Source organism: Streptococcus sp. CF8_Ac1-9 (assembly GCF_024295565.1).
GTDB lineage: Bacteria > Bacillota > Bacilli > Lactobacillales > Streptococcaceae > Streptococcus > Streptococcus parasanguinis_X.
This window is the reverse complement of sequence record NZ_JANCOY010000003.1, coordinates 230,685-278,159: the sequence shown is the minus strand read 5'-3', so window position 1 is coordinate 278,159 and position 47,475 is coordinate 230,685. Positions and strand designations below refer to the sequence as shown.

The 47,475-nt window shown below is 41.8% G+C and carries 45 protein-coding genes, 2 tRNA genes, 1 rRNA gene and 1 pseudogene (1 of these 49 cut by a window edge); 3 read left to right on the top strand and 46 right to left on the bottom strand.

What is annotated here, in order from left to right:
- The 6 genes from NML76_RS07235 to NML76_RS07210 form a co-directional block, all read right to left on the bottom strand.
- Window positions 1–230 (bottom strand): 16S ribosomal RNA (locus NML76_RS07235); the annotation flags it as partial.
- A 250-nt stretch (window positions 231–480) separates the two neighbouring features.
- Entirely contained in the window at window positions 481–1,407 is a 927-nt protein-coding gene (locus tag NML76_RS07230) for an ATP-binding cassette domain-containing protein (RefSeq protein WP_003010296.1), read from the bottom strand.
- Window positions 1,408–1,417: 10 nt separating this feature from the next.
- Window positions 1,418–2,485, bottom strand: coding sequence for an ABC transporter ATP-binding protein (locus NML76_RS07225; protein ID WP_003004369.1), 1,068 nt, complete (start codon window positions 2,483–2,485; stop codon window positions 1,418–1,420).
- An 11-nt stretch (window positions 2,486–2,496) separates the two neighbouring features.
- Window positions 2,497–3,423 (bottom strand): oligopeptide ABC transporter permease OppC, encoded by a 927-nt coding sequence (oppC, locus tag NML76_RS07220; protein WP_049475082.1) that lies wholly within the window; start codon window positions 3,421–3,423, stop codon window positions 2,497–2,499.
- Window positions 3,423–4,922 (bottom strand): ABC transporter permease, encoded by a 1,500-nt coding sequence (locus NML76_RS07215; protein WP_254733173.1) that lies wholly within the window; start codon window positions 4,920–4,922, stop codon window positions 3,423–3,425. The genes oppC and NML76_RS07215 overlap by 1 nt, the downstream gene beginning before the upstream one ends.
- A gap of 73 nt (window positions 4,923–4,995) precedes the next feature.
- The gene (locus tag NML76_RS07210) at window positions 4,996–6,987 is read right to left on the bottom strand and encodes a peptide ABC transporter substrate-binding protein (RefSeq protein ID WP_254733171.1); all 1,992 of its coding nucleotides are present in this window, start codon (window positions 6,985–6,987) and stop codon (window positions 4,996–4,998) included.
- 205 nt (window positions 6,988–7,192) lie between these two features.
- Between NML76_RS07210 and NML76_RS07205 the strand changes: the two genes are divergently transcribed.
- Window positions 7,193–8,434: a serine hydrolase gene (locus NML76_RS07205; protein ID WP_254733169.1), complete on the top strand. Its 1,242-nt coding sequence runs from the start codon at window positions 7,193–7,195 to the stop codon at window positions 8,432–8,434.
- Window positions 8,435–8,489: 55 nt separating this feature from the next.
- Here NML76_RS07205 and sufB read toward each other — a convergent pair whose 3' ends face one another.
- From sufB to NML76_RS07160, 9 genes are all read right to left on the bottom strand, one after another.
- Window positions 8,490–9,902 (bottom strand): Fe-S cluster assembly protein SufB, encoded by a 1,413-nt coding sequence (gene sufB / locus NML76_RS07200; RefSeq protein ID WP_003004111.1) that lies wholly within the window; start codon window positions 9,900–9,902, stop codon window positions 8,490–8,492.
- 32 nt (window positions 9,903–9,934) lie between these two features.
- Window positions 9,935–10,369, bottom strand: coding sequence for a Fe-S cluster assembly sulfur transfer protein SufU (gene sufU, locus NML76_RS07195; RefSeq protein WP_003010276.1), 435 nt, complete (start codon window positions 10,367–10,369; stop codon window positions 9,935–9,937).
- Entirely contained in the window at window positions 10,356–11,582 is a 1,227-nt protein-coding gene (locus tag NML76_RS07190; RefSeq protein WP_254733167.1) for a cysteine desulfurase, read from the bottom strand. The genes sufU and NML76_RS07190 overlap by 14 nt, the downstream gene beginning before the upstream one ends.
- A 9-nt stretch (window positions 11,583–11,591) precedes the next feature.
- Window positions 11,592–12,854, bottom strand: a complete 1,263-nt coding sequence (sufD, locus tag NML76_RS07185; protein WP_254733165.1) for a Fe-S cluster assembly protein SufD — start codon at window positions 12,852–12,854, stop codon at window positions 11,592–11,594.
- 66 nt (window positions 12,855–12,920) lie between these two features.
- The gene (sufC, locus tag NML76_RS07180) at window positions 12,921–13,691 is read right to left on the bottom strand and encodes a Fe-S cluster assembly ATPase SufC (protein WP_003004238.1); all 771 of its coding nucleotides are present in this window, start codon (window positions 13,689–13,691) and stop codon (window positions 12,921–12,923) included.
- A gap of 134 nt (window positions 13,692–13,825) precedes the next feature.
- Window positions 13,826–14,983, bottom strand: coding sequence for a glycosyltransferase family 4 protein (locus NML76_RS07175; RefSeq protein ID WP_049485793.1), 1,158 nt, complete (start codon window positions 14,981–14,983; stop codon window positions 13,826–13,828).
- Window positions 14,980–15,717, bottom strand: coding sequence for an adaptor protein MecA (gene mecA / locus NML76_RS07170; RefSeq protein ID WP_049485792.1), 738 nt, complete (start codon window positions 15,715–15,717; stop codon window positions 14,980–14,982). Before mecA ends, NML76_RS07175 begins: the two co-directional genes overlap by 4 nt.
- A 135-nt stretch (window positions 15,718–15,852) precedes the next feature.
- Window positions 15,853–16,689 (bottom strand): undecaprenyl-diphosphate phosphatase, encoded by an 837-nt coding sequence (locus NML76_RS07165; protein WP_254733163.1) that lies wholly within the window; start codon window positions 16,687–16,689, stop codon window positions 15,853–15,855.
- A gap of 108 nt (window positions 16,690–16,797) precedes the next feature.
- Entirely contained in the window at window positions 16,798–18,705 is a 1,908-nt protein-coding gene (locus NML76_RS07160) for a DUF2207 domain-containing protein (protein ID WP_254733161.1), read from the bottom strand.
- A 117-nt stretch (window positions 18,706–18,822) separates the two neighbouring features.
- On the opposite strand from NML76_RS07160, the gene NML76_RS07155 reads away from it, so the two are divergent.
- Both NML76_RS07155 and NML76_RS07150 read left to right on the top strand, forming a co-directional pair.
- On the top strand, window positions 18,823–20,385 hold the full coding sequence (locus NML76_RS07155) for an ABC transporter substrate-binding protein/permease (RefSeq protein WP_254733159.1): 1,563 nt from the start codon (window positions 18,823–18,825) through the stop codon (window positions 20,383–20,385).
- Window positions 20,385–21,125: an amino acid ABC transporter ATP-binding protein gene (locus NML76_RS07150; protein WP_254733157.1), complete on the top strand. Its 741-nt coding sequence runs from the start codon at window positions 20,385–20,387 to the stop codon at window positions 21,123–21,125. Before NML76_RS07155 ends, NML76_RS07150 begins: the two co-directional genes overlap by 1 nt.
- A 119-nt stretch (window positions 21,126–21,244) precedes the next feature.
- Here the strand turns inward: NML76_RS07150 and NML76_RS07145 are convergent, their stop codons facing one another.
- The 31 genes and pseudogenes from NML76_RS07145 to tig all read right to left on the bottom strand — a co-directional run.
- Window positions 21,245–21,460, bottom strand: a complete 216-nt coding sequence (locus tag NML76_RS07145) for a hypothetical protein (protein ID WP_003004771.1) — start codon at window positions 21,458–21,460, stop codon at window positions 21,245–21,247.
- A 108-nt stretch (window positions 21,461–21,568) separates the two neighbouring features.
- Window positions 21,569–22,462 (bottom strand): SPFH domain-containing protein, encoded by an 894-nt coding sequence (locus NML76_RS07140; protein ID WP_254733155.1) that lies wholly within the window; start codon window positions 22,460–22,462, stop codon window positions 21,569–21,571.
- 110 nt (window positions 22,463–22,572) lie between these two features.
- On the bottom strand, window positions 22,573–23,823 hold the full coding sequence (gene ilvA, locus NML76_RS07135; protein WP_049490461.1) for a threonine ammonia-lyase IlvA: 1,251 nt from the start codon (window positions 23,821–23,823) through the stop codon (window positions 22,573–22,575).
- A gap of 76 nt (window positions 23,824–23,899) precedes the next feature.
- Window positions 23,900–24,922: a ketol-acid reductoisomerase gene (gene ilvC, locus NML76_RS07130; protein WP_003004157.1), complete on the bottom strand. Its 1,023-nt coding sequence runs from the start codon at window positions 24,920–24,922 to the stop codon at window positions 23,900–23,902.
- 68 nt (window positions 24,923–24,990) lie between these two features.
- On the bottom strand, window positions 24,991–25,467 hold the full coding sequence (gene ilvN, locus NML76_RS07125) for an acetolactate synthase small subunit (RefSeq protein WP_254733153.1): 477 nt from the start codon (window positions 25,465–25,467) through the stop codon (window positions 24,991–24,993).
- Window positions 25,460–27,160, bottom strand: a complete 1,701-nt coding sequence (locus NML76_RS07120; protein WP_049523042.1) for an acetolactate synthase large subunit — start codon at window positions 27,158–27,160, stop codon at window positions 25,460–25,462. Before NML76_RS07120 ends, ilvN begins: the two co-directional genes overlap by 8 nt.
- 185 nt (window positions 27,161–27,345) lie before the next feature.
- The gene (locus NML76_RS07115) at window positions 27,346–27,945 is read right to left on the bottom strand and encodes a response regulator transcription factor (RefSeq protein WP_254733151.1); all 600 of its coding nucleotides are present in this window, start codon (window positions 27,943–27,945) and stop codon (window positions 27,346–27,348) included.
- Window position 27,946: 1 nt separating this feature from the next.
- Window positions 27,947–29,044 (bottom strand): sensor histidine kinase, encoded by a 1,098-nt coding sequence (locus NML76_RS07110; protein ID WP_254733149.1) that lies wholly within the window; start codon window positions 29,042–29,044, stop codon window positions 27,947–27,949.
- On the bottom strand, window positions 29,041–29,781 hold the full coding sequence (locus NML76_RS07105; RefSeq protein ID WP_254733147.1) for an ABC transporter permease: 741 nt from the start codon (window positions 29,779–29,781) through the stop codon (window positions 29,041–29,043). Before NML76_RS07105 ends, NML76_RS07110 begins: the two co-directional genes overlap by 4 nt.
- On the bottom strand, window positions 29,750–30,667 hold the full coding sequence (locus tag NML76_RS07100) for an ABC transporter ATP-binding protein (protein ID WP_254733145.1): 918 nt from the start codon (window positions 30,665–30,667) through the stop codon (window positions 29,750–29,752). The genes NML76_RS07105 and NML76_RS07100 overlap by 32 nt, the downstream gene beginning before the upstream one ends.
- 72 nt (window positions 30,668–30,739) lie before the next feature.
- Window positions 30,740–30,931, bottom strand: coding sequence for a hypothetical protein (locus tag NML76_RS07095; protein WP_254733143.1), 192 nt, complete (start codon window positions 30,929–30,931; stop codon window positions 30,740–30,742).
- A 131-nt stretch (window positions 30,932–31,062) separates the two neighbouring features.
- Window positions 31,063–31,617, bottom strand: a complete 555-nt coding sequence (locus NML76_RS07090; RefSeq protein ID WP_254733141.1) for an SP0191 family lipoprotein — start codon at window positions 31,615–31,617, stop codon at window positions 31,063–31,065.
- A gap of 283 nt (window positions 31,618–31,900) precedes the next feature.
- Window positions 31,901–33,565 (bottom strand): DAK2 domain-containing protein, encoded by a 1,665-nt coding sequence (locus tag NML76_RS07085; protein WP_013904691.1) that lies wholly within the window; start codon window positions 33,563–33,565, stop codon window positions 31,901–31,903.
- Between the two features lie 2 nt (window positions 33,566–33,567).
- Window positions 33,568–33,933, bottom strand: coding sequence for an Asp23/Gls24 family envelope stress response protein (locus tag NML76_RS07080; protein ID WP_003004393.1), 366 nt, complete (start codon window positions 33,931–33,933; stop codon window positions 33,568–33,570).
- 311 nt (window positions 33,934–34,244) lie between these two features.
- Entirely contained in the window at window positions 34,245–34,433 is a 189-nt protein-coding gene (gene rpmB / locus NML76_RS07075; RefSeq protein ID WP_001140948.1) for a 50S ribosomal protein L28, read from the bottom strand.
- Window positions 34,434–34,552: 119 nt separating this feature from the next.
- Entirely contained in the window at window positions 34,553–35,248 is a 696-nt protein-coding gene (locus NML76_RS07070) for a hypothetical protein (protein WP_254733139.1), read from the bottom strand.
- A gap of 4 nt (window positions 35,249–35,252) precedes the next feature.
- Window positions 35,253–35,699 (bottom strand): LytTR family DNA-binding domain-containing protein, encoded by a 447-nt coding sequence (locus NML76_RS07065; RefSeq protein ID WP_003004160.1) that lies wholly within the window; start codon window positions 35,697–35,699, stop codon window positions 35,253–35,255.
- Between the two features lie 299 nt (window positions 35,700–35,998).
- Window positions 35,999–36,310 carry a hypothetical protein gene (locus NML76_RS07060; protein WP_254733178.1) on the bottom strand — a complete coding sequence of 104 codons (312 nt, stop codon included), beginning with the start codon at window positions 36,308–36,310 and terminating at the stop codon, window positions 35,999–36,001.
- A gap of 200 nt (window positions 36,311–36,510) precedes the next feature.
- Window positions 36,511–36,583, bottom strand: a tRNA-Thr gene (locus NML76_RS07055).
- Between the two features lie 46 nt (window positions 36,584–36,629).
- Window positions 36,630–37,069: pseudogene (locus NML76_RS07050) on the bottom strand (GNAT family N-acetyltransferase).
- The gene (locus NML76_RS07045) at window positions 37,027–37,812 is read right to left on the bottom strand and encodes an ABC transporter permease (protein ID WP_254733136.1); all 786 of its coding nucleotides are present in this window, start codon (window positions 37,810–37,812) and stop codon (window positions 37,027–37,029) included. Before NML76_RS07045 ends, NML76_RS07050 begins: the two are co-directional and overlap by 43 nt.
- A 1-nt stretch (window position 37,813) precedes the next feature.
- Window positions 37,814–38,632 carry an ABC-2 family transporter protein gene (locus NML76_RS07040; RefSeq protein ID WP_061591408.1) on the bottom strand — a complete coding sequence of 273 codons (819 nt, stop codon included), beginning with the start codon at window positions 38,630–38,632 and terminating at the stop codon, window positions 37,814–37,816.
- A gap of 1 nt (window position 38,633) precedes the next feature.
- The gene (locus tag NML76_RS07035) at window positions 38,634–39,626 is read right to left on the bottom strand and encodes an ATP-binding cassette domain-containing protein (RefSeq protein WP_254733133.1); all 993 of its coding nucleotides are present in this window, start codon (window positions 39,624–39,626) and stop codon (window positions 38,634–38,636) included.
- Between the two features lie 360 nt (window positions 39,627–39,986).
- Complete coding sequence (locus tag NML76_RS07030) at window positions 39,987–40,925, bottom strand: alpha/beta fold hydrolase (protein WP_254733177.1); 939 nt, start codon at window positions 40,923–40,925, stop codon at window positions 39,987–39,989.
- 83 nt (window positions 40,926–41,008) lie between these two features.
- Window positions 41,009–41,890 (bottom strand): class II fructose-bisphosphate aldolase, encoded by an 882-nt coding sequence (locus NML76_RS07025; protein ID WP_003004573.1) that lies wholly within the window; start codon window positions 41,888–41,890, stop codon window positions 41,009–41,011.
- 190 nt (window positions 41,891–42,080) lie between these two features.
- Window positions 42,081–42,533, bottom strand: coding sequence for a hypothetical protein (locus NML76_RS07020; protein ID WP_254733130.1), 453 nt, complete (start codon window positions 42,531–42,533; stop codon window positions 42,081–42,083).
- An 80-nt stretch (window positions 42,534–42,613) separates the two neighbouring features.
- A tRNA-Leu gene (locus NML76_RS07015) sits at window positions 42,614–42,699 on the bottom strand.
- A gap of 124 nt (window positions 42,700–42,823) precedes the next feature.
- The gene (locus NML76_RS07010; RefSeq protein ID WP_125826513.1) at window positions 42,824–44,437 is read right to left on the bottom strand and encodes a CTP synthase; all 1,614 of its coding nucleotides are present in this window, start codon (window positions 44,435–44,437) and stop codon (window positions 42,824–42,826) included.
- 173 nt (window positions 44,438–44,610) lie between these two features.
- The gene (locus NML76_RS07005; protein ID WP_254733127.1) at window positions 44,611–45,306 is read right to left on the bottom strand and encodes a B3/4 domain-containing protein; all 696 of its coding nucleotides are present in this window, start codon (window positions 45,304–45,306) and stop codon (window positions 44,611–44,613) included.
- A 261-nt stretch (window positions 45,307–45,567) separates the two neighbouring features.
- On the bottom strand, window positions 45,568–46,152 hold the full coding sequence (gene rpoE / locus NML76_RS07000; RefSeq protein WP_003010182.1) for a DNA-directed RNA polymerase subunit delta: 585 nt from the start codon (window positions 46,150–46,152) through the stop codon (window positions 45,568–45,570).
- Between the two features lie 225 nt (window positions 46,153–46,377).
- Window positions 46,378–47,475, bottom strand: the 3' portion of a protein-coding gene (gene tig, locus NML76_RS06995) for a trigger factor (protein ID WP_003004508.1). The gene runs 186 nt beyond the window's last position; only the last 1,098 of its 1,284 coding nucleotides appear in the window; its start codon lies off the right edge, out of view; it ends in the stop codon at window positions 46,378–46,380.

The following is a 47,475-nucleotide window of genomic DNA, read 5'->3' as shown; positions in this document are numbered from 1 at the left end:
GTAGTGGAGCAATTGCCCCTTTCAAATCAACATCATGCAATGTCGACTGTTATGCGGTATTAGCTATCGTTTCCAATAGTTATCCCCCGCTACCAGGCAGGTTACCTACGCGTTACTCACCCGTTCGCAACTCATCCGCTCGGTGCAAGCACCAAGCTTCAGCGTTCTACTTGCATGTATTAGGCACGCCGCCAGCGTTCATCCTGAGCCAGGATCAAACTCTCATTAAAATAATTGTTTGTCTTAAACTCATTCTGTCACTGACAGATTTATTGTTTTTTTATTGTTCAGTTACTATAACCTTAGTTATAGCGCCCTGCACATTGGTTCGTCTTGTTCAGTTTTCAAAGGTCTTTGTCGCTCTCGCGCGACAACTATATTAGTATATCATGACCTCTCCTTACTGTCAACACTTTTTTCCAAAAAATTTTATTTTTTTGAAAGTTTTTTTGAAATAAAAAAATAGAGAGGGAATCCTCTCTATTTATATTCTTGTCTGTATTTGTTTTCTTCAGCTTTGTTAGCCCATACATAATGACCTGGTTTAATTTCAACCATTTGTGGTTTATCTTCAGAGTAATCATGTTGTTCTGGATCGTAGATTTTTAGAACTTTTTTACGTTCTAGAATTGGATCTGGAATTGGGACCGCTGAAAGCAGGGATTGGGTGTATGGATGGATTGGGTGGTTAAATAGCTCTTCAGTTTCTGCTACTTCTACAATAACCCCTTTATAGATAACTGCAATACGGTCAGAAATGAAGCGCACAACTGACAAGTCATGGGCGATAAAGAGGTAGGTCAAGCCTAATTCTCTTTGGAATTTTTTCAAAAGGTTCAAGACCTGCGCACGTACTGAAACGTCAAGGGCTGAGATTGGTTCATCCGCAATGACAAATTCCGGTTCCATGACAAGTGCACGGGCAATACCGATCCGTTGACGTTGACCACCTGAGAATTCGTGAGGATAACGTGTCAAATGTTCTGCTAGAAGCCCAACTTCATGCATAATATTTTTTACTTTTTCCTGACGTTCTTCTTCGCTGTTAAACAAATGGTGGTTGATCAAACCTTCAGAGATAATATAATCAACTGTTGCACGTTCATTCAAACTTGCTGCTGGGTCTTGGAAGATCATTTGAATTTTACGGATCAACTCTGATTTTTCACTATGAGAGTTTTTTCCGTTGATCTTGCGACCGTCATAAATAATTTCTCCAGCACTTGTATCATTCAAACCGATGATAGCACGTCCAATTGTCGTCTTCCCACTTCCTGATTCACCAACAAGAGAGAAAGTTTCTCCCTTATTAATGAAGAAATTGGCATTCTTTACAGCAACGAATTTTTTACTTCCTTCACCGAAGGAAATTTCTAAATCTTTAATTTCAACTAATTTTTCAGTCATTTCCTTCCTCCTATTCTGTAATGTGAGTGAAGCCCATTTTTGAGCCAATCTTTTCGTGAAGGTTTTCGATTACTTCTGGTTTATGAACTGTTGGTGCATCTGGATGGAGCAACCATGTCTTAGCCCAGTGAGTATCGGTTACTTTGAAAGCAGGTGCCTCTTCTTCAAAATCAATCTGCATTGCATAGTCTGAACGAAGTGCGAAGGCATCTCCTTTGATTGGAGCATACAATGATGGCGGAGTTCCTGGAATAGAGTAAAGATCACCATCTGAGGTTGACAATTGAGGCAAGCTTGAAAGCAAGCTCCATGTGTATGGATGTTTTGGATCGTAGAAAATTTCTTCTACTTTACCAAACTCAACAATTTCTCCAGCATACATAACGGCTACTTTATCTGCAATACTTGCAACCACACCTAAGTCGTGGGTGATAAAGATAACTGTAAATTGGTATTCTTTTTGAAGGGATTTCAACAAATCAATGATTTGCGCTTGAATGGTTACGTCTAGGGCTGTTGTTGGTTCGTCACAGATTAAGATATCTGGACGGCAGGCCAAGGCGATGGCAATAACGATCCGTTGACGCATCCCACCTGAATATTGGAATGGATACTCATCAAAACGACGTTCCGCATCTGGAATTCCAACTTTCTCCATATAGTCCAAAGCCATTTCTTTAGCTTCTTTAGCTGTTTTCCCTTGGTGTTTGATAATGACTTCTGTAATTTGTGAACCAATTGTGTTGATTGGGTCCAAACTTGTCATTGGGTCTTGAAAAATTGTAGCGATCTTAGATCCACGAATATTTTCCCAATCTTTATTCGATTTCAAATCTGTCAATTCTTGACCACGGTATTTAATCGAGCCTTGGGCAATACGGCCATTATCTTCTAACATTCCGGTGAACGTCTTTGTCAAAACTGATTTCCCTGAACCTGACTCACCAACCAAGGCAAGAACTTCACCTTCTACTAGCTCAAGCGATACGCCACGAATCGCTGTCAATACGCGATCGCGCACGTCAAATTCCACTACGATATCTTGAGCAGATAAAATAATATTGTTATTTGATGTCATATCTACTCCTCCTATCTATGTGTACGTGGGTCGCTGGCATCGGCCAAGTTTTGTCCGACGATAAAGAATGACAAGGATACTAAAATCAAAACAGTAAGCGGAATCCAGAATAGGTAGGCATTGGTAGTTACGTTTTGAGAATAGTCAGAAATCAAACGTCCCAAACTTGGAACGGTGATTGGAAGACCAAGCCCGAAGAAGGAAAGGAAGGCTTCGTAAGAAATAAAGCTTGGAAGTAATTGTGATGTTTGTGTCACTATTACAGATACCAACTGAGGCAAAATGTTTTTCGTAACAATTTTCAAAGTTGGTGTTCCTAATGTTCGACTGGCAAGGTTGTACTCCAAATCACGGTAACGCATGATTTGGACACGAATGGTATAGGCAATTCCGATCCATCCGGTTAAGGACATGGCAAGAATCAAGTTCCAGAAACCAGATCCCATTGAGTAAGTCAAGACGATAACGATCAACATAAATGGAATGTTAGAAATAACGTTATAAACTTCCATCATGATACGGTCGATGGATTTTGAGATCCCCCAAATTCCACCAACGATAACTCCGACTACCACGTTAATAACCGTTGCGATGAAGGAAATGATAATTGAATTCCGAGCACCAAACCAAACTCCATCAAAGAGGGATTTACCGTTATTATCTGTACCAAATAGCGCTTTCCCACTTGGTGGATTCAAACGTGCTGAAAAGTCATTTACCTTACTTACGTCGTTGTAATCAAAATTTGAAAACATAGGATAGACAAAACTCATCAAAAGAATTCCAATCAAAATAGCAAGCATAATGATAGTGGTTCTTTTTTTCAAGAATTGCCTGAATACTGATTTCCAGTATGAATACGCTGGAGCATCGATTACTTCAGAGGCAAAGTCATCGCGTTTTACAAACTGAAATTTATTTTTATCGATTGTAGCCATTATTTGCCTCCTTTCGTATTCGTTAATTTAATCCGTGGGTCAAGTACTGTCATCAAGATATCACCTAACATGGCAGCAAAGATACCAAGCGATGTGAAAATGAAGACAAGTCCGATGACCATGGTGTTGTTTGATGCTTTAATAGAGTCAATCAACATTTTACCCATACCTGGGAAAGCGAAGACTGTTTCAGTAAGTGTCGCACCTGAGATAACTCCAATAATAGCACCTGGAATACCAGACACCAATGGGACCATTGCATTTTTGAAGATGTGTTTTCTTGAAATCTCACGTTCTGACAATCCTTTTGAACGAGCAAAACGGACGAAATCTTGCGAGTGGATATCGATCATGTAACGACGAATCCAAACTGCTATAAATGGCGCACTCAACAAACCAAGAATCAGAGAAGGCAATACATATGAACGCCAATCCTGTGCTCCAAGAACTGGAAATGAGTCTGGAAGTCCAAAGAAAGAACCTGTTAGACGCACAATGTAAACAAGGGCAATAGTTGGAAGAGACATCATAAATGTCAAAACAGCTGTCGAGATGCTATCAAACCATGAGTTCTTGAACAGAGCCATGTAAGATCCTAATGGGATCGCAATCAAGTAAGCAATCGCAATACCAATCAAACCAATGATTGAAGAAGATGCAATCATGGATGGATTTTCATAGTTACTCAACGTTGCTGTATACGCATCCCCTTTACCAAATCGACTGATGTCTTGTGAGTCTGCCTTGCTTGGAGATTTGTAGGTACGTGAGTAGATATCGATTGAAGATGTCTTTTTACCTGTTGGGAAGTTCACTTCACTCTTCTTAGTCGTTCCTTGTCCTTGGGTAATTACTTGAAGAACAGGGGTATTTGAATAAGTTGGATATGAATTTCCAAGGTTTAAGGTTACAAAGTTTTGGTGTACATATGGGAATTGACCATTAAAGTACAAGAGGTATTTGTGTTTCGTACCAGAACCTACAACTGACCAACCAATAGATGGATCATTTTCAATACGGATATAGCGTTTGAGATTTGGATTTGAGGCATCTTTCACCCAACCTGGATGATCAAACTGAATCAAATTCGCATAGAAGCTGATGACACGTTCAAAAACCGGAATTTCACGTACCGCATAAAAAGACTTACTTTCTGGGAAACGTTTCAACTGCCAACCATGACCTAATTTGTTAATGTATTCCTTATAGATCTTTTCATTAGCAGTTGTCGCATCAACTGTTACGGAAGAATCTTCTTTACTTGCTTTTTGTTGCAAGCTCTTTGAATCCATGTATTCCAAATAACCCATGCGATCGTAGACAGTATTTTCGTAGTTGATCTTCGAATCTTTTGTCTTCGCTACTTTATTGTAGTTGGGGTCATTTTTAAAGATGAGATTTCTCGGTGTTAGCGTATAGATAATCATGTAGGTCAATGTCGTCACAAGGAAGATCGACACTAACGAACGCAAAATACGCATAAAAACATATTTTTTCATATTTCATTCCTTTAATGTCCAAAAGAACTTTCTCCCCTAGAAGAGAAAGTTCTAATGAAAAGCAATAATTTAATTATTTAACGTGTTTTTCAAGATCTTGTTGAGCTTTTTTGTTTGACTCAGCTTTTTCTTTTTGCCATTTTTCACGTGCTTGTTCGTATTGTTTCTTAGTAACTGGTTCATCTTGAACTTCTACATATTTGAAGTATGCTGATCCTTTGTTACCAGCTTGAGCTGAAGCACCAGAGAATGGTACCACTTTAGAGATGACAGTTGCTGCACCTGATGATGACATTGTAGGTACTACAATTGCGCTATCTGTCAACCAAGCTTGAGCCGCTGCATATTTTTCATAACGTTTTACAACATCTTGTGTTTCGTTGTTTGCATCATCAAGAAGTTTTGCAAACTCATCCAAACCTACAGCTTTTGCTGATGGGTTATCTACCCCACCTGCAAAACCAAGGTAGACTTTTGTTTGGTCTTCAGAAGATGGTTGGAGAGTGTCAAGGTAAGTTGATGGATCTTGATAATCCGGGTTCCAACCGACCATACCTTGAAGGTCCCAATCTGCATCTGCTGCTGATGGTACGTTCAAAGTAAGGTTCATTACTTCATCTTGGTCCATCATTTGAAGGTCAACAACTACGTTGTCTTTACCAAGAGTTTCTTCCACTGTTTGTTTCAATGATTGCATACGTGTAACTACACTTGTTGCATTTTGAATAACAGGAACGTCAATATGAATTGGGAATTGAACGCCGTCTTTTTGAAGTTCAGCTTTGGCTTTTTCAAGTTGTGCTTTCGCTTTATCTTTGTTGTAAAGACCATCTTGACCATCTGCAAGGTTGATACCCTTCCACTGGTCTCCATAAGTAGTCAACTTATCTGCAACTACATTTCCGAAGTCTTTTCCATCTACTTGTACGAATGCAGGTGCAACATATGTATTACGGATAGCTGGTTTAGCAAATTCTTTACCATTAACTTGTGCTGAGTAGTTTTCACGGTTCAAGGCAAAAGTGATGGCTTGACGGAAATCTTTGTTTAAGATTGCTTTCTTAGTAGAAGATTTTTCAGCATCTGATTTCTTAGCAGTGTGTTTGTATGATTGGCGATCGATATTGAAACCAAGGATTGCTACACCTGAACCAGCTGGTGTGTTGTAGATATTGTCTTTGTATTTTTTCTCTACTGTTGCAAAGTTTGAGCTTGATGGGAAAAGACGAGCAGCTGTATAAGCTCCATCAGAGAAACCACGCGCCAATGAATCTTGATCTGATCCATCGTAATAAGTCAGTTTCACTTCCTTGACGTGAACGTTTTTCTTATCCCAGTAGTTGTCATTCTTTTCAAATACAACAGATGATTTTGATGTAATAGATTTAAGAAGGAAAGGTCCGTTTGCAAGGACTGATTTCACATCGTTTGGTTGACCAAAATCATCGCCTTTACTCTTCAAGAAATCTGTGCTAATTGGGAACAAGATTCCGTTGGTCGTTTTAGAGTTCCAGAAGGTTTCAGGTTTGTTCAATGTGTACTCAAGTGTGTAATCATCAACAGCTTTAACACCAACTTGGCTGAAGTCTGTAGTTTTTCCTTGCACATAATCATCCAAGCCTTTGATTGAGCCTTGAACTAATGGAAGTTCTTCTGATTTTTTATCAGCAGCGTGTTTCAAACCAGTCACGAAGTCTTTGGCAGTCACTTCACCACGCTCTTCACCGTCTGCATCGTACCATTTAACACCCTTACGAATCTTGTAGGTATAAGTCAAACCGTCTTTTGAAACAGACCAATCTTCTGCAAGTGATGGCACAAGATTTCCATACTTGTCATTTTCCATCAAACCGTCTACGATGTTTGTAGTGAGGTCTTGAGTGGCAGATTTAGAAGACACAGTATAGTCCAAAGTTGTTGGGTCAGTAGTGTAGACATAACCATAGTTTTTGTCTTCGTTTGAACCAGAACCTGATTTACTTGTGTTTGATCCTGAACATGCAGCTAACAATCCAGCTGCAAGGAGTGTTACTCCGGCAACTGCGAATACTTTACCTTTTTTCATAGGAATTCTCCAATAGTTTTTTTAGATTTGTTTAAGATTATATCACAAGTAGAAAAAAAAGTAAACTAAATTTTCTGAATATTTGCTTTATCACTATCAAAAAACCTTGCTATGACTGACTTTTTAGTCTAATTGACGATTTTACGATTTTCCATTAATCATTTGTATGATACAATAGAGAAGACTAAGTAACGAGGAAACAACTGTGAAAAAATTCTTTCTTTCTTTTTTAACCTTCATGCTGCTGTTATGCAGTTTACCTTATCAGGTCGTTCTGGCAGATGAGTTAGATCTTCCTGCTCAAAGCGCCATTGCTGTTGAAGCTGATACAGGTAAAATCTTATATGAAAAGGATTCGGAGAAAAAACGAGATGTGGGGGGACTGTCTACACTCTTAACCACTTATCTGATTTTCGAAGCCATTCATGAAAAAAAACTTTCTCTGAAAGATCCTATCAAACTGTCTGAGAAAGCTCTAGCCTTAAATTATATCGAAGGTGCTGGCACTCTTCCTATGGAAGCGAACCAATATACGGTTGAACAGTTATTGACTGCTCTTTTAGTTGGAAATTCTAGCACTGCTGCCTTGGCCTTAGCTGAGAAAGTGGGTGGCTCTGAGAAAAGCTTCGTTGAAAAAATGAAGCAAAAACTTACTGAATGGGGCATTCAATCTCCTCATTTAATCAATGCTACCGGATTAAATACTCAAACCATTAGCGGAGATCCTGACGGGAAAGAAGACGAAAATCAATTGAGTGCTTATGATATTGCTGTTATTGCCAAGCACTTACTCCAGGATTTTCCTGAAGTGACCAAATATACTTCAAAGCCCACTGCTCTTTTTTCAAACACGCAGATTGAAAACCCCAACCTGATGCTAGAAGGCATGCCGAATTACCGTTCAGGCGTCGACGGCCTTCGGGTTAGCAACTCTAACAAGGGCGGTATCACCTTTGCTGCATCAACGACGCAAAATGGGATCCACATGATAACGGTCGTTCTAGGGGTGGATGCGGTTGACGGAGATCCTTATGCCCGCTTTGTGGCTACTTCTTCTCTGATGAACTACGTGGTACGAACCTTTGTTCCTTCCATTGTCGTCAAAGAAGGAGATCCCTACGGAAAAAGTAAGGCAACTATCATGGATGGGAAGTCCGAGACTGTTTTAGCTGTTGCAAAAAAAGACTTCTATATCGTCGAAAAGCAAGGCAATCAAGCGGAACCAAAAATACAATTCAAGAGTAACCAAGAATCATTCCGAGCACCTGTCAAATCAGGCACAAGTCTTGGAAAATTACACTACACTGATCCAGATAAAATCGGACGTGGCTACTTAGAAGATCAAGAACCAACAGTCGATATGGTAGCAGGAAGAACCGTTGAGAAAAGCTTTTTCTTAAAGGTTTGGTGGAATGAATTCGTCCGTTATGTCAACGAAAAATTATAAGCAAAAAATCACAATGGAGTCAGGTCCATTGTGATTTTTGATTGATGAAAATGAATTATCCTACAGATCCTTCCATTTCGTAGCTAATGAGTCGGTTTAACTCAACAGCATATTCCATTGGAAGTTCTTTTGTAAAGGGTTCTACAAATCCCATGACAATCATTTCTGTCGCTTCTGATTCAGACAGACCACGACTCATCAAATAATAAAGTTGCTCTTCTGAGATTTTTGAAACTTTAGCTTCGTGCTCCAAAGCAACTTGTGAGTTGTGGATTTCATTAAATGGAATCGTATCTGATGCAGATAAATCATCCATGATAATGGTGTCACACTCGATGTGAGAAACTGACTTCTTGGAATTTTTGTTAAAGGTAACTTGTCCACGGTAGTCTACCTTTCCACCACCCTTCGCGATGGATTTGGATACGATAGACGAGCTAGTGTGGGGTGCATTGTGGATCATCTTGGCACCTGTATCTTGGTGTTGACCTGTATTCGCGAAGGCAATGGACAACATGGTCCCACGCGCTCCTTCTCCATCCAGATAAACAGATGGGTACTTCATGGTTGTCTTCGCTCCTAAGTTCCCGTCGATCCACTCAACTGTGGCATCTTTTTGAGCTTTGGCCCGCTTGGTAACCAAGTTGTAGACATTGTCTGACCAGTTTTGAATGGTCGTGTAGCGCATATAAGCACCATCCAAGGCAAAGATCTCAACAATCGCTGCATGGAGGCTATTGCTTGAGTAGGTCGGCGCTGTACAGCCTTCTACATAGTGAACACTTGCTCCCTCATCCACGATAATCAACGTGCGCTCAAACTGACCTGTATTTTCATTGTTGATACGGAAGTAAGTTTGAAGGGGAACGTCTACTTTTACGCCTTTTGGTACATAAATGAAGGTTCCACCAGACCAGACTGCTGAGTTGAGGGCAGCCAATTTGTTATCCGTTGGCGGTACCAACTTCGCAAAGTACTGTTTGAAAAGATCTGGATATTCTTTTAGGGCAGAATCAGTATCGGTAAAGATAATCCCCAACTTTTCAAACTCTTCTTTCATATTGTGGTAAACCACTTCTGATTCATACTGAGCAGAAGCCCCTGCTAAGTAAGCACGTTCTGCTTCAGGAATTCCGATACGCTCAAAGGTTTCTTTGATTTTCTCTGGAACTTCGTCCCATGAACGGGCAGGTTTATCCGAAGGTTTTTGATAATAGATCAAATCATCAAAGTCAATTTCTGATAGATCGGCTCCCCAGGTTTGCATGGGCATCTTTTTGAAGGTTTCAAAAGATTTCAAACGGAATTCTAGCATCCATTCTGGTTCATTTTTTGCTGCAGACAATTCACGAATAACCGCTTCATTCAATCCCTTCCCGGTAGAGAGAATGGGTTGAACGTCATCGTGAAATCCAAATTTATATTCACCGAGATCAATTGGTTTCGGTTCGACTCTTTCTTCAGCCATAATTTCCTTTCTTTCTCTGTTTCTTCTTTTAATTATTTGCTACGTTCGATCGCTTTTTTGAGAGCATTCCAGGAGAGGGTCGCACATTTAATCCGTTGTGGGAATTTTGAGACTCCAGATAAGAAGGCTGCGTCTCCTAATTCCTCTTGGCGAGGATCTGACTGGCCTTGGACCATTTCTGAAAAGACCTGTGCCAATTCTTCGACTTCCTCTTTTGTTTTTCCCATTACAGCATCTGTCATCATACTAGCTGAAGCCGTTGAGATCGTACAGCCTGAATTCACAAAGGCAATATCTTCCACCCTGTCATTCTCATCAAATTTCACACTTAACTGGATCACATCTCCACAAGTTGGATTGTTGAGTTGGATCTGATCAACATCTTCAATTTGTCCTTGGTGGTGGGGGTGTTTTGAATGATCGGCTACGACCGCCATGTACAGCGAATCTAATTTAGAAAGTGCCATTGAAAAACTCCTTTGCTTTGATCAATGCCTCAATTAATTTATCACAGTCCGCTTTGGTGTTGTAGATATAAAAACTTGCTCTCGTTGTCGCTGGGACTTGTAGGTATTGAAGGAGCGGTTGTGCACAGTGGTGACCTGCACGAACGGCAATCCCTTCATAATCTAGTGCTGTTGCTAAGTCATGCGGATGGAGATCTCCTAGATTAAAGGAAATGACGCCAGAACGTTGGGCTAAGTCTTGGGAACCATAGATGGTCAAGCCTTCGATAGCCTGTAATTTTGGAAACACATAGGCAATCAGTTTTTGCTCATGCGCTTCTACCTGGTCCATACCCAGCTCTTCTAAGTAATCGATTGCTGCACCAAGACCAATTGCTCCCGCCATATTAGGTGTTCCAGCTTCAAATTTCCAAGGCAATTCCTTCCAAGAGGCAGATTGTTCGTAAACAAAGTCAATCATCTCGCCCCCAAACTCGATCGGAGACATTTGCTCTAAGATTTCTTCCTTCCCATAGAGGACACCAATCCCTGTTGGTGCAGCCATCTTGTGGCCAGAAAAAGCAAAGAAATCCGCATCTAAGTCTTGTACATCAATGGCCATATGAGGGGTTGATTGAGCCCCATCTACGACCATGATCGCTCCAACTTCATGAGCTAATCGAGCAATTTCCTTGATCGGATTGACCACCCCTAAGACATTCGAAGCATGGGTGATGGAGACAAATTTTGTCTTCTCACTAAGCTTGCTCTTTAAGTCCTGCATATCCAGTAAGCCATCTTTTAGATAGACATAGACCAGTTTTGCTCCCGTCTTCTTGCAGGCTTGCTGCCAAGGAATGATATTGGAGTGATGTTCCATGATGGAAATCAGGACCTCATCCCCTTCCTTTAGGACTTCTTCTGCGTAGCGGGCTACCCAGTTGAGTCCGGTCGTTGTCCCTCTTGTAAAGAGCACTTCCTTGGTTGATGAAGCATTGATAAATTTTCTGACTTTCTCACGCGCTGCCTCATAGGCTGCTGTCGCTCGTTCAGCCAAAGTATGGACTCCACGATGAACATTGGCGTTATCTTGCAAATAATAGTGATTAACTGCTTCAAGAACACGTTTAGGTTTTTGCGTCGTCGCTGCATTATCTAGATAAACCAAAGGCTCATCGTGAACTAGTTGATCGAGAATGGGAAAATCTTGAGCAATCGTATTTTTATCTAGCATTGTTTCTCCTTAGCGTTGAGATAACTTTTCTTCGATGGTAGCAATCATTTCATCACGTACTTCTTTAACTGGGATTTCAACAATAACAGATCCCAAGAAACCACGCACCACTAAGCGTTCTGCTGTGTGTTGATCCAGACCACGACTCATGAGGTAATACATATCTTCTGGGTCCACTTGACCGATCGATGCAGCATGGCCTGCTGTAACGTCATTTTCATCAATCAAGAGGATTGGGTTGGCATCTGAACGCGCTTGGTCCGATAACATCAAAACACGGCTTTCTTGCTGAGCATCAGCTCCTTTAGCCCCCTTGATAATATGACCAATTCCGTTGAAGGTCAAGGTTCCTTTTTCAAGAATAACCCCGTGTTGCAAGATATTTCCGATCGAGTTGCAACCAAAGTTGGTCACGCGGGTGTCAATTCCTTGCACCTGACGACCGCTTGATAAGGCAACGACTTTCAAATCTGCATGACTTCCGTTTCCAACCAAGTCACTGTCAAAATCTGCAACCACGTTGCCTTCGTTCATAACACCGATAGCCCAATCAATGCTGGTATCCTGACCTAGTTTTCCACGTCGACTGATGTAGGCTGTGACATTTTCACCCAGACGGTCAATCGCCGCAAATTTCACTTGGGCACCTGAGCGGGCAATCACCTCAACCGTCACATTAGCAGTTGCTGTTGCTGAGCCATCACCTTTTGATTCTAGGCGTTCCAAATAGCTAAACTTGCTGTTTTTGCCTGCAATAATCAAAATGTGTTTATTAAAAGGTACATCACTATCACTATCCTGGTAGAAAATGCCTTCGATTGGTTCTGAAATTTCGACGTTATCTGGAATATAGAGGACAGCCCCACTATTAAAATAAGCTGTGTGGTATGCTGCTAGTTTATCATCATCGTATTTAACCGAAGACATAAAGTAGTCTTCTACCACCTGCGGAATTTCTTCTAGGGCAGAATGGAAATCTGTAAAAAGGACTCCTTGGTCTGCCAAGGCTTGTGGCACCTGTTCAAAAACAGTCTGAGTTCCAACTTGGACCAATTTTAAGTTTGAATCGAGGGCTGTAAAATCGGGAACATTGGCAGAAGCCTCACTTTCTGTGATCGTCCCATCCCCAAGGTTCCAGCGGTGAAATTTGACGCGTTCAATGGCTGGCAATTCCAACTGATCGATCTTGTCAAAAGCTTTTTTTCGTAAATCTTGCAGCCAGCTTGGCTCAGCATGCAGTTCCGAAAAGAGGGTAATATTTTCAATACTCATTTTTTTCTCCTAATAAAGATACTATCTGTTTGATTTTATGACAACATTAGATCACTTGTCATCAGGTTATAGTTCTTCTTTATAGTCGTAACCGAGTTCTTCTGCGAGTTGGGCATAGCCTTCACGTTCCAAGCGTGCAGCCAATTCTGGTCCACCTGAAAGCACAACACGACCTTCCATCATCACATGAACGACGTCAGGAGTAATATAGTTCAACAAACGTTGGTAGTGGGTGATGATCATCGCTCCAAAACCTTCACCCCGCATCGCATTAACCCCTTTAGATACGACCTTAAGAGCATCAATATCCAAACCAGAATCAATTTCATCCAAAAGAGCAAATGTTGGCTCCAACATCAATAATTGAAGGATTTCATTCCGTTTTTTCTCACCACCAGAGAATCCTTCATTGAGGTAGCGTTCTGCCATTTCTTCTTTCATGTTGAGCAGTTCCATCTTTTCATCCAATTTTTTGATGAAATCACGAATAGAGATCTTCTCGTCCTCTTCTTTACCAGCATTCATGGCTGCACGTAAAAATTCTGCATTGGTAATTCCTGGGATTTCTGAAGGGTATTGCATGGCAAGGAACAAGCCCATCCGTGCACGTTCGTCCACTTCCAATTCTAAGATGTTGACACCATCAAACAGAATCTCCCCTTTGGTTACTTCATAATTTGGGTTTCCCATAATGGCAGCTGACAGAGTAGATTTCCCTGTTCCGTTTGGTCCCATGATGGCTGCGATCTCACCAGTTTTTAGGGTCAGGTTTACACCTTTTAAAATTTCTTTGCCTTCAATTTCAACGTGAAGGTCTTTAATTTCTAATGTCGACATTGCATTCCCTTTCTTTTTACTTTGAAGTCTAGAAGGTTCTCAAAGCATCGATTCCTTCATCACAAAGTATTTTTTTACCTTTCAAGTATATCAAAAAAAAGCCTAAATGGCTTTTCTTTTGATTAGAACTATTCTTATTTAGTTTTTTCTTTTCGTTTTTGACGAACTTCCTCCCGGTAGGAAGAATTCCCTATATAGCGCAGAACATTTAACAAAGGACTATGATGTGGCCCTAAAACCCCAATCAATTCTGCTAACAACTCTACTCCAAACAAGAGCCCGATCACAAGTAGGACACCCCCAATGCGACTCGAGATGTTGAGCAAGAGAGAAATCAAGGAGAAAATCATCGAAATCCCATAGATCACAAGTACAGTTCCCCGATGTGTCAAGCCCAGAGAAAGAAGTCGGTGGTGCAAGTGATTGCGATCCGGTTTATAAAATTTTTGACCAGATAGGGTCCGACGGATAATGGCTAAAAAGGTATCTGTAATCGGTACTCCGAGGATAATCATTGGTGTGACTACCGCAACAGCTGTCGCATTTTTCAAACCTTGCAAGGACAAGACAGAAATCATGAATCCGATAAACAAGGCACCGGTGTCTCCTAGATAGAGAATGGCTGGATGGTAGTTAAAGGGAAAGAAACCTGCGATGGACGCAACCAAGACAAAGATGGTCATGGTCAGAAAGAGATTGGGGACTGGTAGAAAGAAATAGGACACAATCCCCATTGTCACTAGGGAAATAATAGAGACCCCACTCACCAAGCCATCTAATCCATCAATCAGATTGACTGCATTGGTAATGGCAACAATCCAAATCACTGTCAAAAGATACGATAGCCATGGTTCAAAATGAAGTAAGGGACCACCGAACGGAATCTTGAAATCATTCAGCCGAAAATCTGTCAAAAACCAGACCAGACTCGCTGCCAGCAGGATACCGATCATCTTTTTCTTGGCTGACAACTCTTTTACATCATCGATCAAGCCTGTAAGAGCGATAATCCATCCCGCTCCTACGACCGGCAAGGTATAGGATAGGTAACTTTTGATTGGTGCGGTGGTGGATGTCAGCATAGGAATAAACACGAGAGTCGCAATTGAAAAAGCAATCACGATAGCCAGTCCACCCGCGCTTGGCATGGGCTTGGTATTGATCCGACGCGCATTCGGATAATCTACGGCATCAATCTTAAAGGAGAACAAGCGAACCAAGGGCGTCAATACCAAGGCAATCATAAAAGTCCCAATCAGCACCAGAACAAATTGCAAGGAAAAGGACATCATAAGCTAGCAACTTTCTTCAAATTCTCAATCGCCCCAGACAACATTAGTAAGTGACCATGTTCCTGCAGAACGGCCCGTGTCACTTCTGAATCATCCGCATACTCCCGAATGATGGCAAGCAACCAGGTTGGATATTGATTTGGTTGATCCTCTGTATCGATCAAGACAGTTAAATAATAATCTGACTCCATTTTGTATAATTCAGAAGTATCCACTGGGAAGCTTACCGTTTTTGAAAAGGCAACTGCTTGCTGGATATTTGAAAAACGCAAAATGTAATAAATATACTGACTTACTGGTGCTTCAGGTGTCGGATCTTGTTCTTGATTGTCCCGCAACTCTTCTTGTTCCAAATGGTGAATGGCTTCTGCATCCCCTTTTGTCTTATCAGAGATTGTTTTTTCCAGGGTTTTGATAAATTCATCTGGCGTCATGCGCGACAATTCTTCCATATCAGGAAGATCTGACAAATCCTCAAAATCCAATTGTTGATCAATTTTTGATTTGGTAACAAAAACATCCAATTTATCTGGTTTTGGTGTCACGCGAAAACTCAGCATCCCGCTATCCAGGAAGCTTTCTGGCATTTCGAGTTCATCCAAAATGGCATAGAAAAATTCTTCTGTTTTTTCTTGTGGGACAAGAAAATCAGCAATTTCCATCCCGCGTTCTTCTAAGTCTTCTAGTTGGATCGTGATCTTAATTGTTGAATCACTAATTTGCTTCATCTTCATAGCATAACCTCATACTTCTAGTCTTACTATTATACTAAAAAAATGGATAGAATTCAAAAAAAGGATGCATAGAAAAGAGGTCAGGACAAAAGTCTCCAACCTCAATAAACAATTTGATCGAGTTCAACCGTTCTCTTAGAAAATAACACGGAAGAGGCCATACAATAACAAGATGGAACCAAGAACAATACGGTATTTCCCAAAGACGGTGAAATCATGATTTTTCACATAATCTGTCAAGAAGCGGATGGCGTACATGCTGACTACGAATGCCACTCCCATCGCTACCAGTAGAATAAAAAGTTGCCCTAGTGCAAGTGAATGCCCGCCAAGAGCGAATTTCCCAACCTTTAAGAGACTAGCCCCAAACATAGCCGGGATACCCAGATAAAAGGTAAACTCTGTCACCACTGGACGGCTAACACCATTGATCAAGCCCCCTACAATCGTAGCACCTGAACGGCTTGTACCTGGAAATAGCGATAAGACTTGGAAAAGTCCGATATAAAGAGCTGTTCGATAAGGTAACTTATGCAACTCTGTCACTGCAGGTTCGACCTGTTCCCGTCTTTCCAAATAGATAAAGGCAATCCCGTAGGTAATCAACATAATTGCAACGGAAATCGAATTGTGGAAATGCGCCTCAAACCAATCATCTAATTTAAAAACAAAGACAAGCGGGAGGGTTGCAACTGCAACTTTTGCCCATAACTGCCAGGTCCGACGCACTTCTACTGCTGATTTCCCTGGTTTAAACGGATATAATTTATCAAAATAAATTACCACAACCGCTAGGATCGCACCCAATTGGATCACAACATTGAACATCTCCATAAAGGCTGGATCTTGGTTTTTAAACTGCACAAAATCCTGTAGTAGAATCAAGTGACCTGTACTTGAGATCGGTAGCCATTCTGTAATCCCCTCGACAATCCCAAAAAGGATCGCTTTGATTAATTCGATCAGAAACATCTTTTTCTCCTAAACTTACATTTGCTCTATTATATCATAAATCTATGGACCGGACCAGGCCTTCCAAACTAGAAGGGTAAGAGAGACTAAGACCATTCTTAGTGCTGCTTAGAAGGCACCAAAGCCTCCTCCGCCTCCTCCGCCAGAGAAGCCTCCTCCACTACCAGAAGAAACTGTGAAATGACTAGCTGTCGATGCTGTCGATCCATAAGTAGACATGGCATGACTTGAGTGGGTCACATCATGATAGAATGGGGTGTAAACGAAAGCATTTAAGGCTTGATTTTCTAACTGAATATTCCGAAGTTTCATGACCTTTGTGACCTGATCGGCTACACCATACAAGGCCGCATAGACCAATAAGCGGTTCCATAGGACAAGAGACTGCAACTCTGCATCGTTGAGGTGGGCAATCTCTTTCAACATCCGACCAAAACTATCCCAGTAATAGCGTTGCTCAGCACCCGCAAGATTGACAACCCCATCTCGTAGGCAGGCTTTAAAGACACCATTGAAGCGCACTGGCATAAACCAAAGTATGAGGATCCCTATCAAACAAGGAACAGAGAACCAACCCATCCCAAAGATAGCAAAGATTTCTGCTCCAAGAGCGATAAACCAAGCAGCCCAACCAAAGAAGAGACTTCGTCTAGCTTGTGCTTCTTCATTTGCCTCTAAAGGGCGATAGTAGCTTGGCAAATGGAGATCTTCCACCTTGCGATGAACATCTCGGGCCACTTGGTTGACAGCCGTATCAAAACGAGCCTGAGCCTTACTTCCTAGTGAACGAATCGCATCTTGATCTGCTTTTTTAGCATGTTTGTATACATCATCACTAAATTCATAATTCTCAAAGAGACGGTTAACAGGACAGGAAACTTGATCCCCAAAAGCCATATTCATAAAGGAGCGTTCAAAATCATCCACATGTCCATGAGACTTTCTCGTCAAAACGACTTCATTTCCTTGTTGCTCGTAGACAATCACTCCACGATCCATCAAATCCAGCAATGTAGCTTGAAGCATTTTTTCAAATGTAAACACTGGCGGAGTTGCCTTCTCTTTATTGGTCGGGGAGGCCTCGTCTAATTCAGCTGAATAAACAACCGAGCTCATAACAAGAGGTGCAATATCCTGTGGAATCTCATAAAGACGAGTATTGGTCGGATAGGTCACACCAGGCCAAATCATTTTTTTGAACCGATTGCGACCCAAGAGAGAAAGAAGCCAGAGTGCAATAATGAAGGCTGGCAAGATCCAGTTCCAAAACATGCGTGTCCAGTATTTTTCCTGTTCAATTTTAGCTTGGTTCTTGTGAAATTCATCCAATTTGGTTAATCCTGTATTTCGACCAGAATCATACAAAGTAGTTAGATCTGACTTCAACCAGTAACCATACAACTCCACAGCCTTTCCTTTGCCTAGGTTATAGAAAGTGGCAGAATAGATTCCATCTTCTTTCTTTACAGTCACATCCGGTCCCATAAAGGCTGTATGGATATACAGTTCCGATTGGGCATTAGCTGGTGCAAACTTAGGGATGACACGAAATTGAACTTCATCCACCTTCTGATCACCATCAGTAATTGGTTTCCAGTTTAACTGCAAGATATCCTTGTGTGAATAAAGAAGATTTTTTAATTTCCATGTGACTTTAATTTTGACTGTATCTGTCGCCACACCACTGTTATAAATTTTCACCCGGTAGCCATCACCTAGATTCGTAATCTCGGGTTCTCTTTGAAGATCACGGCCTTCCACCTCAACCTTTGGTGGCATCTCAATTGCGAAGCCTTGTGGCATATTCCCCGCCGTTCCTAGACTAACATACTGCCCTCTGTAAGAATCTTTGAAATAATAGACCAACTCCTCCTCATAGGTGGCGTCGTCCCAGTTGTCCAAGGTCAAGGTTCCACCATAGTACAATACATCATAAGAGGGGCTAGATGCATGGACGTTCTGACTAACAAAAAGGCAGGCCAGAAAGGCGAAAAAAACATACAAATACTTTTTCATTTGATCACGCTCCTTTGTATTATTATAGCATTTTTTAAATAAAAAGAGGAGCATGCTTGAAATGCAACCTATTTTACCGTACAATAGGAAGAGTTAAAATAAGGAAGAGGAGAAAAAATGAAAAAAACATTATTCGCGCTCTTAACAGGGCTTTTCATTTGCCTAGGCATCACACAGGTTGCTCATGCAGATGACTATTTACGAATTGGGATGGAAGCCGCTTACGCTCCTTTCAACTGGACCCAGGAAGATGATTCAAATGGAGCCGTGAAGATTGATGGTACCAACCAATATGCCAATGGGTACGATGTCCAAATCGCCAAAAAAGTTGCTGAGGATTTAGGTAAAAAACCTTTGATCGTGAAAACATCTTGGAACGGTTTAATTCCAGCACTCACATCTGGTAAAATCGATATGATTATCGCCGGGATGAGTCCCACTGCTGAACGTAAAAAAGAGGTCGCCTTCTCTAATAGCTACTATACCAGCGAGCCGGTCATGCTGGTCCGCAAAGACGGAAACTATGCGAATGCCACTAGTCTAGATGACTTTAAAGATGCAAAGGTTACCTCTCAACAAGGGGTCTACCTCTACTCGCTCATTTCTCAACTCAAAGGGGCAAAACAAGAAACCGCCATGGGAGACTTTGCTCAAATGCGTCAAGCGCTTGAATCCGGCGTCATCGATGCTTATGTTTCCGAACGACCAGAAGCCATAACCGCTGAGTCCGCTAATTCAAAATTTAAGATGATCCAATTCAAAAAAGGATTTGAAGTTGGAGAAGAAGATGCGACCATCGCTATCGGGATGAAGAAGGGTGATACTAGACTTGACCAAGTCAATGCCGCACTAGCTAAGATTTCGTTTGAAGACCAAGTCAAACTCATGGATGATATGATTAAGAAGCAACCAGCTTCCAGTGATGCTAGTGATGATAAGCAGACATTCTTTAGCCAAGTGATGAAGATTTTAAAGGATAATGGCCCACAGTTCTTACGGGGAACTGGAATGACCCTCTTAATCTCTATGACTGGAACTATCGCTGGGTTGATTATCGGTTTGTTAATCGGTGTCTTCCGAACAGCTCCGAAGGCTAAAAATAAATTCCTTGCTGGATGTCAAACTGCCTTTGGTTGGTTCCTCAATGTCTACATTGAAATCTTCCGTGGAACTCCGATGATCGTTCAATCCATGGTCATTTTCTATGGTTCCGCCCAAGCCTTCAACATTTCCTTGGATCGTACCTGGGCCGCCATCTTTATCGTATCAATCAATACCGGAGCTTATATGAGTGAGATTGTTCGTGGTGGGATCTTAGCAGTGGATCCAGGTCAGTTTGAAGCAGCGACTGCTCTAGGAATGACCCATGGACAAACCATGCGCAAGGTCGTCCTTCCACAGGTTGTTCGCAATATCTTGCCAGCAACAGGGAATGAATTTGTTATTAACATCAAGGATACATCTGTTTTAAATGTTATCTCTGTAGTTGAACTGTACTTTACAGGAAATACGGTCGCAACTCAAAACTACCAATACTTCCCAACCTTTACGATCATCGCTGTGATTTACTTCGTTCTCACCTTTACCATCACACGAATTCTTCGCTACATCGAACGTCGCTTAGATTCTGATACTTATACTACAGGTGCAAATCAAATGCAAGTCAATGAGGTGAAATAATGACAGAAAAAATTCTTGAAATTAAACATTTAAAAAAATCTTATGGTCAAAATGAGGTTTTGAAAGATATTTCGCTCACGGTTGAAAAAGGAGAGGTGATCTCCATCATCGGGAGCTCAGGTAGCGGAAAATCAACCTTTCTTCGCTCCATCAATCTTCTAGAGACTCCTACTGCTGGAGAGATTCTCTATCGTGGGCAAAATGTTCTTGACCCTGAATATGATCTTACCCACTACCGCGAGAAATTGGGAATGGTTTTCCAAAGCTTTAATCTTTTTGAAAATTTAAATGTCTTGGAAAATACCATTGTGGCACAAACGACCGTCCTCAAGCGTGATCGTGAAACCGCAGAAAAAGTTGCCAAAGAAAACCTTGAAAAAGTCGGTATGGGATCTCAATATTGGGCTGCCCGTCCGAAACAACTTTCAGGTGGTCAAAAGCAACGGGTCGCTATCGCACGTGCCCTCTCTATGGATCCTGATGCCATTCTCTTCGATGAACCCACTTCTGCCCTAGATCCAGAAATGGTTGGAGAAGTCTTGAAAATCATGCAGGACCTGGCAAAAGAAGGTCTCACCATGATTGTTGTCACCCACGAAATGGAATTTGCCCGCGATGTCTCTAGCCGTGTCATCTTCATGGACAAGGGGGTCATTGCTGAGCAGGGAGATCCAAAAGAAATCTTTAGTAATCCCAAAGAAGAACGGACCAAGGAATTCCTTCAACGCTTCTTACACTAATCTCTTGAAACAGTTTGCTTACCAATATGGAAGCAAGCTGTTTTTTGTACCTCCTCTTCTTTTAAGGCATAGAAAAAACCAGAGAGGAAGCCTCTCTGGTTTTTAATTGGAACAACAAATTAATCTTCGAATTTTTGATGATTTTTGTCATAAAAATCAATCAATCCGAGTGCAGTTTCAAACGAGATGTTCTTCACTTTTGCACGTCCTTGAGCCAAGGCAATGATAGACATTTCACGGGCATTTGTTTCTTTACTGATACGATATCCCGTAATTTTCTTATCGCGTACCCATCCAACAACTGATTCTACTTTTTCAAAGTTCGATTTAGCCATGATCTTTCTCCTATATTATTATTTCCAATACTAATATAAATTGTTTTGCACATTTTGTCAACTAAAATCGCTGAAAATACGAACCTTTTTTAAAAAATGAGAAAAAATTTACTTTGCTTTCAGGGCTGATAATATTTGTGTACGAATGTTTTCGACGCCATCTGGGTTAGCTGGTAGGAAAATCGTATTATTCCCTTCCTTATCTGCAAAATTATTTAAGGTATCTAAGTACTGATTGGTTAACAGAATAGACATGATTTGCTCTTCGGTCAAGTCTACATTGGCTCCTTTTAACTCTTTAATAGAGTCTGCCAATCCATCGACAATAGCCTTCCGTTGCTCGGCAATACCGACCCCGTGCAAGCGGTCTTTTTCCGCCTCAGCTTCGGCAGCAGTAACGATCTTGATCTTGTCTGCTTCTGCCAATTCCTGAGCTGCCACGCGTTTTCTTTGCGCCGCATTGATCTCGTTCATGGATTGTTTCACTTCGGCATCTGGCTCAACTTTGGTGATCAAGGTTTTTACAATAATATATCCATAAGTTGACATTTCTTCTGCCACTTGTTTTTGAACTTCAAGGGCGATTTCATCTTTTTTCTCAAATAATTCATCCAAGGTCAACTTGGGAACAGAAGAACGCAAAGCATCTTCAATGTATGATTTAATCTGTGATTCTGGACGCATCAACTTGTAGTAGGCATCCTTTACGTTGCTTTCGTTCACTCGGTATTGCGTCGCCACATTCATGGTAACGAATACGTTATCCTGAGTTTTTGTTTCAACCACGATCTCACTCTGCAAGAGGCGCAATTGAACTCGTGCTGCAATTTTATCGATACCAAAAGGCGCTCGCATATGAATGCCACTATCGCTAATTTTTTGATAACGTCCGAAGCGCTCGATGATGGCAACGGATTGTTGCTTGACCACATATAGTGAGCTAATCACAATTAATCCTGCAACCAGTAGCAAGAATAAAACAAAGATAATAAATCCAGGCATAAAAAGTTCCTCCTTTTAATTTACGCATATCATATCACAAGTATTGATAAAAAAGCAATATATTCCTTAAAAATATATTGCTTAAATGGTCGATTGTTTCTGTATAATACTCAGACGAGCATATTATAGAGTGTTTCATTGCCGTTCAAGTTAATGAAAGACGGATCAAAACGCTCGATACGGTTGACCAAGCCTGCATAGTCATGTTTATTGGCTAAAGTAACCCCAATCAAGACAGGGCCTGTTCCCTTACTAGCGCGCTTGATGTATTCAAAACGTGTGATATCATCATTTGGCCCTAAGATATCATTTACAAACTCGCGAAGGGCCCCTGGACGTTGTGGAAAGTTTACGATAAAGTAGTGTTTCACTCCATCGTAGATCAAGGCACGTTCTTCCATTTCAGGCATGCGGTTAATATCATTATTCCCACCTGAGATAATACAACAGATCGTTTTACCCTTGATGTATTCGCGCAAGATCTCTAGAGATGCCACACTAGCAGCTCCCGCTGGTTCGGCAACAATTCCTTGCTTAGAATAAAGATCAATCAAAGTCTCTGAAATCAAACCTTCATCGACCCCAACCAGTGTTTCCACATGCTGACGGGTTACTTCATAGGTTAATTGTCCTACTTTTTGCACGGCAATCCCATCTGCAAATTTATCAATTTCTGGTAATTTGACTGGGCCCCCTGCTTCAAAAGCAGCCTTCATGGAGCGTGCCCCTTCGGCCTCTACCCCAATGACCTCAATCCTAGGCTCTGTTTCTTTGATGTAGGTAGAAACACCTGAAATGAGGCCACCACCTCCTACAGGAACAAGGACTGCATCAAAAGCAATCGATTCTTTTCGAGCTTCCTCAAGGATTTCGTAGGCCACTGTTCCTTGACCAGCCTGTACGTTTGGATCATCAAACGGGTCAATAAAGGTCCGTTTTTCTGCAAGAGTAAATTCTTGGGCCGCCTTAGCTGACGCGTCAAAGGTATCCCCAACCAACTTGATTGTTACATAATCCCCACCAAAGAAGCGGACTTGGCCAATCTTTTGTTGCGGTGTCGTAATCGGCATGAAGATGGTCGCTGGAATCTTCATTTCATTACAAGTATAAGCAACCCCTTGCGCATGGTTCCCCGCAGAAGCACACACTACCCCACGCTCACGCTCTTCTTTTGATAATTGAGAGATCGCAAAGTAAGCACCACGAATTTTGAAAGAACGAACGCGTTGGGCATTTTCTTTTTTCAAATAAATCTTTGCCCCATATTTTTCAGATAAATAGTGGTCGTATTCAAGAGGCGTATTAACAACGACCCCTCTTAATATTTTATAGGCCTTGGCCACATCTTTTGCTGTTATCATTTCATACCTCTGTTGCTGTGTATTGATCAAAAAAGCAAGCCAGGGTGTCCCAACTTGCTTAGTCTTCTACAGACAATTAGTTGTAGATTTTGAAGGCGTCATCGTCGTTTTGACCAACGAATGGCATTGCTTTACGCAATTCAGCACCAACTTTTTCAATTTCAAGTTCTTCAGCTTGTTTGCGGAAGGCTTTCAAACGTGGGAAACCAGCATCGTGGTCTTCAACGAATTCACGCGCAAACTTACCTGATTGGATATCAGCAAGGGCAGCTTTCATGTTTTCTTTTACTTCTGGACCGATGACACGTGGACCAGTTACGAAATCACCAAATTCCGCAGTATTTGAACATGATTGACGCATTTTCTTGAAGCCACCTTCGTAGATCAAGTCAACGATCAATTTCATTTCGTGAAGTACTTCGAAGTAAGCCAATTCAGGGGCATAACCAGCTTCTGTCAAAACTTCAAATCCAGCTTCGATCAAGCTTGTCAAACCACCCATAAGAACGGCTTGTTCACCAAACAAATCTTCTTCTGTTTCTTCTTTGAAGGTTGTTGAAAGAAGACCAACGCGTGCTGAACCAACACCTTTTGCCCAGTCCATTGCGATGTCTTTCGCATTACCAGTAGCATCTTGGTAGACAGCGTAAAGTGCTGGTACACCAAATCCTTCAGTGTAAGTACGACGTACCAAGTGACCTGGTCCTTTTGGTGCAACCATGAAGACATCTACGTCTTCAGGAGCTTTGATGTAACCAAAGTGGATATTGAAACCATGAGCAAATCCGAGAGCTTTACCAGCGCTCAAGTTTGGAGCGATTTCATCTTTGTAGATATCTTTTTGGATTTCGTCTGGTGCCAAGATCATGATGATATCAGCCAATTTAGTTGCTTCTGCAACTGGGTAAGCTTCAAAACCATCTTCTTTTGCTTTATCGAATGATTTACCAGGACGCACACCGATGATCACATCATGACCAGAATCACGCAAGTTTTGTGCGTGGGCATGACCTTGTGAACCATAACCGATAACGGCGATCTTTTTACCATCAAGTGCTGGTACTTTAACGTCTTTTTCGTATTCCATTTGAACTGCCATAAGTAAAATCTCTTTTCTATTTTATTATTTGCCTTTTTAAGGCGGGGTTAACAATGTTAAGGTGAGAATTAATCTCGAGTAAATCCGGTTGCACCGGTGCGCGCGATGTTTTTAATCCCATACGGGCGAATGACACGAATGAGGGCCTCGCTCTTTTCTGCATTTCCCGTCATTTGAACGGTAATCGAGCTCGGAGCTACATCGACCACTGTCGCACGGAACGGTTGGATGATGGCCAAGATCTCTGCCCGTTTCTTAGCTGGTGCAGAAACTTTCACCAAGATCACTTCGCGCTCCAAGTGTGGTTTATCCGTGATATCCCGTACACGGATCACATCCACCTGGCGGTTGAGCTGTTTGATGATTTGCTCCACTTCATCGTGCGAAGCAACATCAATGATGATGGTAATCCGCGATACGTTAGGATTTTCTGTTGCGCCAACAGAGATACTTTCGATATTGACTTGACGTCTCGATAGAACTCCTGTAAAGCGGTTCAGAACACCTGAGCGGTTTTGAAGTTTGGCTGTTAACATTCTACGCATTAAACTTCACCCCCAACATCTCATGATTACTCTTACCAGCTGGTACCATCGGTAAGACATGCTCTTTCCGAGAAATGTCTACTTCGATGAACATTGGTACATCTTCTGTGATGACTTCCAAATCCTTCTCTAGGGTTTCAGGATTATCAAATTTATAATTCTTGATCCCGTAGGCTTGCGCCATCAATTGGAAATCTGGAAGGCTATCAAAGACTGACTCTGATGTCCGACCATCATAGAAGGCTTCTTGCCATTGACGGACCATCCCAAGCGAGTGGTTGTTGAGCATAACGACCTTGATGGGAACTTTATAAATATTTAAGATCGCCAATTCCTGGTTGGTCATTTGGAAACCACCATCTCCGACAAAGAGAACAACTTCTTTATCTGGATTGGCAATTTTCGCTCCGATAGCTGCAGGAACACCGAATCCCATCGTTCCTAGACCACCTGAAGTCACCAATTGGCGCTCATTTTGGTAAGGATAGTATTGAGCTGCCCACATTTGGTGTTGTCCAACGTCTGTGACGACAATAGCGTCACCCTTAGTCAACTCTCCAATGCGTTCGATCACAGCTTGTGGCTGTACAACCCGTTCTTTCTTATCGTAAGAACGAACCCGGTTCTTATCTTGGGTTACCTTTTCGATCCATTTTTCTGTATTGTTATGAACCGTTGGCTCTGCTAGTAACTGCTGCAAGGCCTTCTTCGCATCGCCGACAACTGGAATGTCAATTGCAATGATTTTGCCAATCTCTGCAGGATCAATATCGATGTGGGCAACCTTAGCATTCTTAGCGAAAGTTTTTGGATTACCTGTTAAACGGTCATCAAATCGACAACCAACACTAATCATGAAATCCGTCTCTGTCATGGCAATATTAGCAGCGAAGGATCCGTGCATTCCTCCCATTCCTAGGAAAAGAGGATGACTGGTCGCAATCGTTCCTTGACCTAAAAGACTGGTCACTACTGGAATCTGATAGCGCTCTGCAAAAGCAATCAACTCTTTTGCAGCCCCAGCGTAACTTACCCCACCACCAGCAAGAAGAACTGGTTTTTTAGCCTTACTCAATTGCTTCAAAATCTTTTTGATTTGCAATTCATTTGGTTCAATGGTTGGCTGGTAGCTTGGAAGCTTCACACTTGGTTCATAGATGAAATCTGTCTCTATAGCAGAGACGTCTTTCGGTAGGTCAATCACCACCGGACCAGGACGTCCGGTCGTCGCGATATGGACAGCTTCTGTAATAATCCGCGGAAGGTCTGCCGTCTCACGTACTTGATAATTGTACTTGGTAATGGGCATGGTAATTCCCACAATATCCGCTTCTTGGAAGGCGTCTTTCCCGATTCCAGCGCGATTAACTTGTCCAGTAAAGACTAATAAAGGCACACTGTCGCTCATGGCATCTGCAATCCCTGTAATGGCATTAGTAGCCCCCGGTCCACTCGTGACGACTGCGACACCCAACTTCCCAGTTGATTTGGCATAGCCTTCAGCTTCATGCAAGCACCCTTGTTCGTGTCGTCCAAGAATATGCTTGATACCTTCAAAGCTATAAATAGCATCGTATAAAGGCAACACGGCTCCACCAGGATAACCAAAAATCGTATCGATTCCCAAATCACGCAGGGTTTCAAGGACAAGTTCTGAACCGGTTTTCGCAGTTTCTAAGGTAATTTTCTCCATGTCTCTCCTTTCCAGTACTTTGTTTCTCAAATGAGCATGCTACTATCATACCATTTTTGGAAAATAATTCAAGTAAAAATCACAAATTTTCTGAATTTTCTATCCAAATATGAATAATGAGAGTTCTCCTAAAAAAGAACAATCCAATCAAAAAAGTCTCTAGGAATCCTAGAAACTTTGCTTGCTTATAGCCATCCCTTTTCTTGGGCGATTTTCGCCGCCTCGGTCCGGTTCTCTGCATTCAACTTGGTCAGAATAGCCGACATATAATTGCGGATAGTTCCGTTAGAGAGAAATAAACGATCAGCAATTTCTTGATTAGAAGCTCCCTTTGCAACTTCTTTTAGGACCGCTTGCTCCTGAGAGCTTAGAGGATTGGGATGGGTCAAGATTCCTTCCATTAATTCTGGTGAATATTCTTTTTGCCCTGCTAAAACTGCATGAAGAGTCGCCATCAAATCTGTAATGCGACGTTCTTTTAAGACATAGGCATCTACTCCGGCCTTGAGGGCCCGTTCAAAATAGCCTGGTCGTTTAAAGGTAGTAACGATGACAACCTTGAGTTGGGGTCGTTGACGTTTGGCCCATTCCAACACTTCTAGCCCTGTTTTGATGGGCATTTCGATATCTAAAATAGCAATATCAACTGGATGGGTTTCGAGTAAACGGATAGCTTCTTGTCCATCGCCAGCTTGCAAGACATCTTCTACATCCTCTTGCAAAAGTAAGAGCTGGCAGAGAGCATCTCGCAACATACTTTGGTCTTCTGCAACTAATAAGCGCATCTTATTTCCTTTCTTGATAGGGGATCCATAATTCTATCCGGGTCGGCTTGTATTGATGACTGATATCTAGCTCTCCTCCCAACAAGGCAATCCGTTCGCGAATCGAGTGCAGATCCTTATCGGAGACCTTATCAAAGCCGATCCCATCGTCTTCTGCGACCATTTCCACCCCCGTCTCGGTGGAGCGATAAGAGAGAAAGGCTTGCGTCGCTTTGGCATGTTTGATCATATTGGTAGCTAATTCCAGAGACACCATGGCCAGAGCAGACTCTAGGATCGGCGAGATGCTAGCTGTATCGAGCTCGTTTTGAATCTCTACTTTGACTTGCGCCACTTCTAGCATTTGCTTGACGGTTTCCAACTCTCTTGCCAGGGTTCGCTGCTTCAAGTTCTCCACAATCTCTCGGACTTGATGCATGGACTCTTGACTGATGGCTTGAATCTCTTGCACCTGCTCCTGCGCCTTCTCAACTTGACCCAATGCTAAGAATTGATCGGCTAAGTCTGCCTTGACACTGAGCATAGCAAAGGTGTGGCCCAGACTGTCATGCAGATCACGGCCAATCCGATGGCGCTCGTTTTCTGCCAGCAAAAGATTGATCTGGGCATTTTGCTTGGCATGGTCAGCTTTCAACTCTTCCATCATCCGAATCCGAACCATGCCGTAAGTCATGGCATGGGTAAAGAAGAAAATGATGATTAAAAATACCCATTCATACTCCATCGCATTCTGTTTGAAAAAGATAACTCCAAAAAGTAGGAATTGCGATAGAAAAACTGTCCAAAGATAAGGAGAGCGAAAATTGCTAATCTCAAAGTGATAGACTAACAGGTTACTGATGAAGAAATAAAACCAAAAATAGTTAGCGTTAATAAAAAGAGTATTTCCTGCTACATAGGCTAGGAGGTACAGCCAACAAATCCAGATCAGCTTTTTGTTTTCAGTAATCAAGATTCCTAGATAGGAAGCAATAAACAAGAGGGCTAAAAAGAAGTGCCAGTAGGGAACCTCACCCAATAAAATAGAGATAAATGGGAATCCCATAAAGACTAGGCTAGCGTAAAACATATAATGAATACGCTTGAGTTTTTCAATCATGAACAAACCTCAGAATGACGACGATAGACGATGACAAGAGCAAACAAGACCAGGGTAAACAAGGTTAAATAAAGACTAGCAAAGCTATTAACCCGCCCCTTGTTTAAAAAGGTTTTGATCAGTTCCATCAATTGATAGGTTGGTAGGCACTTGCCAATGGCTTGCATCCATTCTGGAAAGACACTAATAGGCATCCATAGTCCACCCATGACAGCCAGTCCCATGTAAAGGAGATTGCCCGCAACCGACATCAATTGACTAGAAGGAAGCAAGGTCAAGACCAGACCGATAGCTACAAAAGCCAGGCTTCCTAAGATGAGAAGGAAGGCTGCAAGGATCCAATCCTGCAGGGGCATATTCACATGCCGCACTACATGACCCACGGTGAAGACAACTACAATGGATAGGAGAAAGTCGACAAAGAGACCGACAACCTTTATTAGATAATATTCTACCATAGATACGGGAGTATGACGCAAGACTTTTTGCCAATTATTGAGTCGATCAGTTTCAAGAACTGTTGGAAAGGAAAATAGAGCCGTAGACATCATGGAAAAAGCCGTCATGGAGAGGAGATAATCCCTCATAAAGTGAGCAGGTGCCCCTGGTGTGTCCTGGTAAATCCCTGAAAAGAAGAGATAAAAAGCCGTGGGCATCCCAATTGATAACAAATAATAAATGGCTTGACGTCTGGTCAAATGCCACTCAACCACGCCAAGAGCTTTCATGCGTTTCATCTTCTCTACCTACTTCCTTTGTATTTTCAAAAATAGAATCCAATAAACTTCGATTGGTCACTTCGATCTCTTGGATCGAACAGCCTTCTTCTTGCAATTGCCTCCACAAGCGATTGGCATCGCCTGTCACAACTTGAAGGGCATCAGGTTTGACAGTCACTTGACCAATTCCGTCCATCCCTGCCACTAGAGCTTGGTATCGCAAAGGCAGGGTAAAATGTTTTTCTACCTCTTCACTTCTCATAGCTAGTGGCGTCGTATCTCGAAGCAAACGTCCCTGGTGCAAGACCAGGATCCGGTCAGCTGTATGCTCTACTTCCTCAATGTAATGGGAAGAATAGACAATAGTGACGCCTTGTTCCTTTAAATCCCCGACAATCTCCCAAAAGCGTTGGCGAGTAGACGTATCCATTCCAGCCGTTGGCTCATCCAAAAACAAAAGACTGGGACGACCAATCAAGGTTAGAACAAAGGATAGGAGACGTTTTTGCCCACCAGACAGTTTACTGGCCAATTGTTTCTTTTGTTCTAGACTAAAACGCAATAGCTCATCGATTTCTTGCCCTGTTAAGGGATTGGGATAAATGGAGCGAAAGAAGTTGATCAGTTCCTGAACAGTTAACTTTTGAACGACGGCATTCTCTTGAGGGAGATAAGAGACACTAGCCTTTAATCGAGGATGACCAGGAGCCTTCCCTTCTACTTCAATGATTCCAGAAGTCACCTTCCTATCCCCTAGGAGGCAATTCATCAAGGTCGTCTTCCCTGCTCCGTTAGGCCCGATCAAGGCCAGACAATCCCCCCGTTCAACCGCAAAAGAAAGATCTTCTAGAATCACTTTTCCTTTGATACTTTTTTTCAAGTTTTCTACTCTAATGACACTCATGATACTCTCCTTTCAACCAGGCTTGGCCAGCCGGAATGATGACAAAAACAACCAAGGTCAATCCCGTTTTTTTCATTGCTCCATTTCCTTATTAACCGCCTTGAGCATTTTCAATCCTTCTTGAACCGCCCAGCTCATGATGCCAAGCCCAGCAAATAATTCCCAAGGGAAATGGTAATAGAGGCTATCATCCTTTGAAAAGATCAAATAGATGACCATTCCAACCACTGTTAACGTAAACACCTTAAATAACCATTGTTTCATTTTTCTTTCCTCTTACTTTCTGACTTTATTATATGAAAAGAAAATAACGGCCACTAGATGATTTTGTCACTGGCTGACATGACAAATGTCACTAAAAAAAGCCGAGTGACTTCACTCGACTTTTTCTCTTCTTACTGGCCTTCTTCTTTCATACCATGCAATTTCAAGGCTTTGACCAAGGCATCCGCCTTCATATTCTTCAAGTCATTGAGACCAGCATCTTTGAAGTAAGAAATTTCTTCTAGAGACTTGGTATCAATTTGGTTGAGGTCAATCACACTGGTTGAGAGCAATTTCTTCTCTGGTGTAACACTATATTCCAAGCTAAAACCAGGAACGTTTTTTAACTTCTTGTAGTCTTCATTTTGTTCCAACAAAGCTTGAATGGCTGCTGTGAGTTCTTCAGGTGACTTCTCTGCTGCGATAGTCCCAAGTTGTTGGGGTAGATCAGCTGTCACTTCGATACGAAGGTTTTCAACCTTATCTCCCTTTGATTTGATGATATCCCGGTGTTTTGTTCCCTTGATATCTCCAACTAAGGTTGTGGTTTTTTCTTCATTTTTTACTTCTTTTTTAACAGAGGAACTGCTAGAAGAGCTAGCGAGTGTTGTTTTCTTTGTTTGGGATTGCGAACAACCAGTCAATACCAAAATGGCTAGCCCAAGGGTTACAAAAAATTTCTTCATTTTTATAACTCTCCTTTCACATACTGTTATCAGTATAACATATCGCGTCTTTCTTGTCTAAAAACTCCACTTTTCAAACCATTTCCCCCTCATTTCAAGCCATTCATTTTGAATAAAAAACTGATGAATTTGATACTTTTTGCAAAGTCCCCTTTTCTTCACTAATAAAGCCTCAATGGAGGATTCACTTCCGTCTTAATTTCTCCAAATCACATCGATTTCATAGGGAATCTCCTCTTTTTCTATCTACAAAAAAAGGTTCCGAAAGGAACCTTCTGTTCAATTATTCTACACTAAACAAGTATGGGTAGACTGGTTGGCCACCTTGGTGGATTTCCACTTCTACATCCTCATACTTCTCAGCAAGGGCTTGGGCCAATTCGTTTGCCAACTCCTCACTGCCGTCTTCACCGACATAGATGGTCACAATTTCACTATCTTCGTCCAACATATGAGCGAATGTTTCTTCCAAGGTTTCCATCATATCTGGGTTTGAAACGACGATCTTACCATCGACCATTCCAAGATTATCATTTTCATGGATTTCAAGGCCGTCGATAGTGGTATCGCGAACCGCTGTCGTCACACTACCAGACACAACATCGCCCAATGAAGCGCTCATGCGTTCGTAGTTTTCTTCGATCGATTTGCTCTCATCAAAGGCAAGAAGACTGGTCAATCCTTGAGGGATAGTCTTGGTCTCTACAACTGCTGCTGGTTGATCAATCACTTCTGCTGCAGATTGAGCGGCCATCAAGATATTTTTGTTGTTTGGCAAGATAATGATGTTGCGCGCATTCAACTCTTCAACAGCTTTAACAAAGTCTTCTGTTGATGGGTTCATGGTTTGACCACCAGAGATGATGTAATCCACCCCTTGCGCTTTAAAGATATCAGCCAATCCGTCACCCGCAACAACTGCGATGATGGCATATTCTTTTTCTTCAACTGGTTTGGCTTGACGTTCTTCTTTTTCAACTTGCGCTTCGTGTTGGTTGCGCATGTTGTCGACTTTGACCTTGACCAAGCTTCCGTACTTAAGACCTTCTTGCATGACAAGACCTGGATCTTCTGTATGGACGTGAACTTTGACAATCTCATCGTCATTCACCACCAATAGGGAATCCCCAAGGTTGTTCAAATAGTTACGGAATTCATCGTAATCGAAGTCTTTGACATAGGTTGGACCTTGTTTCAAAGCGACCATGATTTCTGTACAGTAACCAAACTTGATGTCTTCAGTAGCCACATGGCCAGCGACTGACTTGTGGTGTTCTGCATTAATCATTTCTGACATGGTTGCAGGTGTTGCTTGGAACTCTTCAGAAGCGATGAATTCACCTGTCAAGGCTGACAAGAATCCTTCATAGATGAAGACCAACCCTTGACCACCAGAGTCTACCACACCAACTTCTTTCAAGACCGGCAACATATCTGGAGTCTTAGCAAGAGCTGTTTTAGCCCCTTCAAGAGCTGCACGCATGACTTCTACCGCATCATTGGTAGATTCTGCTTTTTTCTTGGCACCGATGGCTGCCCCACGAGAAACCGTCAAAATGGTACCTTCAACCGGCTTCATAACGGCTTTATAAGCGACTTCTACACCAGACTGGAAGGCTGCTGCAAGTGCTGCTCCATCCAATTCTTCCTTGTCTTTGACACTTTGAGAAAATCCGCGGAACAATTGAGAAGTGATGACTCCTGAGTTCCCACGCGCCCCCATCAAGAGACCTTTAGCGAAGATCCCTGCTGCTTCACCAACAGTTGAAGCAGAACGGTCCGATACTTCTTTGGCCCCATTTTCGATGGTCATTCCCATATTGGTTCCTGTGTCCCCGTCTGGTACAGGAAAGACGTTCAAAGAGTTTACATATTCCGCTTGTTTATTTAAGCGCGTAGCCCCCGCTTGAACCATTTCTTGAAATAAACTTGTAGTAATATTAGCCACGATTATTCTCCCACAATCTTGATATTTTGAATATAGACATTCACAGTATCCGTAGTGATTCCAAGTTGATTTTCCAAACTAAATTTCACACGTTCTTGAATATTTTTTGAGACTTCGCTAATTTTTGTTCCATAGCTCAAAACAGTGTAAACATCAACTGCGATAGTTCCTGCTTCCGTTGTTTTGACAACAACACCTTTAGAGAAGTTTTCTTTCCCTAGGAGGGCTTGGAAATTATCTTTGATCGCATTTTTGCTGGCCATTCCAACCACACCGAAGATCTCAGTAGCAGCACCGCCTACAACAGTTGCGATAACCTCATCAGTCAATTCAATTTGACCGTCCTTTGTATTGATTTTTACTGTCATAATTTCTACCTCAAAAGTATTTTATATTCTATTTTACCATAAAAGAGGTCAACTGTAAAAGGGTAGGGACTATTCTTCTCCCGCTGTGACAGCTGTCTCTAGAGAAAAAGAAAAGGGAGTGGGAAAGAACTCCGTAAAATAAAAAAAGTTGAAAAGGTTCCCCAAACCTTTTCAATTTTCCCACCCCCGCACAGTTGATTAGGAAGTACGAATGTTTCAAACATGAGTAGTTCCAATCAACCACTGCGTCATGCTACTATTCCTATCAAAAAGCGAAGGCTGGACACTTTATGCCCAGCCTTTTTTCTTTATTAAACGCGTTCTACTTTACCAGATTTCAATGCACGAGCTGAAGCCCAAACTTTTTTAGGTTTACCATCGATAAGGACAGTTACTTTTTGAAGGTTTGGTTTTACGGCACGTTTTGTTTGGTTCATAGCGTGTGAACGGTTGTTACCTGATACAGTCTTACGACCTGTGAAATAACATACTTTAGCCATTTCTGTGTTTCCTCCTATTAGATCTAATATAACGGATGTGCTAGCACCACATACCGTACTATATTACCAAAAAAAATCTCTCTTGGCAAGCTTTTGGCCAAAGTTTTTCAATTTCTGACTTAAGAAAACGAATTCGCTCCTACATAGATAATTTCTAGATTTCCTAAGGAAACATCGCCCGTAATGTAGAAATCCTTGCTAGTGAGAGCACTTGGATTTTCCTGATGTTGGATCGCTGAGAGGGAATTATCCACATTAACATGGACGCGCCAATCGCTTGGTACATAGAGGCTCAGACTCCCAAGGGAAACATCGACAACAAACTGAGCAGAAGGACCCTCAATCCGGCAATTGTCAAAATAAACCGAAGCTTCTCCCATACTTACATCTGCACTTCCGTGGGTAAAGTGTTGGTCATTGAGATATTTTGTCACTGTGGAAAAAGTGACATCGATGTCATTGCCATCAGACTTACTCATCGAACCAGAAGAATAGGAAGCTAGGCGGGCTTTTGTTTTCTTAGAGGGTTTGAACAAGATGTTGAGCCCAATCACAGCGAGAATGGAAGAAAGGATGACAACCGAATTGGACACCGGAAGGAAATGGTATTGCCCATTGAGACAAAAGAGGGCTAAAAGTCCATAGATGAAGCCCCAACCAAAATGGCGTTTCAAGAAACTAGAGAGAGACAGGACTGCAAGCAAGGTGACCCAAGCTAAGGTCCAGATGCTGATGTCCCATTTTACAAAATAGCCTTGTAAGAGGAGTAAGGCTGCTAATAGGATTAAGAATACTCCGATTAATTTTTTTCTCATAATATTACCTCATTTCATTTAGTCGTTCTTTTAAGAGTTGATAGTAGCGTCTAGATACGTGGACCTGCTTATGGGTCTGGTAGAAATTGACCGTGCTGGTCCCTGAAAAAGACTTTTCCAGAGAGTAGATCTGCTTTGCGTTGACAATGGTGGATTTGGAAATCCGACAAAAGGCGATGGGAAGCAGCTCCTCCAACTCATAGAGCTTCTGCTTGACCTCATAGGCCTCATCCTTGGTGTGTCCAAAAATCTTCTCCCCATCCGTCTCAAAAAAGAGGATCGATGCTACATCTAGAAAATACTCACTTCGGTCCTTGTAGAAGGCTAATGGAGCGACTTTTTGTTCTAGGATTCTCTCTTGCAGCTGGGTCAACTCCGGGGTCAAGCGCGGAGCTCGAATCAAGATCTCAGGCTCGTCCATTGATGGATCCAATTCGATTCTAACTTTCATAAAACTCCTTTCCCAACGTTTTGATAGTACCATTATAACAGCTGTTGAAAACAAAACAAGGGCTTTTCAGTAAGTGGCATGTTTCCCCCATCAAGAGGTAGTTTTTGAGAAGTAAAGAGAGAGTGGGACAGAAATCGGTCATTCGTTAGAATTCGATTTCGTCGTCCCACCTCCGCACAGTTGAGTAGGGCTGTAAAAGCTGATGAAATCAGCGTAGTAGAGCCCACTCAACCACTGCGTCTTGCTCGACAATTCAAAAATAATTAAGAGGCTAGGACTTTTGTCCCAGCCTCCTTTCTTTATTTGTTGCTATTCTTATCCGGTAAAAGAAAACTAAGGCCCACGCAAGCGAGCACACCTGCTGTGATGACCAAGCCATTTGAAACCGGCAAGAGATCGTAGATCGCATTTGCAATCATCAGCGCAATCAAGGCACAGATAACACTTGCCTTGTAATCTTTTTTCAATAGATTTTCAAGAGTAAAGAAAGCAAATAAGAGAACGGGGAATAAAGGCCAGATATTCACATCAAGCTTTGGAAAGCCAACCATTCCCATTGTGACAACCGCAAGAGCAGCAAGAATAAATGCAAGTCCAAGAAATTTTTTCATCATCATATACCTCATTTTCAATAGTTGGAAGGGGGCCTTCCTTTGATGATTCTATGATAGCAGAGAGCTCCTATGGAGACAAGGACTTTTGACTAAGCGGTCAAAAATGGCGCCTATGCGGTCAAAAAAAGAAACGAGACAGAACGAATATGTGATGAACATCATTCGTCGTCTCGCTCCTTCAAAGCCGTTTCTTCCTATGCCGATTGCAGGGATCGAACCTGTGACCTACGCGTTACGAGTGCGTTGCTCTACCAACTGAGCTAAATCGGCGATTACCCTCTTAGTATAGCACTCTGATAGCGGATGTCAAGCACTTTTAGTTGATCTTTTTAATCAGAATCTGACATGGATTCTGTGGATCCCATAAATATGGAAAAATCTCTAATTTTTTAAAACCAAGACTGCGATAAAAGACATTTGTTCGGTCATAATCTTTATTTGAACCTTCTGCGACTGTTTTGACCTGTAGGTAGTCCACTTGTTTGACTGCTTCTCTTTCTATAGTCGTAGTTAATTCCCTTCCAATTCCTTGACCTTGGAATGATTTTTTCACGCCTAGACAATCAATTTCAGCACAATCTTCACTCGAATATGATAAACTTATAAACCCTACTACATCACTTTCTTGATAAGCAGCCCAACTCGTAAATCCTTGACTGCTTCAATTACAAACATCATCAGTTCCTTTCTTGGTTTTAGTCTTACTTTAGCTTTTACGAACCCGCACTTTCGTAGGCATCTAAGCCCTTGTCCCATAGTTTCAAAGAAATGACAAAGAAGACAAGGGAAATCAGAATCAAACCACCGATATTAAAGAGCCCATTCTTACCCTGCAAGAAATAACTGGCAGGATAGTAAGCCGTAAAGGCGAAAGGTACAATAAAGCTAATTAACCAACGAAGGAGCGAATTGTAAATAGAAATCGGGTACTTGGCAAAATCATTAAACATATAGAAAATGTAAATCATAGCACCTGACTGCTTGGTCCAAAAAGCGATGCTGGCTGTCGCGATTTTTAAAGAAGTGTAAATCAAGGTCGCAAAAGGAATACAAACTAGAAAAAGCAGGAATTTAGGAAGAGTCCAAGCAATGCTAGTCGCCGTTGTCGTTAATAAGATGCCACCGACCAAAAGTTCACCCAAGGCATCAATCTGAAAGGTCTCAACGAGGATGTGAAAGAGAGGATTGATAGGACGAGTCAGATACTTGTCAAACTCCCCTTTTCGAACTAGCCGTTGACCTAAAGCCCAGAGATTGTCAAAAAAGAGATGATCTAATCCTTTTGGAATTAAGGAAAATCCATAGATAAAGGCAATCTCTTGAAAGGTCCAACCTTCTAGCGAGGGGATGTGTTGAAAGATGACATTGAGAAACAAGAGGTTTAGGCCTTGAGTCAGAAAGACTCCCAACACACCTACCACAAAATCCACCTTGTATTCCATGATTTGCTTGATGTATTGTCTGATAAAAATCAGATGCATGCGTTGATATTTTTTCATACTAACCTCCCTGAATGGTGATAAATGACTGGACTCGTTTCCAAATCAACTGAGACAAGCCCACCATCACTATAAGCCAGAAAAACTGAAGCAAAAGTGCTTGAAGAATCTGACTGGCATCGTATTTCCCAACAATAATCATGACCGGAGTGTAAATCAAGGATGAAAATGGCAATAAGGAGAGAATATCTGAAACCACCTTTGGAAAAAACGTTAAGGGAATCAAACTGCCAGACATAAAGGCCACTATTGAAGTCTTGAGTAGATTGGAACCCCATAAATTTTTAAATACAAAGGCTGAAAATCCAAAGCAGATATTAAAGAAAAAGTTAATCAGATAAGCCAGCGTTAAGCTAAAGAGATAAAGGACAGTTAATCCCAACACTTCTACAATACCTTGCCCAGATAAGATTTTCATCAAAACAATGACACTTAAAAATGGCAGTCCAACAGAGATAAAAATCAACCACTTGGAGCCAAGTTCGGTGAAAAGGTAAGAGGCCGCAAAATGCACTGGTCTTAATAAGCGCATGATAATAGAGCCATCTTTTACCTCATCACCAATCATAAAGGAGCTATCAGACCTGGTCAAAAGATTGGTCACAAAACTCATGATGATGTAGAGGGTGATATCCGCCATACTGAAGCCCTGAATCAAAGGCTCCTGGGAGGAGTCAAAGACAGCCTTCCAGAGATAGAAAGCGACAAAAGCCCCCATGACATCACCAATCCGATAGAGAATAAAGTTAACTCGATAGCTAATCAACTCCTGAATCCCTGCATTGATAAAGGGTTTATAACGTCTCCACAATTTGACCATCTTAGAGCTCCTTTCGATAGAAGCGACGGATAATATCTTCAATATCCGTATCTACCATCTTCAAATCACGGACTTCAAAATCAGATAAGGTTTGCTTGATAATATCGGCCGACTGGTAGCGGGAACTATCGAATTCAATATTGAGAGTATTTCCTTGTCTATCAATGGACATATCAGGTAAGCCTTCATAATGAGAGACAAGATGACCTTGACCTGGTACCAGTTCAAAGGAGAGAGTCTTCATCTTGCCAAAGGTCTCCTTGAGCTGACTCACCGTTCCATCAAAAATCTCTTGCCCCTTATCAATCATAAAAATCCGATCACAGAGTTGCTCAATGTCGCTCAAGTCGTGAGTGGTCAGGAGAATGGTAGTTTCTTCCTCTTGATTGATCTGGGTAATGGCCCGTCGAATGTTGTCCTTGACCGACACATCCAAACCAATAGTCGGTTCATCTAAAAAGAGAACTTTGGGATTGTGAAGCAAGGAAGCCGCAATATCCGCCCGCATCCGTTGACCTAGTGAAAGAGTCCGCACAGGATCCTTGATAAATTCCTTCAAATCCAAAACTTCATTCAAAAAGTCCATGCGCTTATGGAAAAGCGAGTCCGGTACATCATAGATCTCTTTCAAAACCGTGTAGGTCTCTTGCAAAGCCAAATCCCACCATAGCTGGGTGCGTTGTCCGAAAACGACTCCAATATCCTTGACATAATCTTGGCGATTATCCTGCGGAATCTTGCCGTTAATCCGACAAAAGCCAGATGTGGGCTTCAAAATTCCTGTCAGCATTTTGATGGTGGTTGACTTCCCAGCACCATTTGCCCCGATAAATCCTAAAATCTGCCCTTTTGGAACTTCAAAAGTTAAATCCCTGACCGCTTCAAAGGTCTGCTTTTCAGGATGAATAAAGGAGTGCAAGGCTCCCTTTAACCCCGGCTCCTTAACTGTCTTCACAAAATTTTTCTGAAGATGTTCCACTTCTATCATTGCCATATCTATCTCCCTATCGTAAAAAGCAACATTGTATTTTTGACTACAAATATTCTAAATCCTTACTTTCTACACTTACTCAATATTATTACAGAAGTCTTTATACCAACCTATTATAATCCAATAAAAAAAGGAATGCAAGCGCTTGCTTATTGATTATGAAATTAGAGGTTTCTCTCTTAAAATGAAACTTTTAATCAAAAATTCTGTTAAATAGTTTCCTTAAGACACCAAAAAAACCTGCCCTTAGGGGCAGGCTTATTGTTAAGAAAAAGAATTTTTTTAATCGAGAAAATTAACGATTCTACTGTTAATCCTTCAGCATTTAGTTATTATCATCAGTCTCAATGGATTTTTAAGCCCTCAATTATTCTCTAAAAATTCTTTAATGCGAGAAACAATAGCATCGCTTTGATAATGATAGAGGTCGTGAGGCGCATCCATATAGACGACTTGAACATTAGACTGGTCGCTTGCAAATCTCTCTGCATAATGCTGCCACTCTGATTGGCTAAAGGTCGTGCCTTCACCGTTAGAAACCAGGAGTAAGGCTGGAATTTTCGGATTGATGCTAGATGGAACTTTCTTGGCATTTTCCTTTGCCAAACGGGATTCATGAAGCATGGCTTGTGACATCAACTGCTTATATGCTAGTAATTTATATTGTTGTCGTTCAGTTTCAGTCAGAGTTGGATTTTTTATATAAAAGGACTCAGGGAAATAGCGTAATAAGCCAATCTTACTGCTCCAATAAGCCACAGTAAGCAAGGCCTGATTATCCTTTAAATCTTCATAACTCGCTGGCAAGGCCCAATCCAGACCAATCAAAGCCTTCACTTCATTTGGATATTTCTCTTGCCAAGCAAGACTCTCTAAACTAGCCATAGAATGCGAAATAATCACATAAGGACCTGAAACATGAGCTTGCGCCAAAGCTTGACGGGTCTCAGAAAGGACCTCCATCACATCTCTTGAACGATCACTATCTTCACTAAAACCATATCCTGCTCGCTCCACGACAACAACTTTGTATTTTTTGGATAGGGAATCTGATAGATTCTTAAAGTCTAAAATAGGAGAGGCGATACCTGCACCGGAAAGAAATACTATCGTTTCAGATCCTTCTCCTTTAACAGAGACGTTCATTCGATGTCCATTGACCGTCACCTCTTTACCGATAGGAGTCAGAAGCTTACTTTCTTTTTGCAAACTAAGTTGGTGAAAACCAAATGTGCCTCCTAGAAAAAGGATAAGAAAAACAAAAATGATCCAGCAAAACTGTTTAAATTTTTTCATAGGCATATTGTACAAAAATTAAATCCCGGAAGCAACTTTTCCCAAACAAAAAAACAAGATCCACATGGGACCTTGTTTTCCTGTTTTTATTAAGCTTTGCCTTCTGAACCGAATACGTCGATACGTTCTTCAACAGCTGCTGTAATTGCTTCGAAACCTGGTTTCAAGAATTTACGTGGGTCGAAGAGTTTCTTCTTGTCGTATTCTGCTTCGTTTGCATCGTATTCACGTACGAATTGACGAGTAGCATTTGCAAATGCGATTTGGCATTCAGTGTTCACGTTAACTTTCGCAACACCAAGTTTGATCGCTGCTTGGATTTGATCATCAGGGATACCTGATCCACCGTGCAATACGATTGGGAATCCTGGAACAGCTTCAGTCAATTTTTGCAAGTGGTCAAGGTGAAGACCTTTCCAGTTTGCTGGGTAAGGACCGTGGATGTTACCGATACCTGCAGCCAAGAAGTCAATTCCTGTAGCAACCATTGCTTTAGCATCTTCGATTGGTGCCAATTCACCGTCACCGATGATACCGTCTTCTTCACCACCGATAGTACCAACTTCAGCTTCTACTGAGATACCTTTAGCATGAGCTTTTTCAACGACATCTTTCGCCAATTTAAGGTTTTCTTCAACTGGAAGGTGTGAACCGTCAAACATGATTGAAGTGTAACCAGCTTCAATACATTCAAGAGCATCGTCGTAGTGACCATGGTCAAGGTGAATAGCAACTGGTACAGTGATACCCATTGATTCTACAAGGTTTTCAATAAGGGCTTTACATACTTTGTAACCACCCATGTATTTAGCAGCACCCATAGAAGTTTGGATAAGTACTGGAGCTTTCTTAGCTTCTGCTGCACGCAAGATAGCTTGAGTCCACTCAAGGTTGTTTGTGTTAAATCCACCAACTGCATAACCATTGTCACGAGCTGCTTGGACAAATTTTTCTGCTGAAACGATTGCCATGTGTAATAGGCCTCCTATAAATTTTTGTGGGATTGATCCCACTTACATTGTTTATTTTATCACTTTTTAGATGAAATTGCTAGCTTTTCCTGTGTCTTTAAGTACTTTCTTACGATAAATGAGGAGGAACCCTCTCTCTCCTAAGACTTCTATCCTATTCAAAAAGCAAAAAAGGGAGCGCAAGCCCCTTTCAATCCTTCTCTTTAAAATTTTTTAATGAAAGGAGAAAAGCAATCCCGCAAATCACAAGGAGTCCACCTGCGACCCATTGAGAATAGAAATAAGCAGCAAATAACTGACTGTCGGTAAACATTTTCCCAAGAAGTCCATTTACCAATCCCTCAAGAAAGGGAATATTCTCACACACAGCAAGGATTGAGGCAAGAAAGAGAATACTGCCCGCTATCAGAAAAAGATAAAGAATCCATTTTTTGATTCTTTTTTCATCTCTGAGCAGATACTTAGAAGCAATCGCCACTAAAAAAATGAAAACATTCCATATGTTTAAGGCGATAAAATATCTAAAAGTATCCTTGTATGCGCCTATCGCCATAGCTAAAATCAGGATAGGACCGAAAAAATTAATGGCACTTCCCAATAGTGCAAAGAGGCCATCGGCCAAAACCAGATACTTCTTCTTCATGTTCTCACCTCATCTCACACCTATTCTACCACAAAGAAATTTGAAAACAAAAAAAGATAGCCGAAGCTATCTTGATCCGATGCGGAGAGAGGGACTTGAACCCTCACGACCTAAAGCGGTCACAGGATCCTTAGTCCTGCGCGTCTGCCAATTCCGCCATCCCCGCGATTGAGTACTTTACTAGTATATCAATCAACGACTTTTTTGTCAAGATTTTTTTCAAACTTTTTTCAGAGTTTGTCATTTTTTCACAAAAAGGGAGCAGGTCCTTCGACCTGCTCCCTTGATTTTTATTTGCTATCGTGGTTTTCAACTGCCGCTGTGATAAAGGCTGTGTAAAGTCCTTCTGGGCGGTTTGGACGGCTTGACAATTCTGGGTGGTATTGGCAAGCAACAAAGAATTTGTTTTCTGGGATTTCAACGATTTCGACCAAACGGTTGTCTGGTGAAACGCCTGAGAAGACAAATCCTGCTTCTTCGAACTGTTCACGGAAAGCATTGTTAAACTCATAACGGTGACGGTGGCGACGTTGTACCACTTCTTGATTGTCATAGGCAGCTGCTGCTTTTGATCCTCGTTTGAGTTTAGATGGGTAAAGACCGAGACGGAGCGTTCCTCCCATATCTTCCACATCGATTTGGTCCCGCATGATATCGATAATCGGATACTTGGTTTCTGGATCCAATTCGGATGAATTAGCTCCTTCCAAGCCTAAAACGTGACGGGCAAATTCGATACAGGTTAATTGCATCCCCAAGCAGACACCCAACATTGGGACGTCTTGTTCACGCGCATACTTGATAGCTTGAATTTTTCCTTCTGTTCCCCGTTGACCAAAACCACCTGGGACGATGATTCCATCAGCATCTTCAAGGAGTTCTGCCACATTTTCAGCTGTCACATCATTGGCATTGACCCAATTAATCTTGACTTCTGCATCGTTGGCATACCCTGAGTGCTTCAAGGCCTCAACGACAGAAATGTAGGCATCTTGCAATTCCACATATTTTCCAACTAAGGAAATCTTGACCTGCTTCTTGAGGTTCATGACCTTGTCGACCATCGCAGACCATTCTGTCATATCTGCTGCAGGAACATCCAATTTCAAATGGTCACAAACGATTTGGTCCATATTTTGTGCTTGCAAGTTCAATGGGATTTGGTACAAATGTTCCACATCCAGTGATTCGATGACAGCTTCTGGTGCGACATCACAGAATTGAGCCAACTTGTTCTTAATTCCTTGACCAGCTGGTTTTTCTGTACGGATGACCAACATATTTGGTTGAATTCCAAGACCACGCAATTCTTTCACAGAGTGTTGGGTCGGCTTGGTTTTCATTTCTCCCGCAGCCTTCAAGTAAGGTAGAAGAGTGGTGTGGATGTACATAACGTTTTCAGCACCAACATCTGCCTTCATTTGACGAAGAGCTTCAAGGAATGGAAGGGATTCAATGTCTCCAACTGTTCCCCCGACTTCTGTGATGATGACATCTGAATCCGTCGTCGTCGCTGCTCGTTTGATCTTTTCTTTCAAAGCATCTGTGATATGAGGAATAACCTGTACAGTCGCGCCCAAGTATTCTCCACGACGTTCCTTTCGAAGGACTTCGCTATAAATTTTCCCTGTCGTCACATTTGAGTACTTATTCAGATTGATATCAATGAAGCGTTCATAGTGACCAAGGTCCAAGTCTGTCTCTGCGCCATCGTCTGTGACAAATACTTCCCCGTGTTGGTAAGGGCTCATCGTCCCTGGGTCGATATTGATATAAGGGTCAAATTTTTGAATGGTCACTTTCAATCCACGATTTTTGAGCAAGCGACCAAGACTTGCTGCGACAATCCCTTTCCCGATGGATGATACGACACCACCCGTGACAAAAATATATTTTGTTGACATGTGCTTTCCTCTTCTTCTAATGTTGTAGAGGCCATTCCTCTTTGCAGAAAAAATAAAAATAGCTCCCTAATCCTTAGGGAGCTCCGACCTCAAAATGAGGTGCCCGAACAATATCTTACCGCAAATGGTCTACTTTGTCAAATTGAAAATTTCATGAAAATTATTTTCTCTGTTTACACGACCTTTTCCACTCCATTTTGTGTGACGAGAAATTTCTCAAATTGAAGCCCAGGCATGCAAGAAGCAAGGTCCTTGTGGATTCGTTCCAGCGCTTCTAAACGCATCTCGACTGACGTCTCAGCATTTCCTTGGATGACAAAGAGGGCGTTTTGCGTAGTCTCCTCAAATTTGTAATGGTCACTATCGCGTACATCCAACCAAGCCAGAACTCCTTTTTGATCCCGGTAGACAGGATCTGTCGGTGCGACATGTTTTTCACTAGAAAGGATAGGGAGAAAGAGATCGTCTCTTTGACTCACTGTAAATTCAATCGGTCCCTCAATCTTATCTAGGTCATGTCCTCCGATCGCGAGAAAAGACTTCAGCGATTCGACATTATAGATATCGATGATGCTATTGATCTGAGGAAGAGCTCCTCGATGCTGGATGTTTCGGATAAGAGCTAGGACTGTTGGTGGATTTTTCTTGATGCTACGCCCTACTTTTTGCAAAAGGTCTGTATACCCTTTAATGACAGGAGATGCCACTACTTCTTCTGTCTGACACTGGAGCGCCCATTGTTCAAGCTCTTTCTTCTTTTCAAGAAAAGAAGGGAGCAAAACTGCTTGAGGATCCACATTTCTAGCAATTCCGACCACAACTGTATCAATACCAAGAGCTACTAAACTTTGATCTAAACGAAAGTCCATCTGGAACACCTCCTATTGGGAAACCTTACACGTTTATCATATACCATTTCGCCACTTTTTTCAATGCAAACAAAAAGAGAGTGGGACAGAAATCGGTAATTCGTTAGAATTCGATTTCGTCGTCCCACCTCCGCACAGTTGAGTAGGGTTGTAAAAGCTGATGAAATCAGCGTAGTAGAGCCCACGCAACCACTGCGTCTTGCTCGACAATCCAAAAACAATTGAGAGGCTAGGACTTTTGTCCCAGCCTCTTCTTATGATTTATTCTTCTTCCTCGTCTTCAGAATCCTCTTCTTCGTCGTCTTCTTCGCTTAATTCAACTTCCTCACCCAAATCATCTGGTACGATTTCATTGATTTCAGCATCGTAAGCTTCGACTTCACTCTTTTCATCATCTGGATTTTCTTCATCATATGAAAGAGCTGGATCTGCTTCGTAAACTTCTTCGTCTTCTGGATCGTCATCGTTGTAGTCAATCGCATCTTCGTCTCCATCCATGAAGGCATTGACACGTTTTTTCTTCCGTTTCTTAGGAGTTTCATCTTCGTCTGTTTCTTCAAGAGCGATGATTTCCTCGTCAACTTCATCGATGGCATACCATGAACGAAGACCCCATTTGTTATCTCCAAGTGGGATAAAGCTTCCATCGACATTCAATTCTGTGTAGAACAATGGAAGAGCTTCACGGATCTCGCTGTTTGATTTTTCAAGGTAATTTTGAATTTCATTTACAAGATCGCTAAAGTACATTTCATGGTCACGTCCGCGTAATTCCAAAATAGCACGCGCCACTTCAATCATAGAAAGTTCACTTTTTTCTTGTCCAGCAAATACTTCTAATTCCAAGGGTAAATCTCCTTATGTTTCATTTCCTAAATGGAGAAGGATCGGGTCTTAAACCTCATCCTATCCTCGATGATAGATTGAAAACTTCTCGTCACTAAATCTATCACGCATTTTATCGTTACACTCTATTGTACGATAAATTTCCCCTTTCGTCAAAGGAAAATTCCAGGATTCTCCATGAAATCAAAAAAAGAAGAGCCTCACGGCTCTTCTTTTTTATCTAAATTATTTTACTTTTGCTGTGCTTGTGATCACGTTCACTGCTTTCTTCACTGTAATGTCATGTTTCAACATTTCTGGTGAAAGAAGGTTGCGAACTTGTTCAACTGGCATGTTGTAATCTGCTGCCAATTGTTCGATTTCAGCGTTGATTTCTTCTTCAGTTGCTTCGAAGCCTTCTGCTTTCGCTACTGCTTCAACCACAAGGTTTGTCTTCGTACGGCTTTCAGCTTCTGCTTCGTATTGTTTGTGAAGATCTTCTTGAGTTGTTCCTGTGATTTGGAAGTACATTTCAGGTGAGATACCTTGACGTTGCATGTTTCCAAGGAACTCGTTGATTGAACGATGTACTTCTTCGTGGATCATTTCTTCTGGAAGGTCAACGATTTCAGCGTTTTCAACTGCAAGATCGATTGCTGCTGCTTCTACTGCATCGTTGTATGCTTCTTCTTTAGCTGCTGCCAATTCTTTGCGGTATTTTTCTTTCAATTCGTCAAGAGTTTCAACTTCTTCGTCGATGTCTTTTGCCAATTCATCGTCAAGAGCTGGTACTTCTTTTGCTTTTACTTCGTGGATAGTTGTCACGAATTTCGCTTCTTTACCTGCAAGGTCAGCTGCTTGGTAGTCTTCTGGGAATGTTACGATCACATCAACTGTTTCACCAGCAGAGTGTCCAACCAATTGGTCTTCGAAACCTGGGATGAATTGACCTGAACCAAGTCCAAGTGAGAAGTTGTCACCTTTACCACCATCGAATTCAACACCGTCGATAGAACCTACGAAGTCGATCACAACTGTATCACCTTCTGCTGCAGCACCTTCTTTAACAACCAATTCAGCCAAGTTATTGCGTTCGCGTTCGATACGAGCATCCACATCAGCGTCTGTTACTTCTTTAGAAACTTCTACTGATACTTCAAGGTCTTTGTAAGCACCCAATTTTACTTCAGGTTTTGTGACAACAGCTGCTGTCAATGTCCAGTCTTGACCTTTTTCCATAGATACAACATCGAAAGTTGGTTGTGCAACAACTTCGATTCCAGCTTCTTTAACAGCTGCTTCATATGCTGCTGGAAGAAGATCGTTCAAAGCATCTTGGTAAAG

Coding starts and splice junctions, on each gene's coding strand:
- NML76_RS07230 (WP_003010296.1), bottom strand. CDS start 1,407: ATGACTGAAAAATTAGTTGAAATTAAAGATTTAGAAATTTCCTTCGGT.
- NML76_RS07225 (WP_003004369.1), bottom strand. CDS start 2,485: ATGACATCAAATAACAATATTATTTTATCTGCTCAAGATATCGTAGTG.
- oppC (WP_049475082.1), bottom strand. CDS start 3,423: ATGGCTACAATCGATAAAAATAAATTTCAGTTTGTAAAACGCGATGAC.
- NML76_RS07215 (WP_254733173.1), bottom strand. CDS start 4,922: ATGAAAAAATATGTTTTTATGCGTATTTTGCGTTCGTTAGTGTCGATC.
- NML76_RS07210 (WP_254733171.1), bottom strand. CDS start 6,987: ATGAAAAAAGGTAAAGTATTCGCAGTTGCCGGAGTAACACTCCTTGCA.
- sufB (WP_003004111.1), bottom strand. CDS start 9,902: ATGGCTGAAGAAAGAGTCGAACCGAAACCAATTGATCTCGGTGAATAT.
- sufU (WP_003010276.1), bottom strand. CDS start 10,369: ATGGCACTTTCTAAATTAGATTCGCTGTACATGGCGGTCGTAGCCGAT.
- NML76_RS07190 (WP_254733167.1), bottom strand. CDS start 11,582: ATGCTAGATAAAAATACGATTGCTCAAGATTTTCCCATTCTCGATCAA.
- sufD (WP_254733165.1), bottom strand. CDS start 12,854: ATGAGTATTGAAAATATTACCCTCTTTTCGGAACTGCATGCTGAGCCA.
- sufC (WP_003004238.1), bottom strand. CDS start 13,691: ATGTCGACATTAGAAATTAAAGACCTTCACGTTGAAATTGAAGGCAAA.
- NML76_RS07175 (WP_049485793.1), bottom strand. CDS start 14,983: ATGATGTCCTTTTCCTTGCAATTTGTTCTGGTGCTGATTGGGACTTTT.
- mecA (WP_049485792.1), bottom strand. CDS start 15,717: ATGAAGATGAAGCAAATTAGTGATTCAACAATTAAGATCACGATCCAA.
- NML76_RS07165 (WP_254733163.1), bottom strand. CDS start 16,689: ATGTTTCTGATCGAATTAATCAAAGCGATCCTTTTTGGGATTGTCGAG.
- NML76_RS07160 (WP_254733161.1), bottom strand. CDS start 18,705: ATGAAAAAGTATTTGTATGTTTTTTTCGCCTTTCTGGCCTGCCTTTTT.
- NML76_RS07155 (WP_254733159.1), top strand. CDS start 18,823: ATGAAAAAAACATTATTCGCGCTCTTAACAGGGCTTTTCATTTGCCTA.
- NML76_RS07150 (WP_254733157.1), top strand. CDS start 20,385: ATGACAGAAAAAATTCTTGAAATTAAACATTTAAAAAAATCTTATGGT.
- NML76_RS07145 (WP_003004771.1), bottom strand. CDS start 21,460: ATGGCTAAATCGAACTTTGAAAAAGTAGAATCAGTTGTTGGATGGGTA.
- NML76_RS07140 (WP_254733155.1), bottom strand. CDS start 22,462: ATGCCTGGATTTATTATCTTTGTTTTATTCTTGCTACTGGTTGCAGGA.
- ilvA (WP_049490461.1), bottom strand. CDS start 23,823: ATGATAACAGCAAAAGATGTGGCCAAGGCCTATAAAATATTAAGAGGG.
- ilvC (WP_003004157.1), bottom strand. CDS start 24,922: ATGGCAGTTCAAATGGAATACGAAAAAGACGTTAAAGTACCAGCACTT.
- ilvN (WP_254733153.1), bottom strand. CDS start 25,467: ATGCGTAGAATGTTAACAGCCAAACTTCAAAACCGCTCAGGTGTTCTG.
- NML76_RS07120 (WP_049523042.1), bottom strand. CDS start 27,160: ATGGAGAAAATTACCTTAGAAACTGCGAAAACCGGTTCAGAACTTGTC.
- NML76_RS07115 (WP_254733151.1), bottom strand. CDS start 27,945: ATGCGCTTATTAGTTGCAGAAGACCAAAGTATGTTGCGAGATGCTCTC.
- NML76_RS07110 (WP_254733149.1), bottom strand. CDS start 29,044: ATGATTGAAAAACTCAAGCGTATTCATTATATGTTTTACGCTAGCCTA.
- NML76_RS07105 (WP_254733147.1), bottom strand. CDS start 29,781: ATGAAACGCATGAAAGCTCTTGGCGTGGTTGAGTGGCATTTGACCAGA.
- NML76_RS07100 (WP_254733145.1), bottom strand. CDS start 30,667: ATGAGTGTCATTAGAGTAGAAAACTTGAAAAAAAGTATCAAAGGAAAA.
- NML76_RS07095 (WP_254733143.1), bottom strand. CDS start 30,931: ATGAAACAATGGTTATTTAAGGTGTTTACGTTAACAGTGGTTGGAATG.
- NML76_RS07090 (WP_254733141.1), bottom strand. CDS start 31,617: ATGAAGAAATTTTTTGTAACCCTTGGGCTAGCCATTTTGGTATTGACT.
- NML76_RS07080 (WP_003004393.1), bottom strand. CDS start 33,933: ATGACAGTAAAAATCAATACAAAGGACGGTCAAATTGAATTGACTGAT.
- rpmB (WP_001140948.1), bottom strand. CDS start 34,433: ATGGCTAAAGTATGTTATTTCACAGGTCGTAAGACTGTATCAGGTAAC.
- NML76_RS07070 (WP_254733139.1), bottom strand. CDS start 35,248: ATGAGAAAAAAATTAATCGGAGTATTCTTAATCCTATTAGCAGCCTTA.
- NML76_RS07065 (WP_003004160.1), bottom strand. CDS start 35,699: ATGAAAGTTAGAATCGAATTGGATCCATCAATGGACGAGCCTGAGATC.
- NML76_RS07060 (WP_254733178.1), bottom strand. CDS start 36,310: ATGAAAAAATTTCTTGGACTTGCATTTATTCTTGCTGCTCTTGCGGTT.
- NML76_RS07045 (WP_254733136.1), bottom strand. CDS start 37,812: ATGAAAAAATATCAACGCATGCATCTGATTTTTATCAGACAATACATC.
- NML76_RS07040 (WP_061591408.1), bottom strand. CDS start 38,632: ATGGTCAAATTGTGGAGACGTTATAAACCCTTTATCAATGCAGGGATT.
- NML76_RS07035 (WP_254733133.1), bottom strand. CDS start 39,626: ATGGCAATGATAGAAGTGGAACATCTTCAGAAAAATTTTGTGAAGACA.
- NML76_RS07030 (WP_254733177.1), bottom strand. CDS start 40,925: ATGCCTATGAAAAAATTTAAACAGTTTTGCTGGATCATTTTTGTTTTT.
- NML76_RS07025 (WP_003004573.1), bottom strand. CDS start 41,890: ATGGCAATCGTTTCAGCAGAAAAATTTGTCCAAGCAGCTCGTGACAAT.
- NML76_RS07020 (WP_254733130.1), bottom strand. CDS start 42,533: ATGAAGAAGAAGTATCTGGTTTTGGCCGATGGCCTCTTTGCACTATTG.
- NML76_RS07010 (WP_125826513.1), bottom strand. CDS start 44,437: ATGTCAACAAAATATATTTTTGTCACGGGTGGTGTCGTATCATCCATC.
- NML76_RS07005 (WP_254733127.1), bottom strand. CDS start 45,306: ATGGACTTTCGTTTAGATCAAAGTTTAGTAGCTCTTGGTATTGATACA.